The 57,124-nt window shown below is 54.6% G+C and carries 51 protein-coding genes and 1 tRNA gene (2 of these 52 cut by a window edge); 27 read left to right on the top strand and 25 right to left on the bottom strand.

What is annotated here, in order from left to right; all coding sequences use genetic code 11:
* On the bottom strand, positions 1-660 hold the 5' end (the start) of the coding sequence (gene gpmM, locus ACIDEJ_RS11845; RefSeq protein ID WP_411988274.1) for a 2,3-bisphosphoglycerate-independent phosphoglycerate mutase. 882 nt of this gene lie to the left of the window's left edge; 660 of the gene's 1,542 nt are visible here — the first part of the coding sequence; it begins with the start codon at positions 658-660; its stop codon lies beyond the left edge, outside the window.
* Between the two features lie 231 nt (positions 661-891).
* Here gpmM and ACIDEJ_RS11840 point away from each other — a divergent pair, with 231 nt between their 5' ends.
* The 3 genes from ACIDEJ_RS11840 (at position 892) to gpsA (ending at position 2,994) form a co-directional block, all read left to right on the top strand.
* Positions 892-1,326 (top strand): rhodanese-like domain-containing protein, encoded by a 435-nt coding sequence (locus tag ACIDEJ_RS11840; RefSeq protein ID WP_411988273.1) that lies wholly within the window; start codon positions 892-894, stop codon positions 1,324-1,326.
* 160 nt (positions 1,327-1,486) lie between these two features.
* Positions 1,487-1,972, top strand: a complete 486-nt coding sequence (gene secB, locus ACIDEJ_RS11835; RefSeq protein ID WP_411988272.1) for a protein-export chaperone SecB — start codon at positions 1,487-1,489, stop codon at positions 1,970-1,972.
* 5 nt (positions 1,973-1,977) lie between these two features.
* Positions 1,978-2,994, top strand: a complete 1,017-nt coding sequence (gene gpsA / locus ACIDEJ_RS11830; protein ID WP_411988271.1) for an NAD(P)H-dependent glycerol-3-phosphate dehydrogenase — start codon at positions 1,978-1,980, stop codon at positions 2,992-2,994.
* Positions 2,995-3,165: 171 nt separating this feature from the next.
* Here gpsA and ACIDEJ_RS11825 read toward each other — a convergent pair whose 3' ends face one another.
* The 6 genes from ACIDEJ_RS11825 to ACIDEJ_RS11800 all read right to left on the bottom strand — a co-directional run bounded on the left by ACIDEJ_RS11825 (position 3,166) and on the right by ACIDEJ_RS11800 (position 9,755).
* Complete coding sequence (locus tag ACIDEJ_RS11825) at positions 3,166-6,300, bottom strand: efflux RND transporter permease subunit (RefSeq protein ID WP_411988270.1); 3,135 nt, start codon at positions 6,298-6,300, stop codon at positions 3,166-3,168.
* On the bottom strand, positions 6,281-7,846 hold the full coding sequence (locus tag ACIDEJ_RS11820) for an efflux RND transporter periplasmic adaptor subunit (RefSeq protein ID WP_411988269.1): 1,566 nt from the start codon (positions 7,844-7,846) through the stop codon (positions 6,281-6,283). Before ACIDEJ_RS11820 ends, ACIDEJ_RS11825 begins: the two co-directional genes overlap by 20 nt.
* Positions 7,847-7,868: 22 nt before the next feature.
* Positions 7,869-8,207: a heavy metal-binding domain-containing protein gene (locus tag ACIDEJ_RS11815; protein ID WP_411988268.1), complete on the bottom strand. Its 339-nt coding sequence runs from the start codon at positions 8,205-8,207 to the stop codon at positions 7,869-7,871.
* Positions 8,208-8,315: 108 nt separating this feature from the next.
* Complete coding sequence (locus ACIDEJ_RS11810; protein WP_411988267.1) at positions 8,316-8,741, bottom strand: hypothetical protein; 426 nt, start codon at positions 8,739-8,741, stop codon at positions 8,316-8,318.
* 125 nt (positions 8,742-8,866) lie between these two features.
* Positions 8,867-9,310, bottom strand: coding sequence for a DUF2057 family protein (locus ACIDEJ_RS11805; RefSeq protein ID WP_411988266.1), 444 nt, complete (start codon positions 9,308-9,310; stop codon positions 8,867-8,869).
* A gap of 49 nt (positions 9,311-9,359) precedes the next feature.
* Positions 9,360-9,755 (bottom strand): hypothetical protein, encoded by a 396-nt coding sequence (locus ACIDEJ_RS11800; RefSeq protein ID WP_411988265.1) that lies wholly within the window; start codon positions 9,753-9,755, stop codon positions 9,360-9,362.
* Positions 9,756-10,097: 342 nt separating this feature from the next.
* Between ACIDEJ_RS11800 and ACIDEJ_RS11795 the strand changes: the two genes are divergently transcribed.
* On the top strand, positions 10,098-10,661 hold the full coding sequence (locus ACIDEJ_RS11795) for a NapC/NirT family cytochrome c (RefSeq protein ID WP_411988264.1): 564 nt from the start codon (positions 10,098-10,100) through the stop codon (positions 10,659-10,661).
* 156 nt (positions 10,662-10,817) lie between these two features.
* Positions 10,818-13,181, top strand: a complete 2,364-nt coding sequence (locus ACIDEJ_RS11790; RefSeq protein WP_411988263.1) for a Tex family protein — start codon at positions 10,818-10,820, stop codon at positions 13,179-13,181.
* A 103-nt stretch (positions 13,182-13,284) separates the two neighbouring features.
* On the opposite strand, the gene ACIDEJ_RS11785 is transcribed toward ACIDEJ_RS11790, so the two are convergent.
* Both ACIDEJ_RS11785 and bioH read right to left on the bottom strand, forming a co-directional pair.
* On the bottom strand, positions 13,285-13,782 hold the full coding sequence (locus ACIDEJ_RS11785) for a hypothetical protein (RefSeq protein ID WP_411988262.1): 498 nt from the start codon (positions 13,780-13,782) through the stop codon (positions 13,285-13,287).
* Between the two features lie 37 nt (positions 13,783-13,819).
* Positions 13,820-14,605, bottom strand: coding sequence for a pimeloyl-ACP methyl ester esterase BioH (gene bioH, locus ACIDEJ_RS11780; RefSeq protein WP_411988261.1), 786 nt, complete (start codon positions 14,603-14,605; stop codon positions 13,820-13,822).
* Between the two features lie 24 nt (positions 14,606-14,629).
* Here bioH and ACIDEJ_RS11775 point away from each other — a divergent pair, with 24 nt between their 5' ends.
* Positions 14,630-15,358: a ComF family protein gene (locus tag ACIDEJ_RS11775; RefSeq protein WP_411988260.1), complete on the top strand. Its 729-nt coding sequence runs from the start codon at positions 14,630-14,632 to the stop codon at positions 15,356-15,358.
* Between the two features lie 144 nt (positions 15,359-15,502).
* The gene (gene nfuA, locus ACIDEJ_RS11770; protein ID WP_411988259.1) at positions 15,503-16,081 is read left to right on the top strand and encodes a Fe-S biogenesis protein NfuA; all 579 of its coding nucleotides are present in this window, start codon (positions 15,503-15,505) and stop codon (positions 16,079-16,081) included.
* 118 nt (positions 16,082-16,199) lie between these two features.
* Here nfuA and ACIDEJ_RS11765 read toward each other — a convergent pair whose 3' ends face one another.
* Complete coding sequence (locus tag ACIDEJ_RS11765; protein WP_411988258.1) at positions 16,200-17,555, bottom strand: MATE family efflux transporter; 1,356 nt, start codon at positions 17,553-17,555, stop codon at positions 16,200-16,202.
* 20 nt (positions 17,556-17,575) lie between these two features.
* On the opposite strand from ACIDEJ_RS11765, the gene ACIDEJ_RS11760 reads away from it, so the two are divergent.
* The 4 genes from ACIDEJ_RS11760 (at position 17,576) to ACIDEJ_RS11745 (ending at position 21,975) form a co-directional block, all read left to right on the top strand.
* Positions 17,576-18,631: a polysaccharide deacetylase family protein gene (locus tag ACIDEJ_RS11760; protein ID WP_411988257.1), complete on the top strand. Its 1,056-nt coding sequence runs from the start codon at positions 17,576-17,578 to the stop codon at positions 18,629-18,631.
* Between the two features lie 212 nt (positions 18,632-18,843).
* Positions 18,844-19,572, top strand: coding sequence for a glycosyltransferase family 2 protein (locus tag ACIDEJ_RS11755; protein WP_411988256.1), 729 nt, complete (start codon positions 18,844-18,846; stop codon positions 19,570-19,572).
* Positions 19,573-19,576: 4 nt separating this feature from the next.
* Complete coding sequence (locus tag ACIDEJ_RS11750) at positions 19,577-20,257, top strand: TVP38/TMEM64 family protein (protein ID WP_411988282.1); 681 nt, start codon at positions 19,577-19,579, stop codon at positions 20,255-20,257.
* Positions 20,254-21,975: an ArnT family glycosyltransferase gene (locus tag ACIDEJ_RS11745; protein WP_411988255.1), complete on the top strand. Its 1,722-nt coding sequence runs from the start codon at positions 20,254-20,256 to the stop codon at positions 21,973-21,975. The genes ACIDEJ_RS11750 and ACIDEJ_RS11745 overlap by 4 nt, the downstream gene beginning before the upstream one ends.
* 221 nt (positions 21,976-22,196) lie before the next feature.
* Here ACIDEJ_RS11745 and ACIDEJ_RS11740 read toward each other — a convergent pair whose 3' ends face one another.
* Together ACIDEJ_RS11740 and lexA are read right to left on the bottom strand one after the other, a co-directional pair.
* Positions 22,197-22,685, bottom strand: coding sequence for a cell division inhibitor SulA (locus ACIDEJ_RS11740; protein ID WP_411988254.1), 489 nt, complete (start codon positions 22,683-22,685; stop codon positions 22,197-22,199).
* Positions 22,682-23,302 carry a transcriptional repressor LexA gene (lexA, locus tag ACIDEJ_RS11735; RefSeq protein ID WP_411988253.1) on the bottom strand — a complete coding sequence of 207 codons (621 nt, stop codon included), beginning with the start codon at positions 23,300-23,302 and terminating at the stop codon, positions 22,682-22,684. The genes ACIDEJ_RS11740 and lexA overlap by 4 nt, the downstream gene beginning before the upstream one ends.
* Before the next feature lie 152 nt (positions 23,303-23,454).
* Here lexA and plsB point away from each other — a divergent pair, with 152 nt between their 5' ends.
* From plsB to ACIDEJ_RS11705, 6 genes are all read left to right on the top strand, one after another.
* The gene (plsB, locus tag ACIDEJ_RS11730) at positions 23,455-25,884 is read left to right on the top strand and encodes a glycerol-3-phosphate 1-O-acyltransferase PlsB (protein WP_411988252.1); all 2,430 of its coding nucleotides are present in this window, start codon (positions 23,455-23,457) and stop codon (positions 25,882-25,884) included.
* Positions 25,884-27,131: a tryptophan permease gene (gene mtr / locus ACIDEJ_RS11725; protein ID WP_411988251.1), complete on the top strand. Its 1,248-nt coding sequence runs from the start codon at positions 25,884-25,886 to the stop codon at positions 27,129-27,131. Before plsB ends, mtr begins: the two co-directional genes overlap by 1 nt.
* A 114-nt stretch (positions 27,132-27,245) precedes the next feature.
* A tRNA-Gly gene (locus ACIDEJ_RS11720) sits at positions 27,246-27,319 on the top strand.
* A 323-nt stretch (positions 27,320-27,642) separates the two neighbouring features.
* Complete coding sequence (locus ACIDEJ_RS11715) at positions 27,643-28,554, top strand: GGDEF domain-containing response regulator (RefSeq protein ID WP_411988250.1); 912 nt, start codon at positions 27,643-27,645, stop codon at positions 28,552-28,554.
* A gap of 8 nt (positions 28,555-28,562) precedes the next feature.
* Positions 28,563-29,156, top strand: a complete 594-nt coding sequence (locus tag ACIDEJ_RS11710) for a LytS/YhcK type 5TM receptor domain-containing protein (protein ID WP_411988249.1) — start codon at positions 28,563-28,565, stop codon at positions 29,154-29,156.
* 17 nt (positions 29,157-29,173) lie between these two features.
* Positions 29,174-32,254: a response regulator gene (locus tag ACIDEJ_RS11705; protein WP_411988248.1), complete on the top strand. Its 3,081-nt coding sequence runs from the start codon at positions 29,174-29,176 to the stop codon at positions 32,252-32,254.
* Positions 32,255-32,333: 79 nt separating this feature from the next.
* On the opposite strand, the gene ACIDEJ_RS11700 is transcribed toward ACIDEJ_RS11705, so the two are convergent.
* The 3 genes from ACIDEJ_RS11700 to ACIDEJ_RS11690 all read right to left on the bottom strand — a co-directional run bounded on the left by ACIDEJ_RS11700 (position 32,334) and on the right by ACIDEJ_RS11690 (position 34,825).
* Positions 32,334-33,350: a ribonuclease T2 family protein gene (locus ACIDEJ_RS11700; RefSeq protein WP_411988247.1), complete on the bottom strand. Its 1,017-nt coding sequence runs from the start codon at positions 33,348-33,350 to the stop codon at positions 32,334-32,336.
* Positions 33,351-33,512: 162 nt separating this feature from the next.
* On the bottom strand, positions 33,513-34,010 hold the full coding sequence (gene greB, locus ACIDEJ_RS11695; RefSeq protein WP_411988246.1) for a transcription elongation factor GreB: 498 nt from the start codon (positions 34,008-34,010) through the stop codon (positions 33,513-33,515).
* Positions 34,011-34,045: 35 nt separating this feature from the next.
* Entirely contained in the window at positions 34,046-34,825 is a 780-nt protein-coding gene (locus tag ACIDEJ_RS11690) for a TOBE domain-containing protein (protein WP_411988245.1), read from the bottom strand.
* 169 nt (positions 34,826-34,994) lie between these two features.
* Here ACIDEJ_RS11690 and modA point away from each other — a divergent pair, with 169 nt between their 5' ends.
* The 5 genes from modA to envZ all read left to right on the top strand — a co-directional run bounded on the left by modA (position 34,995) and on the right by envZ (position 39,794).
* Positions 34,995-35,762, top strand: a complete 768-nt coding sequence (gene modA / locus ACIDEJ_RS11685; RefSeq protein WP_411988244.1) for a molybdate ABC transporter substrate-binding protein — start codon at positions 34,995-34,997, stop codon at positions 35,760-35,762.
* A 12-nt stretch (positions 35,763-35,774) separates the two neighbouring features.
* The gene (modB, locus tag ACIDEJ_RS11680) at positions 35,775-36,473 is read left to right on the top strand and encodes a molybdate ABC transporter permease subunit (protein WP_411988243.1); all 699 of its coding nucleotides are present in this window, start codon (positions 35,775-35,777) and stop codon (positions 36,471-36,473) included.
* Positions 36,467-37,555 carry a molybdenum ABC transporter ATP-binding protein ModC gene (modC, locus tag ACIDEJ_RS11675; RefSeq protein WP_411988242.1) on the top strand — a complete coding sequence of 363 codons (1,089 nt, stop codon included), beginning with the start codon at positions 36,467-36,469 and terminating at the stop codon, positions 37,553-37,555. Before modB ends, modC begins: the two co-directional genes overlap by 7 nt.
* Before the next feature lie 197 nt (positions 37,556-37,752).
* A complete protein-coding gene (gene ompR / locus ACIDEJ_RS11670; protein WP_411988241.1) occupies positions 37,753-38,478 on the top strand; it encodes an osmolarity response regulator transcription factor OmpR in 726 nt (241 codons plus the stop codon).
* On the top strand, positions 38,475-39,794 hold the full coding sequence (gene envZ, locus ACIDEJ_RS11665; protein ID WP_411988240.1) for a two-component system sensor histidine kinase EnvZ: 1,320 nt from the start codon (positions 38,475-38,477) through the stop codon (positions 39,792-39,794). Before ompR ends, envZ begins: the two co-directional genes overlap by 4 nt.
* Positions 39,795-39,808: 14 nt before the next feature.
* Here the strand turns inward: envZ and ACIDEJ_RS11660 are convergent, their stop codons facing one another.
* Genes ACIDEJ_RS11660 through ACIDEJ_RS11650 form a run of 3 tightly spaced genes read right to left on the bottom strand, consistent with a single transcriptional unit; the run spans position 39,809 to position 41,644 of the window.
* Positions 39,809-40,282, bottom strand: a complete 474-nt coding sequence (locus ACIDEJ_RS11660) for a peroxiredoxin (RefSeq protein WP_411988239.1) — start codon at positions 40,280-40,282, stop codon at positions 39,809-39,811.
* A 30-nt stretch (positions 40,283-40,312) separates the two neighbouring features.
* Positions 40,313-40,834 (bottom strand): DUF2937 family protein, encoded by a 522-nt coding sequence (locus tag ACIDEJ_RS11655; RefSeq protein WP_411988238.1) that lies wholly within the window; start codon positions 40,832-40,834, stop codon positions 40,313-40,315.
* Between the two features lie 30 nt (positions 40,835-40,864).
* A complete protein-coding gene (locus tag ACIDEJ_RS11650) occupies positions 40,865-41,644 on the bottom strand; it encodes a class I SAM-dependent methyltransferase (RefSeq protein ID WP_411988281.1) in 780 nt (259 codons plus the stop codon).
* 111 nt (positions 41,645-41,755) lie between these two features.
* Between ACIDEJ_RS11650 and ACIDEJ_RS11645 the strand changes: the two genes are divergently transcribed.
* Positions 41,756-42,595 (top strand): 23S rRNA (adenine(2030)-N(6))-methyltransferase RlmJ, encoded by an 840-nt coding sequence (locus ACIDEJ_RS11645; RefSeq protein WP_411988237.1) that lies wholly within the window; start codon positions 41,756-41,758, stop codon positions 42,593-42,595.
* Between the two features lies 1 nt (position 42,596).
* Here the strand turns inward: ACIDEJ_RS11645 and ACIDEJ_RS11640 are convergent, their stop codons facing one another.
* The 3 genes from ACIDEJ_RS11640 to ACIDEJ_RS11630 all read right to left on the bottom strand — a co-directional run bounded on the left by ACIDEJ_RS11640 (position 42,597) and on the right by ACIDEJ_RS11630 (position 48,233).
* Positions 42,597-43,271, bottom strand: coding sequence for a lytic transglycosylase domain-containing protein (locus tag ACIDEJ_RS11640; protein ID WP_411988236.1), 675 nt, complete (start codon positions 43,269-43,271; stop codon positions 42,597-42,599).
* 677 nt (positions 43,272-43,948) lie between these two features.
* The gene (locus ACIDEJ_RS11635) at positions 43,949-47,077 is read right to left on the bottom strand and encodes an efflux RND transporter permease subunit (RefSeq protein ID WP_411988235.1); all 3,129 of its coding nucleotides are present in this window, start codon (positions 47,075-47,077) and stop codon (positions 43,949-43,951) included.
* A 13-nt stretch (positions 47,078-47,090) separates the two neighbouring features.
* A complete protein-coding gene (locus tag ACIDEJ_RS11630) occupies positions 47,091-48,233 on the bottom strand; it encodes an efflux RND transporter periplasmic adaptor subunit (protein WP_411988234.1) in 1,143 nt (380 codons plus the stop codon).
* Positions 48,234-48,649: 416 nt separating this feature from the next.
* Here ACIDEJ_RS11630 and ACIDEJ_RS11625 point away from each other — a divergent pair, with 416 nt between their 5' ends.
* Positions 48,650-49,684, top strand: a complete 1,035-nt coding sequence (locus ACIDEJ_RS11625; RefSeq protein WP_411988233.1) for a LysR family transcriptional regulator — start codon at positions 48,650-48,652, stop codon at positions 49,682-49,684.
* Positions 49,685-49,721: 37 nt separating this feature from the next.
* Here the strand turns inward: ACIDEJ_RS11625 and ACIDEJ_RS11620 are convergent, their stop codons facing one another.
* Both ACIDEJ_RS11620 and ACIDEJ_RS11615 read right to left on the bottom strand, forming a co-directional pair.
* On the bottom strand, positions 49,722-50,381 hold the full coding sequence (locus tag ACIDEJ_RS11620; protein ID WP_411988232.1) for a 7-cyano-7-deazaguanine/7-aminomethyl-7-deazaguanine transporter: 660 nt from the start codon (positions 50,379-50,381) through the stop codon (positions 49,722-49,724).
* A 101-nt stretch (positions 50,382-50,482) separates the two neighbouring features.
* Entirely contained in the window at positions 50,483-51,841 is a 1,359-nt protein-coding gene (locus tag ACIDEJ_RS11615; protein WP_411988231.1) for an isochorismate synthase, read from the bottom strand.
* Between the two features lie 574 nt (positions 51,842-52,415).
* On the opposite strand from ACIDEJ_RS11615, the gene ACIDEJ_RS11610 reads away from it, so the two are divergent.
* From ACIDEJ_RS11610 to ACIDEJ_RS11600, 3 genes are all read left to right on the top strand, one after another.
* The gene (locus tag ACIDEJ_RS11610; protein WP_411988230.1) at positions 52,416-53,756 is read left to right on the top strand and encodes an ATP-binding cassette domain-containing protein; all 1,341 of its coding nucleotides are present in this window, start codon (positions 52,416-52,418) and stop codon (positions 53,754-53,756) included.
* Positions 53,757-53,976: 220 nt separating this feature from the next.
* Complete coding sequence (locus ACIDEJ_RS11605; RefSeq protein WP_411988229.1) at positions 53,977-55,158, top strand: HD-GYP domain-containing protein; 1,182 nt, start codon at positions 53,977-53,979, stop codon at positions 55,156-55,158.
* Between the two features lie 112 nt (positions 55,159-55,270).
* Positions 55,271-55,909: a paraquat-inducible protein A gene (locus ACIDEJ_RS11600; RefSeq protein WP_411988228.1), complete on the top strand. Its 639-nt coding sequence runs from the start codon at positions 55,271-55,273 to the stop codon at positions 55,907-55,909.
* 95 nt (positions 55,910-56,004) lie between these two features.
* Here the strand turns inward: ACIDEJ_RS11600 and ACIDEJ_RS11595 are convergent, their stop codons facing one another.
* Both ACIDEJ_RS11595 and ACIDEJ_RS11590 read right to left on the bottom strand, forming a co-directional pair.
* Positions 56,005-56,310 (bottom strand): DUF3240 family protein, encoded by a 306-nt coding sequence (locus ACIDEJ_RS11595; protein WP_411988227.1) that lies wholly within the window; start codon positions 56,308-56,310, stop codon positions 56,005-56,007.
* Positions 56,307-57,124 carry the 3' end of an efflux RND transporter permease subunit gene (locus tag ACIDEJ_RS11590; protein WP_411988226.1) on the bottom strand. It continues 2,236 nt past the right edge of the window, so only the last 818 of its 3,054 coding nucleotides appear in the window; the start codon falls outside the window, past its right edge; it ends in the stop codon at positions 56,307-56,309. The genes ACIDEJ_RS11595 and ACIDEJ_RS11590 overlap by 4 nt, the downstream gene beginning before the upstream one ends.

The raw sequence follows: 57,124 nt of genomic DNA, 5'->3' as shown, positions 1-57,124 counted from the left end.
GGTGGCCGAGGCGGCGTGATGCTTTGCTTGTCCTTGGGTGATCAGTTCATAGGCTTGCGCCACTCGCTCCCAGCGGTTATCCCTGTCCATGGCATAGTAACGCCCAATAATAGAGGCGATGCGACCGGTGCCCAACTCATCAAAAAGGGCATCAAACCGGGCCAGGCTCGGGTGGGCGCTTCGTGGCGGCGTATCGCGCCCATCAAGAAATGCATGCAGGTAAACTTTCTGGGCACCGCGCGCGACCGCCAAACGGCACATGGCGGCAATATGATCTTCATGGCTGTGCACGCCCCCCGGAGAGAGCAGCCCCATCACATGGACGGCGCCATTGGCTTTTATGGCGTTATCAACGGCCGTGACCAACGCGGGGTTATCAAAAAATTCACCGTCTTCAATGGCTTTGCCAATACGGGTGAGCTCCTGGTAAACAATGCGCCCGGAACCGATATTGATATGGCCCACCTCGGAGTTGCCCATTTGCCCGGCGGGCAGCCCCACATCGGTTCCCGAGCCGGAAATCAGGCTGTGGGCATGGGTGGCATTCAACTTGTCCAGCACTGGGGTGTTGGCATGGTAAATGGCGTTGCTGCTGGTTTTTTGTGAATAACCCCAACCGTCGAGGATCAATAATGCCAGCGGGCCCTTGATTGTCTGCATGTGAATACCTATCCAGCGTAAAAGCGAAATCTAAATAAAAATTAGTTAAATAATACTACAGTCGTGGCCGCATAAAAAAGCCACACAAGACGATTGTCGTAATAGCTTTCTTTTTAGCGTGTGCAGGCGTTAGGGCCATTGTGTGGTTGAAACTGCTGCAATCTGCCATGGCTATGGGTATACTCTGCGCAAGTTCTTAGCTGCCCAATAACAACACAGGCTGTCATAAAAATGCAGGAATATATCGAATTTTTTAAAGCGCACCCCATTTTGAGTGTGGCGTGGGTGGGGTTATTTATCGCTTTGCTGGTTACCTGGTTTAAAAGTGCGTTATCCAAAGTGAAGCAGGTGAATCCACAGGAAGCCACATTACTGATGAACAAGCAGGACGCGCAGATTATTGACGTGCGTTCCAAAGATGATTTTCGTCGTGGCCACATTGTGAATGCCGTTAACATTCCTATGGCGGAAATTAAAAATAATAGCAACACCAACCTTGAAAAGTACAAAGCCAAACCCATTATACTGGTATGCAGCGCCGGTATGACCTCTGCGCAAGCGGCAGAGTTGCTGGTGAAAAAAGGTTATGAGCAGGTCTTTAACCTGAAAGGCGGTATGGGTGAATGGCAAACTGCCAATTTGCCGGTATCCAAAAGCAAACGCTAGTTTTATCGGGAGCCGTTGATCATTGCGGCTCGCCTCTGTCGCTGTTCCGGTCGTCCGGGGCAGATAATCAAGAGATGGTGGTCGCCCTGCGGCCTTTTACACTGTCTCCCGCAATAACAACGGCTCATGAAAGCCGGGACCAATTGGATAGGTAAGCATTATGGCTGAAGTAGCAAACAACGAACAGCAAGCCCCTCAGTTCAACATTCAACGCGTATATATCAAGGATGTCTCTTTTGAAACCCCTAACAGTCCCGCTGTGTTTCAGAAGGAATGGACACCTGAAGTCAAATTGGATCTTGATACCCGTAGCGCTAAATTGGCTGACGATGTTTATGAGGTGATCCTGTCGTTGACCGTTACTGCTCAAAATGGTGATGAAACCGCCTTTTTGTGCGAAGTGCAGCAGGCGGGTATTTTCACCATTTCCGGTCTGACCGAGCCACAACTGGCACATTCGCTGGGTGCTTTCTGCCCGAACGTATTGTTCCCTTATGCCCGTGAAGCGGTTGCCAGCCTGGTTTCTCGTGGCACATTCCCTCAGCTGAATCTGGCCCCTGTCAACTTTGATGCGCTGTTTGCCCAGTACATGCAGTCTCGTCAGGCTGAAGACGCAGCAGCTCAAACCGATGCTGCTGACGCTTAATTCCAATGGTTGATTCTGCAGAAATTACCGTGCTGGGTGCCGGTTCCTATGGAACCGCACTGGCAATCTCGCTCGCCAGCAACGGTCATAAAACCGTGTTATGGGGACATGAACCCGAGCATGTGGCACGTTTGGCCTCGGCCCGCTGCAATGAAGAGTTCCTGCCGGGCATCGGGTTTCCTGATGCCTTGGTCATGGAAGCGGATTTGGGCAAGGCGCTGGCGGCATCGCGCAACGTGTTGTTGGTGGTTCCCAGCCATGTATTTGGCGAAGTGCTGACCATTGCCAAACCCTTGCTGCGTAAAGATGCCCGCATTGTTTGGGCCACCAAGGGGCTGGAGCCTCACACCGGGCGGCTGTTGCAGGATGTGGTGCGGGATGTGCTTGGCCACGGGTATCCGCTGGCGGTGTTGTCCGGGCCTACGTTTGCCAAAGAGCTGGCCGCAGGCTTGCCCACGGCAATCTCGGTTGCCGGTACCGATGAAGGGTTTACCGAGGATTTGGCTGGGTTGCTGCACAGCCCCAAAAGCTTGCGGGTATATGCCAATGATGATTTTGTCGGCTTACAGTTGGGCGGTGCGGTAAAAAATGTCATTGCGATTGGTGCCGGGATGTCTGACGGCATCGGTTTTGGTGCCAATGCCAGAACGGCGTTGATCACCCGTGGACTGGTGGAATTGACACGGCTTGGCTGTGCTCTGGGTGCTAAAAGCGACACCTTCATGGGCATGGCCGGATTGGGCGATTTGGTGCTGACCTGCACAGACAACCAGTCCCGTAACCGCCGCTTTGGGCTGGCGTTGGGGCAAGGGTGCGATGTGGCCACGGCCCAGCAACAGATTGGGCAGGTGGTAGAGGGATACCGCAATACCAAAGAGGTGTATACCCTTGCCAAACGCTTAAGGGTGGAAATGCCGATTACCGAGCAGATTTATCAAGTGCTGTATCAGGGCAAGTCGCCGCTGGATGCGGCCAAAGAGCTGTTGGCCCGGGAACAAAAATCGGAAACGCCAAGCGCTTAAGCCACAAGGGCGAATATCCCAAGCACTCAAGCTTTAATCCAAAGGATGCGTCAGCATCCTTTTTCATGCCTGCAAACAAAGGGACATTGGCAGGCCGCCAAAGATGTGTGGCAGTGCCGGCAATAAAATGGCCACATGACGTAGCCGTTTTTGCAAGATTGCTAGGTGGCATCAATCATGGGCCAGTTGCCGCCGGTATAACAGGAGATACAGCGCCGGCAGTACAAACAGCGACAATAACGGCGCGGTGATCATGCCGCCCACCATGGGGGCGGCAATCTTCTGCATCACATCATTTCCCGCACCTGCGCCCCACATGATGGGCAACAGGCCAAAAAAAATGGTGGCAACCGTCATGGCTTTCGGGCGTACCCGCATTACCGCCCCTTCCAGCAGTGCCGCTTTCAGGTCATTGACGCTGTGATAGTTTCCCTGTTGTTGCCGGTGTTTGATGGCGTTATCCAGATACACCAGCATTACCACGCCAAACTCGGCGGCAACCCCCGCCAGGGCAATCATCCCCACCGCTACCGCCACCGACATATTGTAATGCAGGGCGTAGAGAAACCAGGTGCTGCCCACCAGTGCAAAGGGCAGCGACAGCATGATCATGCTGGCTTGCAGGGCAGAGCTGAAGGTTAACATCAACAGGATGAAAATAACCGCCAGTGCCATGGGGATCACCTGCTCCAGTTTGCTGGCGACCCGCTGCATGTACTCATACTGGCCGGCAAAACTGTAACTGTAGCGCGGGGGCAGCGTTATCTGGCTGGCCAGAATCGGCTTTACCGTCTCGATGTATTCGCCAATGGAGGTGCCGCTGATGTCCACAAACACCCAGGAGATCAGCCGGCCATTTTCGCTTTTCAGCATGGGGGCGCCATCGGTGATGGCGATATCCGCCAGATTACGCAATGGCAGGTAGTGACCGGATTTGGTGATAACCGGCAGATTGCGCAGTTTGTCGATGTTGTCACGCAGCTCCCGGGGATAGCGCAGGTTAATGGGGTAACGCTCAGCCCCCTGTACCGATTGCCCTATTTGCGCGCCGCCAATGGCATAACGCACCACATCCTGAATGTCGCTGAGGGTCATGCCGTAGCGTGATGCTACCTGCAGGTTGGGCGTGATATCAATGTAGCGGCCACCGCCAACCCGTTCGGCATAGGCGGAGCGGGTATGGGGCTGTTGTGATAGCAGCGCCTCTATTTGTGCCCCAATGCGTTGCAGCTCCTCGACATTGTCGCCGGTAATTTTAATCCCCACCGGGGTTTTAATGCCGGTGGACAGCATGTCGATGCGGGTTTTGATGGGTTGCACCCAGGCATTGGTCAATCCCGGCACTTTCACGGTTTGCTGCAATTGATTGATGATGTCATCCAGGGTGATGCCAGTGCGCCATTCATCTTTGGGCTTGAGCATGATGGTGGTTTCCAGCATGGTCAGCGGTGCAGGGTCAGTGGCGGTTTCTGCCCGTCCCACCTTGCCGAAAACCCGTTTGACTTCAGGCACGGTTTTAATCAGCCTGTCGGTTTGTTGCAGCAGCTCGGCTGCCTTGCCCGCACTGATGCCGGGCAGGGTGGTGGGCATGTACAGCAAGTCGCCCTCTTCCAGCTCCGGCATGAATTCACTCCCCAGATGGCTGGCGGGATACCAGGCACTGGCCAGCGCCAATAAGGCGGCCATGATGGTGGTTTTGGGAAAGCGCAGCACCAGCTGCAACAGGGGTTTGTAACCGGCAATGAGCACCCGGCTGATGGGGTTGGCCGATTCTGCCGGAATGTTGCCGCGGATGAACAGCCCCATCAGAATGGGTACCACCGTAATGGACAATATGGCCGCTGCGGCCATGGCAAAGGTTTTGGTATAGGCCAGTGGCGTAAACAGTCGCCCTTCCTGATCTTCCAGGGCAAATACCGGCAGGAAACTCAGGGTGATGATCAGTAATGAGAAAAACAGTGCCGGCCCCACTTCCTTGGAGGCCTCGGCCACCATTTGCCAATGTTCTGCCCCTTTGGGGGCACGGCCATGTTGATGGCGGAACTGCTCCAGGTGCTTGTGCATGTTTTCTATCATCACGATGGCGCCATCCACCACGGCGCCAATGGCAATGGCAATGCCGCCCAGGCTCATGATATTGGCATTGACTCCCATCTGCCTCATCACGATAAACGCCATCAAAATGGACAGCGGCAAGGTGACAATGGCCACCAGGGTGGAGCGGGCATGCAGTAAAAACAGCAGGCATACCAGACTGACCACTACCATCTCTTCAATCACCTTGTGTACCAGATTGTCCACGGAGTTCTGGATCAAATTGGCGCGATCATACGTGGGGATAATCTCCACCCCTTTAGGCAAACCTGAAGTTAGCTGTGCCAGTTTGGCCTTTACCGCTTCAATGGTGGCCAGCGCATTTTCACCGTAGCGCATCACGATAATGCCGCCTACGGTTTCGCCCTCGCCATCCAGTTCTGCAATACCGCGCCGGGCGGCGGGGCCTTTGCGAATGGTGGCCACATCGCGCAGTAATAGCGGCGTGCCAGCCGGGCTGGTAATCCCTAAGGGAATTTCGGCAAAATCTTCCAATGTCTGGCGATAGCCTTGGGCGCGCACCATGTATTCGGCTTCGGCCATTTCCACTACCGAGCCGCCCACTTCACTGTTGGCCTTGCTGATGGCGGATTTAATGCTGGCAATGTCCAGTTTGTAGATGGCCAGTTTGTCCGGGTCGAGCACTATCTGGTAGGTTTGCTCCATGCCGCCAACCGTGGCCACTTCCGACACCCCGGCCACGCTTTGCAGCTCCAGTTTCAGGTACCAGTCCTGCAGGCTTTTGAGTTGTGACAAATCCAGCGTGCCGCTTTTATCCACCAGGGCGTATTCAAAAATCCAGCCAACCCCCGAGGCGTCGGGCCCAAGGGATGGCTGCACCCCGTCAGGCAAGCGGCTGCCTATCTGACTCAGGTATTCCAGTACCCGCGAGCGGGCCCAGTAAATATCGGTGCCGTCTTCAAAAATCACGTATACGTAGGAGTCGCCAAACATGGAGTAGCCCCGCACGGTTTTGGCACCGGGCACGGCCAGCATGGCGGTGGACAAGGGATACGTGATTTGCTCTTCCACCAGTTTCGGGGCTTGCCCGGGATAGGCGGTTTTGATGATCACCTGCACATCCGACAGATCCGGCAGGGCATCCAGCGGCGTTTTTTGCAGTGCATGCACGCCCAGCACCGTCACAATCAATGTGATAATCAGCACCATTATCCGTTGGCGGATGGCGGCATCAATGATGGTTTTCAGCATGGTGTGCCTCCTGTGGCTGGCTCAAACGCATCAGGCTGCCTTTGAGGCTGGCTTCAGAGTCCAGCAGGAACTGGCCGGAAATCACCACATCTTCATCGTCATCAAGGCCTTTGATAATTTGCGCTTTGCCGCGGCTCATCATCCCAACCTCCACCGGCCGGGCTACAAACTGATTATCCGCTGTTTTGACAATCACCCGGTTTTGTTTGCCGGTTTGAATAAGCGCTTCCTGGGGGATGACCAGCGCCTGCCGGTCAGCGCCACCAAACAGTGACACCCTGGCCAGTGTGTTGGGGCGCAGGCGAGTGCCGTTGTTGGGCAGTACCACCCGCACGCGCAAACTGCGGGTCATGGGGTCCAGCTCCGGGTAGATGTAGTCGATTTTCCCCTGCAATCCCTGGATGCCCATGGCCGGAATGCTGATTTCGGCGGTTTGCCCCTTTGCCAACCAGCGCTGCTCATTTTCAAACACATCGGCAATGACCCACACCTTGTCCAGCGACACCATGGACAGGATTTCGGTGGCGGGCTGCAGGTACATGCCATCGCGGATGTCGAGCTTTTTTACATAACCGCTATTGGTGGCGTAAAACGGTACCCGGTACTGGGTTTTACCGGTTTTTGCCAGCTGGTTAATCTGGGTTTTGCTCATGCCCAGCAGTTGCAGGCGCAAACCGGCTTTGCGCAGCAATTCCTGGTAACGGGCCTTATTGCCGGAGCGCTGCAACGTGTCCTGTGCCAGCAGGTAATCGTCTTGGGCATTGACCAGATCCGGTGAGTAAATTTCGTAGAGGAGTTGCCCTTTTTTGATTTCATCTCCGGCAGATTTCACCGCCAGTTTTTCAATCCAGCCATTGACCCGGGAATGAATATGGGTGATTTGGCTTTCGTCATAGCCCACTTCTCCCACGGTTTCCACGTAGTGCCACAGGGTGGCACGCTGGGTTTTGGCGGTTTTGAGGGCCAAGGCCTGCTGCATCTGTCCTGAGACATTCACCTGCACGGCCTGTTGCGGGCTGTCCATTTCCACGTTCACTTTTTCCAGATTCATGCCGCAAATGGGGCAGTTGCCGGGGGTGTCGCTGACAATTTGCGGATGCATGGGGCACACATACTTGATGGTGCCGCCGGGGCCGGTGTCATTATCCGCACGGCTCACGATTTTTTGTACCTTGAGGGGATTGGCCGCTGCCGGCTGATGCAGGGCATGATCATGCTGATGGGGCGCCGCTGACGGCGCGTCCTGATTTTTTGGCTGCAGGGTGCTGGTGGCCCCCGCCGTTTCCGAAACCGGAGATTGCGGCGGGATTGCTGCTTCATCCTTTACCAGAAACATGCCGCAAATGGGGCAGCGACCTGGCTTGTCGCTGCGCTCCTGCGGATGCATAGGGCAATAATATTCTCCCTGGGTAGTGACACTGGTCGGATGCTGGTGATGCTGCGAGTCATCGGTAAGTGCCAATGCCTGCATGCTCCATTGTGAGCCTGTTGCCAGAATCAGGCTCAGGAGGCAGGCCAGGTGACGACGTTGATTGTTATTGCGCATATGCGTTGTCTCCACCTGTGTATTAATGCTGATGCATGTTCATGGCATCGTTTGCGGGCGGCTGCATCTTGGGCGTATCGGTTTTTTTCATGGCATCGGTTTTCTCATGCATGGGCATGTTGTGCTCATGGGCATGCTGCATTTGCATTTCCTGGCTGTCTTTAGCCTCATCAGGTACCAGGTACATGCCACATATCGGGCAGGCGTCGCCTTTTTCCCCGGTAACCTGGGGGTGCATCGGGCAGTGATAGCCAGTGGCTTCGGTTGTTGGGCGTTGGTGCTCTGTATTGGCTGCATAGCTGTAGCTGCCAAGGCCAAAACTCAAAAAGGTGGTGATAATAAAGGCAATAATGGATTTCATAGATAGCTCCACGGCGGCAATCCTGACATCTCACAGACGTCAGCATCACCTCAAAAACGTTAATTCAGCGGTGTTTAATCGATTTTGGGCACAGGTGTGCCATGGAACTCAGGCAATGGGAGGTTTGAAGTTGGGATTCACATCAATGGAGCGAAAATGAGGCATGGGTGTGGCCACGGCAACGTCCGGCAGTTTGGTCACTGGCCAGGAAACGGCAGTCAGCAGGCTACCGGTGACGGATATCACCAAACAGTGTCCCCCTTTGCAAAATCCCTTGTCGTCACAGCAGTGATGGGCAGTCGTAGCGTTGGGAAGCACGTTTTCAACATTGTGCTCATCACAGCAGGGGGGGAGGGTTGTTTGTGGATGACAATCCATGGCAGCGGTCATGTCATGCTGACTGGTGGTGGCCACCATTATTTCAGGGGTTGCTTTGGCAGGCGGGATCATCCAATGGTCGTTAGACAGCAGCCCCTGCCCGACAAATGCGAGCAAGGTCAGTATCAACCCCATGTGACGACGTAGCAACTGCATAAGCATTCCCAAAATAATGGCCTGCTGAATTGTATCAGCTCAGCCTCAGGTAACGTTGATAATATTCACAATTGTATAAATTTTAGCAAGTGCTTTTAGTTGTAGCACACCTTGCCTCACGTTACTTAATGATTGGCGAGTAGCAACTGGGCAATCACGGCCGATTCGGGCTGCAGGTTGAATCGGGTCATTTCCCCATCAGCGGTTTGGGTGTTGACAAATGGTTGGCGCAGATAGGCGCGAGCGGCATCTGCATCATCAATTTGCGGAAGTTGGAGTGATAGCGGCTTTGGCGTCTGGAGATCCAGGCGCAAGTACAAAGGCGCTGAAGTGACCCAGGTACCAGAGTCATCTGCATTGTCAGCAAACAGATCGCGATAGCGCAGTACCAGCAGATGCTTGCCCTGATCCAGCAAGAGCTCTGCAAACGGGTAGGCCATGGGCTGACCATCCACCGTCAACACTTGTAGCGATGAGGGCAGGTGCAGTTGTGCGGCTTTGGGGGCGCCGATAACGGCAATAAAGAACATGGCAGAGGTCAATGCAGTAAGCAATGTTTTTGAGAACATAATGGGATTCCTGATGTTTATTAATTAACAATTTGGTTTTAAACGTTTTTTAAACTGTTAGATTAAGTGGCATCAGGGAGTTTGGCGGGGGTGTTTGTACGCTGCCGCTGGCTGTTTGTTCGCTCCAGCCAGTCCAGTCAATCGCCTGTGAAAGGGTGGGCGCGGATACTTGTGTGGCAGACCATACCAGCATGGCAGCAGAACCGCTGCAATGACTAAGGCAGTTTGCCTGACTGCAATGGCCTTGGGCCATATCACACGTCTGACAGTGACTGTCGTGTTGGCAGCAGGGCTGCATTTCTGCCTGCTGGGTGGCATGCCCAAGGTTTTGCCGCTCACTGGCAATGACATGTGCCGTTACCGACCCGGCCAACGCCAGTCGAGACGTAAACGCCTGACCGAATAACGTGACCAGTACAGCCATGATAAGCAGCAAATTTCGCATGTGTGTCCTTGGCATTGCAAAGAGGCTCAACCAATGAGACAGGTTGTTTTGCCCAAGGTTTCATGCATGAGAAATAAACCTTCAAAAGACGATTATTTGCGCAAGATCAATGCAGACATTTTCGCTTAAGTTTTGTTCACGGGATATCGTGATCCTTAACAAAATCAATACAAAATAGCCATTGCTAATTTAGCTATAATATGCACAAAGAGTTAGAAGTCTGTCGCATTTTAGCTTATTTAGGTCAGCTTAATTAATGGAAGTTGGTTTATAATTCGCCCCGGATAAAGAGTCAGTCCAATTACTATAAATTAAATAAAATATTTTATTGGAGAAGAAGTGATGAATTGGCGTGCACTATTCAAACCTAGCGCAAAGTATTCCATCGTATCACTGCTGGTAGTCGGTATCGTTATCGGCGTGATCGGTTATTTTGCGACCCAGCAAACCTTACATGCAACAAGCTCCGATGCTTTCTGTATGACTTGCCACAGTAACCATTCATTGAAAGATGAAGTGCTCGCTTCTGCTCACGGCGGCAACTCAAGTGGTGTAACTGTGCAATGTCAGGATTGTCATCTGCCGCATAACCCAGTCAAATACCTGATGAAAAAAATCGTCGTGTCTAAAGACCTTTACGGTTTCCTGACCATCGACGGCTTTAATACCCAGGCATGGCTGGATGAAAACCGTAAGGAACAGGCGGACAAGGCCCTGGCATATTTCCGCGGTAACGACTCCGCAAACTGCCAGCACTGCCACACCCGCATTTATGAAAACCAACCAGAATCCATGAAGAAAATGGCCGTGAGAATGCACACCATGAACTTCAAGAAAGATCCTGAAAAACGCAAAACCTGTGTGGATTGCCACAAGGGTGTTGCTCACGTATATCCCAAGGGCTAAGCCAGTACTTCGGATTGGAAAAAGCCAGTGCATCGCACTGGCTTTTTTTATTGCCTGTCGGGAGGGAGCAGAAGCGTAACAGGCCATGAAACTTTGCCGCGCACTGTGGTATGGTTGGCGCATTTCATGTTGAACAACAAACAGATTGTTGGATTTATGCACAATATTGCTCAAATAATCGCTCAGGAACTGGATGTCCGCGAGCAGCAGGTTGCTGCCACCATCACCTTGCTCGATAGCGGCGCTACCGTTCCGTTTATTGCCCGCTACCGTAAAGAGATTACCGGTGGTCTGGATGATACCCAATTACGTACCCTGTTCAGCCGCTTAGGCTATTTGCGCGAATTGAATGAGCGCCGGGACGTGATCCTCAAATCCATTGACGAACAAGGGAAACTGACCGCCGAACTGGCCAAGGCGCTGCACGATGCCGACAGCAAAACCCGGCTGGAAGATCTGTATCTGCCCTTTAAACCCAAGCGCCGCACCAAAGGCCAGATAGCCATTGAAGCCGGCATAGCGCCACTGGCGGAGCAATTATTTGCCGCAGTGGGAAATACCGCTTTGCAGCCCGAGCAGGAAGCGGCCGCTTACATCAACCATGATGCAGGGTTCAATGATGTGAAAGCGGTACTGGACGGCGCGCGTTACATCCTCATGGAGCGCATTGCCGAAGACGCTGATTTGTTGGCCAAGGTGCGTGCTCATCTGGTTGAAAATGCGGTGCTGCAAAGCAAGGTGATTGCCGGGAAGGAAAAAGAAGGCGCCAAGTTTCGGGATTATTTTGCCCACGCCGAGCCGGTGCGTAGCGTGCCGTCACACCGGGCGCTGGCCATGTTGCGCGGGCGTAATGAAGGGATTTTGAGCCTATCGCTGAATGCGGACCCTGAGAGCGATGCCAAAAGCGGCAGTTATTGTGAAGTCCTGATTGCCACTCATTTGGGATGGCAACTGACTGACAGTGCTATTGATGGTTGGTTAAAAACCGTGGTTACCGCCACCTGGCGCATCAAGATTGCGTTGCAAATGGAAACCGAATTCATCAGCCGCATGCGCGAAGCGGCAGAAGCGGAAGCCATTAAAGTTTTTGCCCGCAACCTGGGCGATTTGCTGATGGCGGCCCCGGCGGGCGCCAACGTGACCATGGGGCTGGATCCGGGCCTGCGCACCGGCGTCAAAGTGGTGGTGGTGAATGAAACCGGAAAACTGGTGGCCCATACCACCATTTATCCCCATGCGCCGCAAAAGCTGTGGGATAAATCCGTGCGCACGTTGTCGACGCTGGTGAATATGCACAAGGTTACCCTGATTGCCATAGGGAACGGCACCGCCTCCAGAGAAACCGACAAATTGGCCGCAGAGGTGATTGCCTCGGTGAAAGCCCAGCAACCGGCACTGACCAAAGTGGTGGTAAGCGAGGCTGGTGCTTCGGTATATTCCGCCTCCGAGCTGGCCGCCAATGAGTTTCCGGACTTGGACGTGTCATTGCGCGGGGCGGTATCCATTGCCCGTCGCTTGCAGGACCCTCTGGCGGAGCTGGTGAAAATCGAACCCAAATCCATTGGGGTTGGCCAGTATCAGCATGACGTCAGCCAAAGCCAGTTGTCCACATCGCTGGAAGCGGTGGTGGAAGACTGCGTGAACCGCGTGGGGGTGGATGTGAACATGGCATCCGTACCGTTACTGAGCCAGGTGGCCGGCCTTAACCGCTCGCTGGCAAAAAACATTGTGGAATATCGGGATGAACACGGGCGCTTTAATGATCGCCGCACCTTGCTCAAAGTGGCCAGATTAGGCCCCAAAGCATTTGAACAGGCAGCAGGCTTTTTACGCATTCACCAAGGCGATAACCCCCTGGATGCCTCAGCCGTGCACCCGGAAGCCTACCCGCTGGTGGAAAACATTGCCCGGCAGAAAAACATGCCACTGACCGACATGATTGGCAACTCGGCATTTTTGGCCGGTTTGTCTGCAGAAGCGTTCACAACTGCCGAGTTTGGGGTGCCTACTGTGACCGACATCATCAAGGAGCTGGATAAACCCGGACGTGACCCCCGTGGTGAATTCAAAACCGCGCACTTTAAAGAGGGGGTGGAAGCCATTACCGACTTGCAGCCAGAGATGGTGCTCGAAGGCGTGGTGACCAATGTGACCAATTTCGGGGCTTTTGTGGATGTGGGGGTGCATCAGGACGGATTGGTTCATATCTCCTCCCTTACCGATAAATTCGTCAGCGATCCCCATGGGGTGGTGAAAGCCGGGGATGTGGTAAAAGTGAAGGTGCTGGATGTGGACGTGGCCCGTAAACGGATTAGCCTCACCATGCGGCTGGATGAAAAAGCCCAGGCCAAATCGGTTGATAACACGGCGAAAAAGGCTCAGGGGCCATCACATAAAACCGCAGCCAACCGCGCCCAGAATCCCAAGCATCAATCGCGCAAGCCCGGGGCGAAAGACAAACCCCTTAATGCGGCCATGGGCAATGCCTTTGCTGAAGCGTTTGCCAAACTGAAAAAATAATCCAGGTGAAATCCATCATCGGCCGGAGCCTTGCTCCGGCTTTTTTATGGCTTTTTTGCGGTGAAATGCCACGGGCGGCAAGTGGCCAAGGCGCCTTAACGCGTCACGCCAGTGCTTCAATGCAGGCGTCTGCTGCCGGGGAGGTTTGTTGATGGTAGTAATTGCCAACGTGGCGGGCAACCGTGCGGTAAAAATCCTCGGATTGGCCCGATGGCATTGCCGTGGCGGCCGCTGATGACGGCGGGGCGGGGATGACATTGTCAGCAAGATGGATGTCTTTTCGTTTCAGTGCCGGCTTCATCATGATAATGGCAGAGGGGGTTTGCGCTGCCGCGGTTTGTGCTTGTTGCCGGGAGTTTTGCTGCTGTTGCTGATTGGACTGCTGTTGCCGCTCATGCACCTGGCTTGCCAGCTGCGCATATTGTTGGGCGTTATCTGCCGTGCGTTCGTGCTGCGGATTAAACGCCCGCTCTTCATGGCCCTTGGCGGGCTGTTGTGGCGGGATGACTGGCGGACGTTGCTGCCCCTCAATCCGGGCGGCATCCGTCGCCGGGTTGCTGGTGGCAAGGGGAACTTGTGGGTAGTTGGAGACAAGTTGCATGGCAAGTCCTTTCGGTCATTGCCTAAATTGTAGGCAACTAGAGGCTGGAATTAAACCCTTTTGTGGGTAACCAGTCTTGCAAATGCTGCAAAAACTCCTGTGGATGGGAGATAAACGGCGCATGGGACGCCTTTGGCAGCATTACATCCGTGGTCAGGCCGGAGACGGGGAGCAATGGCGGCAGGCGGCGGGAAACCAGTCCGTCCAGCCGTCCCCATATGCGCAGCCAGGGTTGGCTGATGGCGCTCATTTCCGGGCGCAAGTCCACTTGCTTCAGCATCATCAAGCCTTGGGCCAATGCATCGGCATCAGGCAGCGGTTTGGCCAATACCAACTCCTTGATATGGCGAATATCATCACGGGCAGTGGCACTTCCCATGGCCTGAATGGCCAGAAACCTTTCTACGGTGCGGGCCAGGTCCTGTTGCAGTTGCTGTTCAAATTGCTGCAGTACCTGGGGCGCAATGCCTGGCCAGGGCGGCGTGGTTTGCGCCATGAAGCAGGGCGATGAAGCGACGGTGATTAACGCTTTTACCCGCTGGGGCCAGCGCCGGGCAATGTGCATTGCCAGCAGCCCCCCCAACGACCAGCCAATCCAGATGGCATCGGCAGGCATGGCGGTTATTAACCGTTCAGCCCAGTCATCCAGCGTGCCGACACATGGCGGGCTGTCACCAAAGCCCGGCAGGTCAACACAGTAACTTCTATACTGGGGAAGTTGCGCCACAGTGGGCAAAAACACGCTGCCGTTAACCCCCCAGCCATGGAGCCATACCAGGGGGCGTCCGTTTCCGCACACGTGATAAAACAGGGAAGTTGTCATGGTCTACAGCCTGAGTAACAGCAAGTGAATATCATCGGCCCGTTCATGGCAGGATGCCGGGCATTGGCCGCCAGTTTACCCAATCGTTGCCTGTTGTGTCATCAGCAGGTAGCCGCACCTGGCTCAGGTATTTGCCTTACCTGCCTGCAAACTTGCCTATACCGCACGCCGGTGTGTTTGGGCTGTGGCCGCAAGTTAACCATTTTGGCGCGGTATTGTGGCGGTTGCCTGACAACGCGCCCGTTACCCGTGATTGCACCGGCAAGTTACCACTCGTTGCTGGGGCCGCTTATTCCGCGGATAAAATACCAAGCGCAATTTGCGGCCATGCCGCCACTGGTAACGGCGCTGGTACAACAGGTGAATGCGCTGCATGCTGCGGAGGTAATTCCGATTCCCCAAGTCTTGATCCCGGTGCCTCTCCACCCCCGGCGTTTGCGCCAGCGCGGCTTTAACCAGGCATGGCTGATTGCCCGGATGTTGGGGCAACAATTGCAATTGCCGGTGGCCGATGGGGTGCTGCAGCGGGTTGTGGCCACCTTGCCGCAAACCGGCATGGATGGCCGCGCCCGTCGCCGCAATCTGCGGGGGGCATTCAGGGTGATGGACAAGTTTCCCTATCAGCGCATTGCACTGGTGGATGATGTGGTGACTACCGGTACCACGGTGGATGAAATTGCCCGCACATTGGCCCCCTGGACACCCGACATCCAGGTGTGGTGTCTGGCCCGGGCAGAAGCCCCCGGAGTGTGATCCAGCAGTCAGGATGATCCCAAGCGTTTTCGAGAAACGCATAACCTGCGATTAAGGGGGCTACAAAGCCGGCGGGATGAGGAGTATCATATTGGCTAATTCTTACCAATTCACTCAGGTTTATCCTGACGGAGCAGGTTTTCCATGATTAGTATTTCTGAATCAGCACAGGCCCACTTTGTCAAACTGCTGGCCGATCAGCCCGAAGGCACCAACATCCGTATTTTTGTTATCAGTCCGGGCACCCCTCAAGCGGAATGTGGCGTGTCTTACTGCCCGCCAGATGCGGTGGAAAGTGATGATATCGAGTTGGAATTCAATGGTTTCAACGCCATGGTGGATGAAAAAAGCGCACCGTTCCTGGAAGATGCCAGCATCGATTTGGTGACCGATCAGCTGGGTTCGCAACTGACACTCAAGGCCCCCAACGCCAAAATGCGCAAGGTTGATGACGATGCGCCGCTGCGGGATCGGGTGGAATATCTCATCCAGTCTGAAATCAACCCGCAGCTGGCCAGCCACGGCGGCCATATCATGCTGGTGGAAATCACCGATGAAGGCGTGGCAGTGCTGCAGTTCGGCGGTGGTTGTAACGGGTGTTCCATGGTGGATGTCACGTTGAAAGACGGCATTGAAACCCAGATGCTGGAACGTTTCCCCGGCGAATTGACCGGCGTGCAGGACGTGACCGAGCATCAGCACGGTTCTCACTCTTACCAGTAACAAATGGCGTAAAAGCGCTGTTTGCCCACTATTGCAATGGTGCCTTATGGCACCATTTTCATGCCCGGTTATTGGTGACCGTCCATATCAATAACCGGGCATATTTATGACCGATGGCTTAAACGGCCCGGGAGCCAAATCCTGTGCTGACAAAATGGTGCCGATTAATCCAGTAATGCCCTGCCAGCGTCAGGCTGCGGGCCAGCATGAAGCAGCTCAATGCGGCCCATAACCCGTGATTGCCCCAATGCTGCAGCCACCACCATACCGGTAAAAACACCCCGAAGGTGGCCAGCAACATGCTGTTGCGCATGGCTGTCCCTTTGGCCGCGCCAATGTACACGCCATCAAACAGATAACAGCCAAATGCCAGTAGCGGCATCCAACTGAGCCACGGCAGGTATAGCGCTGCGGTATCGCGCACACTGCTGATGCTGGTGAGCAGCGCCACTAAGTGCCCGCCCGTGCTCATGAAGGCGGCGCTGAAAACACAGGCAATGAGCAGCGACCAGCCACAGGCCAGCATCACGGCAGATTGCACGGCATCATCCCGGCCTTTGCCGCTGGCTTGCCCCACTTCCGCTTCGGCGTAATATGCAATGCCATCAAGGGCATAGGAAAGCAGCAGCAACAGGTTGAGCAATACGGCATTGGCGGCTACGGTTGCATCACTGATGCCAGCGCCCTGAAAGGTCATGAAGGCAAAGGTGCCCTGCAGGCATAAACTGCGGATGAAAATGTCCCGGTTGAGTTTTAACAGGCGGGCAAACCCTTGCAGGTTCAATTGCTCCAGCAGCAGGGTTAGCGGCATGAGTGGCTGTTGGCGCAGTTCCCTGTACACCATGTACAGCGCCACGGTGCAGGCGATGATTTCCGCGGCAACCGAGGCGAGCGCTGCGCCCGCTACGCCCAGATGCAACCCCCACACCAACAGGAGATCCAACCCAATATTGGCAATGTTGGCGATGATGAGCTGCCACATGGCGGCTTTGGGGCGTTGCCTGCCCAGCAGCCAGCCCAGCAATACCAGGTTCAGCAGGGCAAAAGGGGCCGACCAGATGCGGATTTGAAAATAACTTTTGGCGTATAGGGTTACCTCCGCACTGGCATCGTTCAGGTAATCGGCCATCGCCCACAGGGGGTTTTGCAGTACCAGCAGCAACATGCCCAGACCGATGGCCAGTAGCCCGGATTGCACCAACAGCAGTTGCTGCTGGTGATGGTTTTGGGCGCCGAAAGCCTGGGCTGTGAGCCCGGTGGTGGCCATGCGCAGAAATCCCAATAACCAGAACAGCAATGTTATAATGGTGGACCCAAGCGCCACGCCACCCAAAAACCAGGCATTGCTCAGATGCCCGATAACCGCCGTATCTACCAGCCCCAAAAGCGGCACGGTAATATTGGACAATATCATGGGCAGTGCCAGTGCCCACAGGCGTCGGTTTTGCTGTCGATTAAAAAAGCTGAAAGCCATAATTCCCCGGAGGTTGGTAAATGTTGTGCAGTTTGCGAGTGTTAGCAGCCATCATCTTGCTGGTTGCGGCGCCTTACAGTCTGGCCGCGGTCATTTTACAGTATCATCATGTGTCTGAAACCGCCCCCAAAGTGACCAGTGTCACCCCGGCCCAGTTCAAAGAGCAGATGCAGTATCTGGCCGACAATCACTTCCAGGTGGTGCCATTAACGGAGGTGGTTGCGTCGATTAAGGCAAAAAAGGCGTTACCGGCCAAAACGGTGGCCATTACTTTTGACGATGGCTACCGTAGCACTTTTGATACGGCCCATCCAATACTGCAGGCGTTCGGTTTCCCTTACACGGTTTTCGTGTCCATTGCCCCAACCGCCAAGGGTTATCGGGACATGATGAGCTGGCCGCAGCTGCAACAGTTGGCACAACAGGGCGCTACCATTGCCAATCACAGTTACCGTCATGATCATTTAATCCGCCGTTTAGCCGATGAAACAGAAGCGCAATGGTTGGCGCGGGTGACCCGGGATATTCTGGCCACCGAAAGCGAAATCAAGGCGAAAACCGGCCAAAGCGTAAAACTGCTGGCGTATCCTTACGGCGAATACAACACCCGGTTGCAGGCCCTGCTGACGGAGGTGGGATTCGTGGGCCTTGGGCAGCAGTCCGGTGCCGCCGGTCCCTATTCTTTGCTGACAGCACTGCCCCGGTTTCCCGTGGCAGGTGCCTATGCCGATATGGATTCCCTTAAAGTGAAACTGGCGGCCCGCAACATGCCGGTTGTCAGCAGTTCACCCACAAACCCTGAGCTGGCAGACGGCCACTGGCAACCCCGGTTGCAGGTAACCCTGGAGATGGCAGACATCAACCCGGCGCAGCTGCGTTGCTATCTGCCTGGGCAGGCGGCGGTAAAACCGCAGTGGATAAGTGCCGACAGTTTTCAGGTTCAGGCCCTTAAGCCACTGCCCGCCGGACGCTCCCGCTACAATTGCACCGTGCCCAGCAAGCATGGCCATGGCTACTATTGGTTTTCCCAGTCGTGGGTACGCCCGGATGACCAAGGGCAATGGCTCATTGAATGAGGTTTGTCGTGGGGCGTTGTTGCCAGCTTATCCGGCACTCGTACCATAAAGATCGGCAACCGGTCATAAAACCACTATAGTATCAGTGCCCAAGCTTGCCCCTGACTGAAAGTTTTGGGCATTATGTGCAGCTCATAATATTCTGCTAATAAATGCCGATTAGGCTTGTTGGCGGATGATAAGGGACCCCAGTGGAGGGTCAGGAGTAACTTTTGATTTCAGTCGTAATCCCCGCCAAAGACGAAGCGGGCAATATCGGGCCGCTGATGGATGAAATTTGTCAGTCTCTACAGGGTCTTAGTGAATTTGAAATTCTGGTGGTGGATGACGGCAGCAGTGACGGCACTGCGCAGGAAGTCATGGATACCGCCAATAAAAATGGCTGTAATGCCAAAGCCATCGTCCATCGTCGCAGCACCGGCCAGAGTACGGCGGTTTGCACCGGGGTGCGTCATGCCACCGGCCAGTACATAGTGACGCTGGATGCGGACGGGCAAAACGATCCGGCGGACATTCCCGCCATGCTCAAGTTAACCGAAAGCATTCAGACACCACATTTCTGCATTGCCGGATACCGTAAAAACCGCAAAGACACTGCCTGGAAACGTTTTCAGTCGCGCATTGCCAACAAGGTGCGTAATGCCATGCTGCATGACGGGGTGCCCGACACCGGCTGTGGCTTGAAGCTGTTCCCCCGGGACACCTTTTTGCAACTTCCCTATTTTAATCACATGCACCGTTATATACCGGCTTTGGTGCGGCGCATGGGCGGTGAGGTATTCATTTCCGTGGTGAACCACCGGGATAGGGGCGCTGGGGTTTCCAAGTACACCGCATGGAATCGCATGTGGGTGGGTATTGTGGACATTCTGGGCGTGATGTGGCTTATTCGCCGGGCAAAAATTGCGGAGATTGAACGCGTTGACAGTCATCAGCCATAATGGCGTGAAGCGTCTGGCAAAAGCTGCTGTGGTCACCGCCATCCTGTTCATGCTGGCCTGGGCTGTAAAGGAAGGCTGGTTTGAACATCTCACCGACAGCAACTGGGTGGCTTATTTTGTAAAAACCAACGGCCTTTATGGCTGGGGATTGTTACTGGTGGCCGGCGCCTTGTTTACTGCTGCCGGAGGCCCCAGGCAGATGATTGCATTTGTTTTCGGGTTTGCCTTGGGTGGCTGGCAAGGGGCGCTGTATTCCACCCTGGCCGCGTTGTTGGGCTGTGTGCTCAGTTTTTATGTGGCACGTTTAACCTTTCGCAGCAGTTTGCAAAAGCGCTTTGGCCGCAAACTGCAAAAATTTGAGTCCCTGGTGATCCATAACACCTGGCTCAAAGTGTTGATGATCCGTCTTTTGCCCGTGGGCAGTAACCTGTTAACCAATCTTTTTGCCGGCGCTACCCATGTGCCCGCCCGGGGGTTTTTGTTCGGCAGCGCCGTGGGTTATCTGCCCCAAATGTTGATTTTTGCCTATGCGGGTGCCGGGGTGGGGCTGTCGGATCATGTGCAGCTGATCATCAGCATCGCCCTGTTTTTGGTGTCCAGCATTATTGGCACATACCTCTATCGTAGCCGCCTGCAGCGCCAAGTGGGTGAGCTGATTTCTGAAAATGAAGAGACCGCTCAATGACTTTTTTGCTGAAACCTTTCGAGTCGGATGATTATCGCCGGGTGTTTTGGGCGCTGTTTTGGTTAACGCTGGTGGTGATGTTACTGGGCGTGGGCTTTCGTTCGCCATGGCCGGCAGATGAGCCACGTTTTGTTGAGGCCGCTCGGGAGATGGTAAACAACGGGCAGTGGCTGTTTCCCAGTCGCGGCGGCGAGTTTTATCCTGACAAACCTCCGGTGTTCATGTGGGCCATTGCGCTGTTTTACTTGGTGCTTGGTAATCTCAAACTGGCGTTTTTGCTGCCCAATGCCTTGTCCGGCTTGTTGACCGTCATGCTGGTGTACGACCTGGGCGCCCGCTTATGGAATGTGCGCACTGGCCGCAATGCGGCATTACTGCTGATGCTGGTGCCCCAGTTTTTATTGCAGACCAAAAGCGCCCAGATAGACGCCATGGTGATGTGCTGGATAACCGTGGGTTGTTACGGTCTCATTCGCCATTTCATGCTGGGGCCAAACTGGACATGGTATTTTATTGCCTGGGCTTTCATGGGGCTTGGGGTGATTACCAAAGGCGTGGGTTTTTTACCCCTGCTGATGTTACTGCCCTTGGGGTTTTATGCCTGGCGCCGGCAACTGTACCGGCAAAGCTGGCGCTGGCGAGCGGTGGCGGGGCCACTGGTAATGCTGGCGGTGATTGCCGCCTGGCTGGTGCCCATGGTGCTGACGGTGTTGCAGCATAATGCACCGGAATATACCGCTTACATGAACAATATCCTGTTCAAACAAACGGGGCAGCGTTATGCCAATGCCTGGCACCATATCAAGCCCTGGTATTTTTTTGTAGTCAGTGTGATCCCCTGGTTGTGGTTTCCATTGCCCTTTTTGGCGTTGGCCCATTGGAAAACCTTTGTGGCACGGCTGAAGCAAGACCCGCAAATTGTCATTTTGCTGGTATGGGTGGGGCTGGTGATTTTATTTTTCAGCATCAGTCCCGGCAAACGTAACCTGTATATTTTACCTGCGTTGCCCATGGCAGCGTTGGTGATGGCCGCCGCTTTGCAAGGGGTGGGGCAGCGGCGCTGGTTTGAATGGCTGGTGTCAGGGCTGTTGTGGTTCGTCACCGCCGTGGTGGCGATCGTCGGGGTGATGGCCGTTATCGAGTCTCCCTGGCTGCTGAGAAAACTGGCGGATTATACCGATGATGTCCGCCACTTTGGCTATATGCTATTGACCATGGCGGCGCTGTGGCTGGTGGTGTTATGGAAAAGCCGTCACGGTTTTTCATTGGTTCGCGCCGGGGTGGTTACCTTTATTGGCTGGATGGTGTTTACCAGTTGGGGTTCCCTGTTACTGGATGCCGTACGTACCCCAAAAGCCGTTTTGCAGCATACCGCAGAGGTGGTTGGTGCTGATGCCCAACTGGGGTTGGTGCATTTCAAAGAGCAGTTCATTCTGTTTTCACCGCTGGATATTACCCACTTCAGTTATCTGGCACCGGTGGCAGAGCAGGAGCGCAATGCCTGGCGCTGGTTGCAGCAAGGCCAGAAACGCTATCTGCTGGTGGCTGATAATGAAAAACTCAGCTGTTTTGATATGAGCAAGGGCCGAAACATGGGAAGGGCACATCGGCGTAATTGGTTCCTGTTGGAGCCAGATGCCATGCTGCCCACATGTACTGCTCCCGAGCGGGTGAGCGTTTATTACACCCCACATCCCGGACACTGGCTGAAAGAGTAATTACCGCCCGATATGAAATGGGTCAAAGGCATAACGTCATTTTGCATTTCGTGGTGTCATAAAAAACGCAGCGGATGCTGCGTTTTTTATGGGGTTAACTCGTACTTAAACCAAGAGTTAAACCATGAGTAAAGCTTCGAGGCCTGCAACGTTATCCTGTATTCCAATGCGCCATTTTACTCGCCGTAAAGTGGTGCAGTGGCCCTCCCGGCAAATCGGCTTTAGTGCACGGCTTGCAGTTTGGGAAACAACGAGGCCGGCTCTGCGGCCATCGGGTTGTTTTCCAGCACTATGCCCATGGCCCTGGCGCTTTTGGCCACCAGTTGCAAGCGGCGCTTGTCTTTGTGATCCAGCTGTTCCACCCAGCTTATCACCGCACTGGAGGTACCGCTGGTCAGGGCTTTTTCCATGGCCCATAAGGCTTCCACTTCATCCCGGGCCCGCACCAATAACACTCGGTCCATGCGCACGCCGGCATCTGCCAGCAACTCTTTATAGCCGATGGCGTTTTCCGGGTTAATCAGCACAATCCAGCGGCCAAGCTGACTTAAGCGGGCCAGCTGCGTACTGAGTTGCTGCAGCTCCTGTCGTCCCTGAGAGTGAGTGACAAGGCTGGTAATTTCCGTTTGCTGCCAGCTGTGCTCAGCCACATAGGCAGCATCCTGCCATAGTCCGGGGTGCTCCGGGGCCTTTCCCATGAGAGTGCTCATAACCAGTCTCCGTTGCGGATGATTCCCACTGCCAGACCTTCAATGGTCAAGGGCTGACAGCTCAGGTCAACGCGGATCGGTTGGTATTCGTCATTTTCCGGATGCAGCAGTACAATGTTGCCCTTTTTCTCAAAGCGCTTCACGGTCACATCATCATCCACCCGGGCAACCACCACCTGGCCGTTGTGGGCATCTTGCATTTTGTGTACTGCCAGCAAGTCGCCTTCCAGAATGCCGATGTTTTTCATGCTGTCACCACGAACCCGCAGCAGAAAATCGGCACTGGGGTGGAACATGGCAGGGTCCACCTGATAATACTGTTCAACATGTTCCTGGGCGAGAATCGGCTCGCCGGCCGCAACCTGGCCAATCAGCGGCAGCCCGGTTTCTTCCGGCTGTTCTTCTTCCATGGGCAGGCGCAGCCCACGGGAGGTGCCGGGCATAATCTCAATGCAGCCTTTTTTGGCCAGCGCCTTGAGGTGTTCCTCTGCCGCATTGGCACTTTTAAAGCCCAGCCGGCTGGCAATTTCTGCGCGGGTAGGGGGCATGCCGGTTTCGGCAATGTTGGTTTTAATCAACTCCAGGATTTGCGCCTGTCGTGGTGTCAGCGGTCTCATGTTGATTCCTGTTTTTTCATACAGTAACTGTTAGTATATACAGTATTTTGAGCAGTGCAAGTATTAACCAATTGTCAGACTGTTGGATAAGCCTTGGCTTATTCTGGTATTCTACCGAGTTATTGATTGGGGTTTAGATGCTATAAAAAACGATGTCCAAACACGACTCACTCTGGCGCTCTTCGTGGCGCTGGCTGCAGCGGCAGCTGGTTCATTCTGTGGTGGTGCCACAGGATCCATTCACTGATTTGAATCTGGATCCCTCCAAACCCATGGCGTATGTCATGAAAACCGAATCCCAAAGCGATATTGCCGCGCTGGCGGACGTTACCGACAAACTGGGGCTGCCAAGCCCTTATGAAACGCTACAGGTGAACGGCGTGGCGTTGCCGCGAGTAGTATGCCTGGAAGGTGCCAAGCCGTTGCTGGGCGCCCGCAAGGACGACATGCCGTTTCTGCACTGTTTTACCCAACTGCTCAATTTGCATAAATCCGACAAGACCCTGGACATCCAACTGGTGCCGGTGAGCTTGTATTGGGGGCGAACCCCCGGCAAGGAAGACGACACCATGCGGGCGGCGGTGTTTGAGCGGGAAAGTCCCACCTGGCTGCGCAAATTCTGGATGATCCTGTTCCTCGGGCGGGACAATTTTGTGCAGTTCTCCAATGCGGTATCGTTGCGCTGGATGGCGGATCAGCACGGTACAGACAAAGCCATTGCCCATAAGCTCTCCCGGGTGGCGCGGGTGCATTTTCGTCGCCAGCGTAAGGTGATGACCGGCCCGGTATTGCCTAATCGGCAAGCCCTGTTTGCCGATTTGCTCCATAGCGATGCGCTGCAAAAAGCGATTTTGGAAGAGGCCGGCAGCAAAAACATCCCGGAGGCGGAAGCCAGAGCCCGGGCAGAATCTTATCTTGATGAAATTGCCGCTGATTATTCAGACAGCCTGATCCGCATCAGCAAACGGTTGCTGACCTGGCTGTGGCATAAATTGTACTGGGGCATTTCCATTCGCGGCGCCGAACATGTGCGGCAACTGCACCGCGACGGCCACGAAATCGTGTATGTGCCTTGTCATCGCAGCCACATGGATTATCTGCTGCTGTCGTACCTGTTGTATTTTGAAGGCATGGTGCCGCCCCATATTGCGGCGGGCATCAACCTGAATTTCTGGCCCGCCGGGCCAATTTTTCGCCGTGGCGGCGCCTTTTTCATCCGTCGCAGTTTCAATGGCAACAAGTTGTACACCACCGTGTTTAAGGAATACCTCGGGCAGCTGTTTGCCAAGGGCTATTCAGTAGAATACTTTACCGAAGGTGGACGCTCCCGTACCGGGCGGCTTCTGGCGCCCAAAACCGGCATGCTGGCGATGACGGTCAACTCCGTGCTGCGAGGCATCAACCGTCCGGTCACGCTGGTGCCGGTGTATCTGGGGTACGATCACGTGATGGAGGTGGCCACTTACCTCAAAGAGCTCAGTGGTCGCAAAAAGCAGAAAGAGTCCGTGTGGCAAGTGCTTGGTGCAGTACGTAAGCTGGGCAATTTTGGCCGGGTGTACGTGAATTTTGGCGAACCCATCAACCTGCAACATTTCTTAACCACAGCGGCACCTAGCTGGCGGGATGAAACGTCAGAAGATCCGGAGCAGAAACCGTTATGGCTCACCCCGGTGGTGAATGATCTGGCCAATCAGGTGATGACCCATATCAACGATGCCGCAGCAGCAACAGCGGTATCGCTAACCAGTCTGGTGTTGCTTTCCACCAAACAGCATGCGCTGGAGCGGCAACAGCTTGAAGCCCAGCTGGACTTCTATCTGGAACTGTTACGTCAGGTGCCTTATACCGGATTCAGTTCGGTCGCCGATGGCAACGGCCAGGAGTTGCTGCGCCAAGGGATAGCGCTGAACAAATTCTGTGTGGCAAATGACGGCCTGGGGGACATTGTGTCACTGGATGAGCGCGTAGCCATCACCATGACTTACTACCGCAATAACGTGCTGCATTTGTTTGTGGTGCCCGCATTGCTTGCCAACTGCCTGCTCAAGCTGCAATTGACCAGCCGTAATCAGCTGCAGGCGGTACTGCAGCCATTTTATGCCCTCTTGCAGGCAGAGCTGTTTTTAGGGGAAAAATCGCCACAGGCACTGCAACAATATAGCGAGCAGGTGTTACAGCGTTTTGTGGATGCAGGTTACATGAAGCCAGACACCCTGGCAGTGACTCCTCAAGGGGTAAATGCCCTGGCACTGCTGGCAGAAACCATGGGCGAAACCCTGCAGCGTTATGCCATCATCTTTAACCTGTTATCCGCCAGTCCCCGGTTGGAGCGGGGCGATCTGGAAAGCGAAAGTTACCTGCTTGCCAGTCGCTTAGGGGCACTGCACGGCATTACCGCACCGGAGTTTTACGACAAAAAACTGTATGCCACTCTCAGCATCCGCCTAAAAGAGCTGGGGTATCTTGAGGGGGCAGACAGCCAGCAACGCATCCGGCAGATGCGCGATTACACCAATGCACTGTTACAAGCCGATGTGCGTAAAACCATTGAGCACAGCATTCAGTCCAGGCAGGAGTCCTAATGAGCAGTACTGAGGTTAGCGGCAAAACGCCGTCGTTACTTGGCGGCGCCATGATTATTACCGGCACCACCGTGGGGGCGGGCATGTTCTCCCTGCCGGTGGTTGGCGCCGGCATGTGGTTTGGGTACTCGGTGCTGATGCTGCTGGGCGTGTGGTTTTGCATGTTGATGTCCGGACTCTTGCTGTTGGAAACCAATTTGCATTTTGAACCCGGGGCAAGTTTTGACACCCTCGCCAGCCGTACGCTGGGGCAATTCGGACGGGTGCTCACCGGTGCTTCCATCGCCTTTGTACTGTATATCCTCACTTATGCCTATATCAGTGGCGGCGGCTCCATCATTAACCATTACCTCAATGGTTTGGGGTTGGCTCTGCCACAAAGCGGGGCGGCGTTACTCTTTGCCATCGTGCTGGCGCTGATTGTTTTCATCAGCACCAAAGCGGTGGATAGGGTGACGTCTATCCTGATTGGCGGCATGGTGATAAGTTTTGTGCTGGCCATCGGCCATCTGTTTACCGGCGTTGATAGCGGCAAACTGTGGCAACCGGACGGCCCGCAACAGTTTGTGCCCTATTTGTGGGCCGCCATTCCTTTCGGTTTGGCCAGTTTTGGCTATCACGGCAATGTGCCTTCATTGGTGAAATATTACGGGCACCGTCCTGCGCTGATTGTGAAAGCGCTGTTTGTGGGCACGTTCATCGCGTTAATCATCTATCTGGGATGGCTGGTGGCTACCATGGGCAATCTGCCCCGCAGCAGTTTCAGCGCCATTATCGCCCAGGGCGGCAACATGGGGGTACTGGTGGAAGCTTTGGGCAAAACCGGCACTTCTGCGCTGCTGGACTCCATGCTGACCCTGTTTGCCAATCTGGCCGTGGCATCGTCCTTTCTTGGAGTAACCTTGGGGCTGTTTGATTACGTGGCCGATTTGTTCGGCTTTGATGACAGCCACAGTGGCCGCATCAAAACCGCGTTGGTCACCTTTGTACCGCCTTTGGTCATGGGGATTTTATTCCCCAATGGCTTTTTGGTTGCTATCGGTTTTGCGGCGTTGGCGGCCACCATCTGGGCCGTCATCGTCCCGGCGCTGATGGCGTACCGTTCGCGGCAGTTGTTTCCACAGGACAAGGGCTTTCAGGTACCCGGCGGCACCGCGCTGGTGGTGCTGGTCATCGCTTTTGGGGTGATTACCGCCTTGTGCCATTTGTTGGTCATGGCCGAAATCTTGCCGCAATTTCGCGGATAACGCAGATAAATTGAGCGGTTAACGCCGGCATTGGCAGCGGCAGCGGGAAGTTACTTGACTTTGCGCTTAAAGTCAGTAAGTTATGACGTCACTGCTAATGCAGTCCTCCTCTTTGCGGGTGTAGTTCAATGGTAGAACGGCAGCTTCCCAAGCTGCATACGAGGGTTCGATTCCCTTCACCCGCTCCAAGTATCCCAAAATCAATATCTTGTGTATTAATCTTGTTGATTTTGTCGTTATTTGCCTCGTTTGCTCAACCCGGTAAATGTTCTGCCATATGTCGGGCGTATCCTTCTCCAAGTCAGCTGACCTTGATTTTTGGGCATACTGCATGACTGACACAGTCTTTCCCGGCAAGGCCCGTGCAACGCTTTGATTGTTAGGCTGACAAATGGCGGGTATCAACAATCGTCCCTCGCATTGACAGTCATGGCAACTGTCTTCTATATCTCTATAGAGACCAAATCAATCCACCCAAAAATGGCATCTTTTCCAGAAAAATTACTCAGTTATGCAAAAAACACCGAAAATACTGATTGTGGACGATGAGCGCTTCAATCTGAACATGCTCAACGGGCTGCTGAAAAACGATTACAAGATCATGGTGGCCATTAATGGTGAGCAGGCATTGAAAGCGGTCAATAAGGCACTGCCGGATCTTATTTTGCTGGATATCAACATGCCGGGCATGGACGGTTTTGAGGTGTGCCAAAAACTCAAGCATGATCCGCTGACAGAAGCCATTCCGGTGATTTTCATCTCGTCCTATTCTTCGGCGGCGGACGAAACCCGGGGCCTTGAAATCGGCGGCGCTGACTACATCACCAAACCCTTCAACCCCAGCGTGGTGCTGTCGCGGATTAAAACCCAGATCCGGCTTAAATTGCAGGCGGACCTGTTAACCCAGTATGCCTATAAAGACGGTTTGACACAGGTCCTGAACCGGCGCTCTTTTGATGAACGACTATCTTACGAGTTGCAGCGTTGCAGCCGGGCGTTATCTGACTTCAGCCTCATTCTTATCGATATTGATTTCTTTAAAAAATACAACGATCTCTATGGCCACCAGCAAGGGGATTACTGCTTACAGAAAATTGCACAGACGCTGACGTCCGTCTGTCGGCGCCGTTCCGATCAGGTCGCCCGTTACGGTGGTGAAGAATTTGCCATGCTGCTGCCCGATACCAATCTGCAAGGGGCTAAAGCGGTGGCCGAAGCCACCATCAAGGCCGTCGGTGATTGCCAAATCCAGCACAGCGGGGGGGCCTCATCGCAGAAAATCGTGTCCATCAGCCTCGGTATCGCCCATATAAAACCTGATCAGCACATTACCAGTGAAGACGTTATCTCAATGGCGGACAGGGCGCTTTATTCTGCCAAACTTAATGGTCGCAACCGCTACGAAGTGGCTACACGGGGGTAATTGGCATTATGGATCTGTATCTGGATTTTGTGTTCAGCGCAATTTTGTTGCTCGGGCTGGTGGCGATTTACGAATTTGCCTCCAACTCGATTAAGTTTCCCAACCAGTACGTGGAATACAGCACCTCGGGGGTGGCGTTAGGCCTGATGACCGTGATCATTTTGAGTAACCCCGTGCATGTGGACAAGGGCATCTTTGTGGATACCCGTTGGGTGTTATTGAGCTGCGCGGCCATTTTCCTCAATTGGCGCATTGTGATTATCGGCGCCATCATCGGGGCCGCCTACCGCTATTATCAGGGCGGCATTGGAGCTCTGTCCGGCGTCATGAGCATTGTGACGGCCGTTACCATGGGTTTTTTGTGGCGCTGGTTGCTGTTCTCTTTCAAACTGCGCTTTCAGTGGTACCTGCATTACCTGTTTGCCTTTGCGCTGGAGGCCATGACGATTTATGTGATTTATCTTTTCATGCCCGAGGGGAAAGGCCCCCATGTGGCCAACATCATCACCCTGCCGCTACTGACGGTATTTCCGGTGGTCAGTACGCTGTTATCGCTGTTGCTGCAGCATCATTGGAAACGTGAAGTGCTTGCCTTTGACTAACTGAGCAGGAGCCATGCATGAAGATTCGTGAGTCATCAAACCGCGGACTGTTACTAGCGATTATCGCCACCGCTGGCATGGTCACCCTGTTTTTGATGCAATGGAACATCAGCCACAAATCACAGGCCATTGCCCAGCAATACAGCTTGGCAACCGACCTTTCCAACTATTTGCACCATTTGCGCTACCAGGAAATACAGCACCTGCGGGAATGGGCCAGCAGTCGGGGGCAAAACTCCGAGGCATTGCAGGAATATCATCATTTACGGAGCCTTATCGCATCTGATGAAAAGCTGATTGATGATTTTTTGCAGAATGTCGCCGGCAAATCGGATGTGGGTGAAAATGCCATCAAGCTTGAAGAAATCAATCAGTTGCGTGCCAACAGGCAACTGGCCGAACTCAATGAGCAGGTGGTGGCGCTGATAAGGAGCCAGCAATACGGTGAAGCAAACAAGCTCCTTAACGGGCTGGATTACAATAATTTGCTGAATACCGAGCTGGATAAAGTCGATGCCTTCAACAGCCGGCAAGTGCTGGAAAGGGATGAAGCCTACCAAGCGCTGGCGGACAAACAGAACAAACTCTTCAGCAACCTGATGATTATCCTGCTGGTGATTTTTATCGCCATGCACCTGGAGTTTTTCTCGCGGCGCAAACATCTTATCCAACCGGTCGAAGATCTCACCGATGCGGCGCAGCGGGTGGCTGATGGCGACTACACGGTGCGTATTGAGAAACAATCAGAAAATGAGATTGGCATGTTGGCGGAGACGTTCAACAACATGGCCGATTCCATCGAGCGGGACATTATTCGGCGTGATGAAAGCGAAAAGGAAACCTCCCGTTTGAGGGAAGCCGCCGAGGCCGCCAACCTCGCCAAATCAGAGTTTCTGGCCAACATGTCACACGAAATCCGCACGCCGATGAATGCCATTTTGGGCATGACCGACCTGGCGCTTGAAACCGGCCTTACTCCCAGGCAGCATGGCTACATCACCAATGTAAATATCGCCGCCAAAAATCTTTTGGGCATCATCAATGACATACTGGATTTGAGCAAGATTGAGTCCGGCAAGCTCAACATTGAAACTATTGCGTTCAATCTGGATACGCTGCTGGATAACCTGGGCTCCATGTTTGCCAATATCATCGAGGAGAAAAACCTCGAACTCTTTTTTGATATCGAGCGCCATACCCCACAACACCTATGCGGCGATCCACTGCGTATCGGTCAGGTGTTGCAGAACCTGATGAGTAATGCCAGCAAATTTACCCAGCAGGGGCACATCATCCTGCGAGTGCATGGCCACCCGCGCAAGGCTGGCGCCACAAAAATCGTCATGCAGTTTGATGTGATTGACTCCGGTATCGGCATTGCCCCCGAGCAGCAGCAAAACATCTTTAAGGCCTTTTTGCAGGCGGATGAATCCACCACCCGCCGTTTTGGCGGCACAGGCCTGGGGTTGACGATTTCCCAGCAACTTATCCAGCAGATGGGCGGTGAAATCTGGGTGGAATCCATGCCTGGGCACGGGAGTAAATTCAGCTTCACCCTGCCGTTGACCCTTGCCGAAAAAGCCGCTGATGCCAGTGTGTCCGGTGAGACGATGGACCTGAGCGCACTGCGGGCGCTGGTGGTGAATGACAACCCCCAGGCGCGGGACATGTTGACATCCATGCTGGGCAATCTTGGCCTGCAGGTTGCCAGCGTGGCCGCAGCCGATGAGGCTTATACCGCGTTGCGTGATGCCGATGGGCACGAGGCACCGTTTAACCTGTGCCTCATTGACTGCCACATGCCACAGGTTAACGCGCTGCAGGTGGCCCAGCAGATTGATGAACAGCTGCAGCTGCGGCACAAGCCCAAAATCCTGGTGCTTGGCGCTGCAGCATTGGCAGAAGCAGAGCTCAAAAAATACAGCCTCCACGGCGTTGATATACTCAGTAAGCCGATTAATCGTCGTAATCTTCGGCATGCCATCATGTCTGCTGCGGGCCATGACAATGCCCGTCAGCCCGACAGGTTTATCCATGAACTGTCCGGCCGTCAGCAGATGGCGCCCATTCGCGGCGCCCGGGTGCTGGTGGTTGAAGACAATCTGATTAATCAGCAAATAGCGCGTGAGTTTCTGGAGCAGGCCGGATTGCAGGTGGACATTGCCGTCAATGGCCAGCAGGCCATTGACATGGTGCAGCAACAACCCTACGAGGCGGTACTGATGGATGTGCAGATGCCGGTGCTTGATGGCTATACCGCTACCATCAAAATTCGGCAACTGCCTGGTTTTGAAAAACTGCCCATTTTGGCCATGACCGCCAATGTGATGACCGAAGACCGGGAAAAAGTGCTCAAAGTGGGGATGAATGATCACATTGGCAAGCCCATTGTGCGTGCCGAACTGTATCAAAAACTCTTGCGCTGGATACCCCACCGGGCAGACATTGCCGATGACGGTTTGCAACACGGCCAGATGGCAAACGCCACCACGGGCGGTTTTGACAGTATTGAGGGCATGGATGTGACCACCGCCTTGGCCAATACCGGCAACAATCCGGCATTTTTGCGTAAATTGCTCAAAGACTTTTTAACCGATCACCGCAACGACATTGAACGCATAAAAACCGCCGTTAATTGTGGGGAATATGAGCAGGCCTTGCGCATCAGCCATACCCTGAAAGGCATTAGCGGCACCCTTGCCACAAGCGAGGTGCACCATTTTGCCAAGGCGCTGGATCAAGCGTTCAGAAAACAGCAATTTGAGCAGACTGCAGACCTGATTGAGCCGCTGGCGCTGGCACTGGCATCCCTTTGCAAGGCATTGGATGCCTTGTTTGAACAGCCTTGTCTTAATGACGCCCCCGCCAAGCTTTCCCATCATCACTGCGAACACCTGTTAATGGCGTTACAGGCCATGCTCAATGACATGGACCCCAACTGTCTTGAGCTGTTGGAGCAGCTCCGGGCATTTCCCATTGCCAATAGCCGTTTGTTCACTCAGCTGGTGAGCCACGCCGAATGCTTTGAATTTGATGAAGCCCTGACAACCCTGGCAGAACTGCAAACAGAGCTGTTACCCGGCCATCAACCCCATTAATCCTAGGCACCATGGTGAGGGCAGAAGATGGGCAACCCGCGGCATACAAAGCCCAAGGTGTTGCCCCGTTATCACTTGCTTAAGGGCGGTCAATCCGGAAACTGCGGCCGCAATTGCCGGGGCGCACCGTGCCGGCCTCGGATAACAGCTGGGGCAGCGCGGCATTTTCAGTGGTGCTGGCCGGGAGTGAAATGCGGATTTCACTGAGCAGCTGTTTGTCACATTTGAGGGTGAGTTTATGTATGCTGTCCGCTCCGAATGCTTGCTGCCACGCGTGCAAAAAATCCTGCTTTTGTACGGTATGCCCAAGGTTTTTCTGTATAAACGCCATCAGTGGCGTTGCTGCATTCACCTGCTGGGTGAGCGCCATGGCCAGCTGGTAGTAGCTGTCTGGCCGGGTATCGCGGCAACGGCCGTGTTTCCACCACTCATGACGTTCAAGACAACTTCCGGCGGCATAGCTGGGCATGAGTTGTTTCAGGGCGCTGGCAGTTTCATCGCTGAGTTGTAGTGGCGGATAATCACAAAAATTGCCGGGTTTTTGTTTCACTTTGCCGCAATAGCCATAACCCCTGCTGCAACTGCTTTTGTTGGGCCACAAACCGTGGAGGGTGAAATGTCCTGCGGCATAACTGCTTCGGGTCAGCGCCTGACACTCGGGTTTGTTGGCCCCCCGCAATTCACAAAAGGCACTTTGCCAGGACAGTGCCAGGATTTGGCTGTCAAAGCTTTGCTGTAAGCCACACTGGTTGCCCGAGGGTGCCATGGCAAGATTGGGGGCGGAAACGTGGCCGCACTCTGCGGCAATCCAGCGCAAAGGCGATGTGGGCGCATTGGTGACAACCCTTAGCCAGTGCGGGTTGGGTTCTCCCAATATCTCTTTGACCACAAAGGTTTGCCCCGGGGTGCTGTAGTGGGCTCCCGGATTGGTCTGTTTGTTCTTTGACTGGTAGAGCGGGCATGAGCGGTCAGCCACAAAGCTGCCATTGTCCACGGGCGTGGCTTGCGCGGAAAAACAGGCCGCCAATAACAAGGTGATGGCCGATATCAGGCGAACGATGCCGCCGGCAGGTAAACGGTATTTAACATTTTGCATGGGTAATATCCGGATTTTTCATAACAGGCGCATGGGTAACCAACGCATTTTCCCTCAACATCCTATCAATACCACCGGCTGTGGACACAAATGTTACGTCTGCGCAGTTGTGTGATCCCATAGGCATCATGTGGCATTGTGGCAGGAATGTTCACATAGGCTTTATGGGGTGTCCTCCGGCTCGAAGGGCTGATACTGCACGGCATTCACGTACCACTCCTTCATGCCAGATGGGGTTTGCACCCTGACATCATCATCCACCTGCTTGCCTATCAATGCCCTGGCCATGGGGGAGTCGATGGTGATGTAGCCTTTTTTGGTGTCAATTTCATCCTTGCCCACAATGCGGTAGCGCACGATGGTGCCGGCATCGTTTTCCAGCTCTACCCAAGCGCCAAAATACACTTTGCCTTCCTGTTTGGGGGAGTAATCCACAATGGTGAGTTCATCCAGCCGTTTGGCCAGATAGCGCACCCGGCGGTCGATTTGTCGCAGCAGGCGCTTGTTGTAGGTGTAATCGGCATTTTCCGAGCGATCCCCTTGGGCTGCGGCTTCCTGCACTTTCAGGGTGATTTCGGGGCGGTATTGTTTCCAGAGATATTTGAGTTCCCGGTCAAGGGCTTCCCAGCCCTTGCGGGTGATAAGGTGTGCTTTGCTCATTGGTATCGTTTTATATGATGGCTATGCCTTGTGGGTTAATCCATGGTGGCGATGATGGTGTTGTCTGCGCTGAAGCTGGCGTAAAAATGATCCCCAAGCTGCAGCGGTATGCCATCGAGGGTGTTGTTGCCAACAGAGGCGTAGATTTTCTCGTGCCTGCCAATATCCAGGGTGATTTCACTTTTGTCATCGTTGCGTTTTACATCAAGCAGCTGGCCGCGAATGCAGTTGTGATGGGGCACTGGCTGGGGATGGATAAGCACGGCGGGTGCCTTTAACAGCAACAGCACTTTTTTGCCGGGTATGAGCCCCAGACGTTTGGTGCTGGTGTGGGTAATGGCGGCATGTACCTGTTGGCCGCTGCTCAGTTGCACCAGCACATTGTCGCTGAGGGTATCTCCCTGCAACGCCACGATTTCGCCGGTCAGCTGGTTGCGGGCGCTGGTTTTCAGCGAGAAGTGCGCCATCAGCTCCAGCAGGTTATCCATGGGCACGGCTTCATCCAGCAAGGCCTCCAGCGCCATATCCTGCATCTGATCCATCAGGGCATATACCTTGAGCAACCGCAGTCCAAAAGGGGTCAGCTGGGCCCCGCCTCCGCCTTTACCGCCTTTTTCCCTGGCAACCAGCGGGGCTTCTGCCTGCTGATTCATGTCGTTGACCGCATCCCAGGCGGCCTTGTAACTGATCCCGGCTTCCCGAGCCCCCTGACTGATGGAACCGGTTGCCTGAATCTGCAGCAACAACTGGATGCGCCTGGGGTTGGCAAACAGTTTTTGTTGGTTATTCAGTGTCAGTAGCGCTTTGAGATCCATAGCTCTTCTTGCCTGCTTGGGTGTTATCCACATTTTCGTTCAATCCCGGCGTAAAAACCACCTCGGATCACGAAACTGAGAGAATGAGTTGTTTAACGATATATAGTAGAGTATATAACGCATAACCTTCACACTCACACTTATTTGATCTGTTTAAAAAGGAAGCATAATGAAACCAATGATGCGCGTGTTCCTGGCATCTGCGCTGGGACTGGTATTAAGTTTTGGGGCAAGTGCCAAAGAAAAAATCACCGTATTTGCTGCGGCATCGCTCACCAATGCCCTGACTGACATCGGTCATGATTTTGACAAGGCCAACGGCACCGATACCGTATTCTCTTTTGCGTCATCCTCCACGCTGTCCCGGCAGGTAGTGCAGGGCGCTCCAGCAGAGGTGTTTTTGTCCGCCAACCAGAAATGGATGGATTATCTGGTGGAAAATCAAGCGGTGGACAGCGCTAGCCGCATCACGCTGCTGCACAACGCATTAGTGCTGATTGCGCCCAAAAGCAGCCCGATTAACGAGGTGAGCATTTCTGCCAGCTGGAATTTGCAAAAGGCCGTGGGCAGCAGCCGCTTGGCGGTAGGTGACCCTGATCATGTGCCTGCCGGCCGTTACGGCAAGCAATCACTGGAAAAACTGGGGCTGTGGGCACAGGCTGAGCCCTTGCTGGCACGTAGCAATAGTGTGCGGGCCGCCCTGGCATTGGTGGAACGCGGTGAAGCCCAGTTGGGCATCGTGTATGCTACCGACGCGCAGATTTCCAATAAGGTAAAAACCCTGGCGGTTTTCCCTGAAAAAAGTCATAAGCCCATCAGTTATCCGGTAGCGCTGGTCAACAAGCAACCCACTGCGGCGGCCAAGGCGTTTTATGACTATCTGCAAACCGATGCGGCTAAAGCCGTGTTCAGTAAATACGGTTTTATTCTTAAATAAATAGGTGCGGTTTTGGCGTTACTGACAGAGTATGAAGTCGCCGCCTTGCTACTGAGCCTGAAAGTATCCCTTACGGCAGTGTGTTGCAGCCTGCCGCTGGGGATTTTCGTCGCTTGGCTGCTGGCTCGTTTTGATTTTCCCGGTAAATCCCTGCTCGATGGGCTCATCCATTTGCCGTTGGTATTGCCACCGGTGGTGATTGGCTATTTGCTGCTGATTTCCATGGGGCGTTCTGGCTGGCTGGGGCATTGGTTGTATCAAACCTTTGGCGTGAGTTTCTCCTTCAACTGGCGCGGTGCCGCGCTGGCGGCGGCGGTGGTGGCCTTTCCGTTGATGGTGCGGGCCATTCGCCAGGCGTTTGAAGCGGTGGACACCCGGCTGGAGCAGGCTGCCCGTACCTTGGGCGCCGGCCGTTGGCGGGTGTTTTTCACCATCAGCTTGCCGTTGACGGCGCCGGGCATTGTCTCCGGCATGGTGCTGGCCTTTGCCCGCAGCTTGGGCGAGTTTGGCGCTACCATCACGTTTGTTTCCAATATCCCCGGTGAAACCCGCACCATCCCGCTGGCCATGTACTCCTTTATTGAAACGCCGGGTGCCGAAGCCCAAGCCGGGCGGTTGTGCGTCATTGCCATCGTGATTTCGCTGCTGTCGCTGGTGGCATCACAATGGCTGGGTAAACGGGCGCAACAGAGGGCACACGGTTCATGTTAACAATCAAGGTAAAACGGCAGCTGGGTGCCACTTTGCTGGATGTGGCGGCAGAGCTGCCATTGCAGGGGGTCAGTGCGGTCTTTGGTCGCAGCGGTGCGGGCAAGACATCGTTGATTAACATTCTGGGTGGGCTGGCCACACCTGACAGCGGGGAGATTCGACTGGGAGATCGCTGGCTGTATCATTCGGCCAAAAAAATCAATTTGCCGCCGGAAAAACGCAATGCGGGTTTCGTGTTTCAGGACGCCCGCTTGTTCCCCCATTATCGGGTACGGGGCAACCTCAATTATGGCCGTAAAGGCCAGCGGCAAAGCAGCGAGTTTGACACCGTGGTGCAGCTGCTGGGGTTGGAAAGCCTGCTGGAGCGTTATCCCACCAGTTTGTCTGGCGGTGAAAAACAGCGGGTGGCCATTGGCCGGGCGCTGCTGACCCAACCGGAAATCCTGTTGATGGATGAACCGCTGGCATCACTGGACTTGCCCCGCAAGCGGGAGTTGCTGCCCTATTTGCAGCGTTTGGCGCGGGAGTTCAATCTGCCCATTGTCTATGTTAGCCACAGTCTGGATGAGATTTTGCAGTTGGCCGATCACATGCTGGTGATTGACAAGGGGCGGGCGGTGATCAGCGGGCCGTTGGCCCAGGTTTGGGACAGCGCCGAGCTGCGCCCCTGGCTGAGCCAGCAGGAGCAGAGTTCCCTGTTGCAGGCCACGGTGGCCGAAACCCACGGGAATTACGCCATGACCCGCCTGCAACTGGATAACGGTGCCAGCTTGTGGGTGAACAAAGTGCTGCGTGATCAAGGCGAGCGCATCCGGGTAAGGGTGCACAGCAACCAGGTGTCCGTGTGTACCCAAAAGCCGGTGGGCAGCAGCATCCGCAACATCTTGCCGGTGACACTGGAACAGGTTAACGACACGGATAACCGTGATTATGTGCAATTGCGGCTGCAACTGGCGGGCACGCCATTATGGGCCAACATTACCCGCTGGTCGCTGGATGAGCTGGCGTTGCAGCCGGGGGCGGCCTTGTTTGCGCAAATCAAGGGGGTGAGCCTGACCGATGCCGATCTGGTGCATTCCTGATGTTTATCATTAAAAACTTAATAAAATGAAAGGGCTTGGTGAGCACGGCAATTAAATTCCTGTTACAAAGTCCCTGGGGCTTTTTTGCCGGGTGAACCGCTAAATTTTGGCGCGTTCGGCCCGTTTTCGGTTACTATGGAGCAACCTCAGGCCTGACGCCGTTTTGCGGGCTTTCGTTTGCTTTAAGGAACTCTCCCATGGGACAAGAAACTTCCAAAATTCTGGTGGTTGACGATGATATGAGGCTAAGGGCCTTATTGGAGCGTTATCTGGTGGAACAGGGATTTCAGGTGCGCAGTGCCGCCAATGCCGAGCAGATGGATCGCTTGCTGGAACGGGAAAATTTTCACCTGTTGGTGCTGGATTTGATGTTGCCCGGCGAAGACGGCCTGTCCATCTGCCGCCGCCTGCGGCAACAGGGCAGCAACTTGCCCATTGTGATGCTTACCGCCAAAGGGGATGAAGTTGACCGGATTATCGGGTTGGAACTGGGGGCAGACGATTATCTGCCAAAACCGTTCAACCCCCGGGAATTGCTGGCCCGCATCAAGGCGGTGATGCGCCGTCAGACACAGGAGATCCCCGGTGCTCCTTCCCAGCAGGAAGCGTTGGTGGAGTTTGGCGAGTTCAGCCTGAACCTGGCCACCCGCGAGATGTACCACAATGATGAGTCCATCGCGCTGACCAGCGGTGAATTTGCCGTGCTTAAAGTGCTGGTGACCCATCCCCGGGAGCCCTTGTCCCGGGACAAACTGATGAACCTGGCCCGGGGGCGGGATTACTCGGCGCTGGAGCGTTCCATTGACGTGCAGGTGTCGCGCCTGCGGCGCCTGATTGAGAAAGATCCTGCCAATCCCCGTTATATCCAGACCGTGTGGGGCCTGGGGTATGTGTTTGTGCCGGACGGTGCGCAGCGCAAATGAAGCTTCGCTGGTGGCAACGGCTGCTGCCGCGCAGTGCTTTTAGCCAAACGGTGATGCTGATTGGCTGCTTGCTGCTGATTAACCAGCTGGTGTCTTACCTTACGGTGACGGTTTATTTCATCAAGCCCAGCTACCAGCAGATTAACCAGTTGATCGCCCGCCAAATCAATTTGCTGTTTGCTGACGGCGTGGATATCGGCCGCGAGCACCTGACCATGGTGGATGCGCTTAACGCCAAGGTGCACGGCGACGAAATGCAGGTATACAACCAGCAACAAGCCCGGGAAGCGGGCATTGAAAGCACCACTTACTACGGGTTTTTATCCAGCCAGATGTCCCAGTATCTGGGAGGTGAGGCCGAAGTGCGGATTTCCCAGCATGATAACGGCCTGCAGATTTGGATCCGCCCCCCCCAGGCGCCATCGGTATGGATTAACGTGCCGCTGAACAGCTGGAATGAAAACGCCCTGTCTCCGCTGAACCTGTATCTGCTGGTTATCGGGGCCTTGAGCGTGGCCGGTGGCTGGTGGTTTGCCCGGCAGCAAAACCGGCCGTTACGGCGCTTGCAAAAAGCGGCCATGGCCGTGTCTCGCGGGGATTTCCCCGATCCTTTACCCCTCAGTGGCTCCTCCGAGATTATTGAAGTGACCAGCACCTTCAACAAAATGGCGCAAAGCATGAAACAGCTGGAGCAGGACCGGGCACTGTTGATGGCGGGAATTTCCCATGACTTGCGTACGCCACTGACCCGCATTCGTCTGGCATCGGAGATGATGGCCGCAGAAGATGCTTACCTGCAGGAAGGCATGATTAATGACATTGAGGACATGGATGCCATCATCAATCAGTTTATTGCCTATATCCGCCAGGATCAGCAGCCCCATGAATCGGCCCAGATTAACCAGCTCATTGAAGATGTGGTGCAGCTGGAGGCCAAACGCACGCAAGGCATTGAACTGCAGCTGACGGCAGACTGCCCGTTGATGGAGATGAATGTGATTGCCATTAAGCGGGTGGTGGCCAATCTGCTGGAAAATGCCCGGCGTTACGGCAATGGCTGGATCTGCGTCAAATCCGGCTGGGATAAGCACTGGGTGCATTTTTGTGTGGAAGATAACGGGCCGGGGATCCGCCCGGAGCAGATACCGCAGTTGTTTCAGCCTTTTACCCAGGGCGATAGCGCCCGGGGCAGTGTTGGCTCAGGGTTGGGGCTGGCCATTATCAAGCGCATTGTGGAGCGCCATCAAGGGCAGATACTGCTGGAAAACCGCCCCCAGGGTGGCTTGCGCGCCACCGTGAAGCTGCCCCGGGAATAACATCACCGTATGGTTTACAGCGCTGCCAGCATGGTGCGGGCATCGCTGATTTCAAAGGCTTTGGGGGCTTCCACATTTAGCAGGGTCACCACACCATCCTCTACCAGCATGGCATAGCGGCGAGAGCGCAGGCCGCCAAAACTGCCCGTATCAAACTCCAGCCCCAGCGCCTTGGTAAAGGCGCCATTGCCATCTGCCAGCATCATGATTTCAGAGGCATTCTGATCATCCCCCCAGGCTTTCATCACAAAGGCATCATTCACTGCCAGGCAGATGATAAGCTCGACGCCACGGGCCTTGAACTCGTCCGCCAGCGCCACATAACCCGGCAGATGGGCATTGGAGCAAGTGGGGGTAAAGGCGCCTGGCACGGCAAACATGACCGCTTTTTTCTTGGCAAACAGCTCCCGGACCTGATGTTCCACCATGCCGTCTGCTGTGAGTTCACTGAGCGTACCTTCCGGTAACCGTTGACCTTGTGCAATCATAACGCGAGTCCTTGTGTAAGTTGTGGATGTTCATTGTGGTTGGGGCCGGCGCCACGGCCAGCGCAACATGCACCATAACAAGCCCAGCAGGGCTTCTGTCGCCATTGCCAGCAGCAAGCCACTGAGCAGGCCAAAGGCCATGGCATCGGGTTTCAGTAACACGTTGTGGCTGTAATGCTGCCAGACTTCCCGGCGAATGTCCGCCAAAGGATGCAGCAACAGCTCACTATAAGGGCTGTAGGCATTGCGCTGGAACCGTTGCAGGGCATCCTGCAGCAAGTAACGACGCTGTGCCATGCTGCTGAGGTTGTCACCTCCGGCATTGAATATCGGGTCGTTGCTGGCGGCATAATGGGCAATCAACTGCTCCAGATTACCGCCAAAGTAGCGCTCGGCATCCGCTTGAAACCCCGCCAGCTGGCGGTTGGCCTCGGCCAGGTGGGCCTGCAGGCTTTTACCGTACTGATCCACAAATCCCGGGATCTGCAAGCCTGCCAGGGTACCGGCAAAAAACAGCAGCAACCGCAGATAATCCCGCAGCATTGTCAGCATGAAGCACCTCCGGGCCAATGGGGTTTACCGTTACATCATGGCGGCTTTTACATAAACGTCAAAGCGATTCTTGCGGGTAGCGATAACCAGTGTGGGGGCGGTGTCATCCAGGTTTTCGGCATAATCCGGGCGTTTGACCACCACCCGTTTGTGCGCCAGCCTGAGCGCCGGTTGCAGCAAATGGGCGGCATCTTCATCGGCGCCGACCAGATGTTGAAATACCCGCATCTCCTTTTTGACCAGTGCGCTTTTGTCCCGGTGGGGATACATGGGATCCAAATACACCACGTCTATGGCCAGTTGTGCTGGCGTGAGCTGTTCCAGTGTGGTTCCCCAAGGTAACAGCTGCATCCGTTGTTGCATCCAGGTGCCGATTTCCTTATCGGCATAGGCCCGTTGCAGCCCGTCAGCCAGCAAGGCGGCTACCACGGGGTGGCGTTCAATCAGCCATACCTGACAGCCTAAGCTTGCCAGCACGAAAGCATCCCGTCCCAGCCCGGCAGTGCTGTCCAGCACCGTGGGGCTCATCCCCTGTTTCAGCCCCGCTGCTTTGGCGATTTCCTGACCCCTGCCGCCACCGAATTTGCGCCGATGGGCCACGGCGCCGGCGGTAAAATCCACATGCACGCCACCGAGTTTGGGCTCATCACGTTTCAGTAGATTCAGCATACCGTCTATCAGGGCCATTTCAAACTGCGCCTGTTCATCAAACTGCAGCTGATGCTGTGCCATCAGGGCGGCGAGTTGTGGGTGCTGCTGGTCAAAATAGACGGCGGTTACGGGTGATTTCAAAACGGTTCTCGGGATCATCAGGGGTAGCGGCATTATGCCAAAGCCCGTCGGTGGGTGATACTCTCCTTTGGGTGCTTTTTAGCGCAATGAATCTTATAATGCCGCCTCTTTGACATGTTGGAAATCGTTATGCTCAGTTATCGTCACGGATACCACGCCGGCAACTATGCGGATGTGCTGAAACATGCAGTGTTGTTGCAAGCGCTGGCCCTGTTGCAAAAAAAAGAGAAAGGGCTGGTGTATATCGACACCCACGCCGGTGCGGGTGGCTATAGCCTGAGTGATGAATTTGCCGAAAAAACCGGAGAGTTCCATGACGGCATCGGCCGTCTTTGGCAACAGCAATCACTGCCTGACAGCCTGCAAGCCTACCTGGACAATGTGCGCCATTTTAATGAAGAGCAAGATGAACTGGCCTTTTATCCCGGCTCTCCGGCGCTGGTAGACATGAATTTGCGGCCACAGGATAGGATGTTGATCCATGAGCTGCATCCGTCGGATCAACAGTTGCTGGCCGAGTATTTTGGCAATGACCCGCAGGTGAAACTGGTGGCCGGCGACGGCCTTAAAGGCCTGTTGGCCGCATTGCCGCCCAAAGAGCGGCGCGGGCTCATCCTGATTGACCCCAGTTATGAAATCAAGACCGACTACACGCTGGTGGCCGACACCCTGATAAAGGCTCACCGCAAGTTTGCCACCGGAGTGTACATGCTGTGGTATCCGGTGGTGCATCGTCAGCAGACCGAAGCCATGCTGCAGCGTCTGAAAGAGAGCGGCATCCGTCGCCAGTTGCGCATCGAGCAACGCGTATTGCCAGACTCCGATGAATTTGGCATGACCGCTGCCGGATTGTGGATTATCAATCCGCCATGGCAACTGGATGACATTGCCCGGGATATGCTGGCCAGCTTACAGCCGCTTCTGGGGGCTGATGGCGATTATCAGGTGACATGGGAAGTGGCGGAGTGATTCAGCTGGCGCGGTAACGCTGCAGTAAAATCTGTACCCGCTCCACATAGGCTTTGGTTTCCGCAAAGGGCGGAATGCCGTTGTGGCGTGCCACATTGCTGGGGCCGGCATTATAGGCGGCGCAGGCAAGGCTGATGTTGCCCTTGAAACGCTGCAGCATCTGGGACAGGTAGCGACTGCCCGCATCAATGTTTTCACTGACGGAAAACGCGTTTTTCACCCCCAGTGCCTGAGCAGTTTGCGGCATCAGCTGCATTAAACCCATGGCGCCGCTGCGGGATTTGGCCGAGGCATCAAAGGCCGACTCCGCATGGATAACCGCCCGGATAAGCGCAGGCTCCAGCTGGTAATGTTTGGCGGCTTTGGCAATTTCTGTTTGGTAATTGCGGCGAAACAGTGGTGTTTGGTACCAATTGATGGTTGAGGCGGGATCGCAGGCGTAGCAGTCAAACAACAGCACATCATAACGGCCGGCAAGGGGAATGCGATCACTAAAACGGGTGATGCCGTTACTGTGGGAGCGATAGACCTTTTCCTGGTTTTTTGGCGTTTTTGGCGCATGGGCCAAGGGGTCATGGGCAATAATCACCCGCACGGCCGGGGCGTCGGCGCTGTGGCCGGCAGGGCTTAAACATAACAGCAATGACATGAGTGTCAGTAGTGATAGCCTTGGCATGGTGCTCCGGATAAGCTGTTGTCTTTTTTATCATAGCAAAAGTGTTATCGGCAGCGTTTCTATTTCCCTGAAACCCGCTTGAACTCCGCATTATCGCAAGCTCAATAAAACGGCATATTTTGACTCATCCTGATTAAAAACGGCTGTTTTTGACGTATAAACAAGTGATTTTAACAATCACGCATCAAAAAGTGTAATTTCTTGTATAAATGTTAACTTTTTGTTGGCTGTTAAATCATATCTATTTGATTCTTTTAAATAATAATGATATTAGCGCAGGTGAACAAATCAGCTATTGGTAAATCAACCTATAAAATGTGGGATTAAATGGCCTGATTGATGAGGGAATATGGCTACCTGGTATTTATCCCATCGGATTTGCTGATTGTTGCCCACTCACTGTTCAGCTTTTGTTCAGTGGACACAAGGTAAATTGGCACTGTTACATGGTTTAGGTTAGAGCGATTAGTTCATAGTTTGCCTTTTAGACCCTCCCCCAGGGTCTATTTTTTTGCCTTTTTTTCACCCTATAATCCCCCGGGATTTTCGATTGTCCGTAATCCTGTTTCTCCCATGATGCCGGGTGTTGCCCTTAATGAAAAGCCCTCCGCCGGTGATGACCGTGGAGGGCTTTTTGTCACAGGCACTCAATCCATGCCCGTTTAGGTCAAGGATGCTTACTGCTTATGCGGCTCTTGGGGCAAGGCATGCTCCCGTTTGCTGAACAGGCGCTCCACCACCATAAAGAATGCCGGGATAAAGAAAATCCCCAGGAAGGTGGAGCTTATCATCCCCCCTAGTACCCCGGTACCAATGGCGTGTTGGCTGCCAGAGCCAGCACCGGTACTGACGGCCAGAGGAACCACACCCAAGCCGAAGGCCAGGGAGGTCATCAAGATGGGGCGTAACCGCACCCGCACTGCATGCAGGGTGGCCTCAATCAGTCCGGCACCTTTTTCGTAGTATTCCTTGGCAAATTCCACAATCAGAATGGCGTTTTTGGTGGCCAGCCCCACGGTGGTCAGCAATCCCACCTGGAAGAATACATCGTTGGACAAACCGCGGCCGTTCATGGCCAGCAGCGCCCCGATAACCCCAAGTGGCACAACCAGAATGACGGCAATGGGTACGGACCAGCTTTCATATAACGCCGCCAGTACCAGGAACACCACCAGCAGGGACAAGGCATACAGCTGCGGTGCCTGGTTGCCGGAGAGCCGTTCCTCGTAAGAGATGCCGTTCCACGCCAGCCCGAAGCCCGGTGGTAACTGCTGTGCCAGTTGTTCCATAGTGTCCATGGCTTCCCCGGTGCTGAATCCCGGTGCGGCAGAGCCCTGAATGTTTACGGCTGACAGCCCGTTAAAGCGTTCCAGACGGGGCGAGCCGTACTCCCAGTGGCCGGTGGCAAATGCGGAAAATGGTACCATTTCACCGGCGCTGTTGCGCACATACCATTTGTCCAAATCGTCAGGTTGCATGCGGTATCTAGCTTCACCTTGCACGTAAACCTTTTTCACGCGGCCACGGTCGATGAAGTCATTCACATAGGCGCCGCCCCAGGCGGTGGCCAGCGTGCTGTTAACACTGCTGATATCCACGCCCAATGCCTTGAGTTTCTCGTAATCCACATCCAGCTGATAGAGGGGCGAGTCTTCCTGACCATTGGGGCGAACCGCCATGAGTTTGGGGTTCTGTGCCGCCATGCCCAGTAACTGGTTTCTGGCCTGGATGAGTTTGTCATGGCCCTGCCCGGTAAGATCCTGCAGGTACATGTCAAAGCCGTTGGCCGTACCCAGCTCCAGCACTGCCGGGGGCACAAAGGCAAAGACCATGGCTTCCTTGTATTGGGAAAATGCGGCCATGGAGCGACCCACAATGGACTGCACATCCTCTCCGGGACCAGTACGTTCCGACCAGTCTTTCAGGCTGACGAATGCCATTCCCATGTTTTGTCCCTGTCCGGCAAAGCTGAAGCCCGCTACGGTAAAGACGGATTTCACCCCGGCTTCGGTTTGGAACTGGGCCGATACCTTTTTAAGGACGTTTTCGGTGCTTTCCTGGGAGGAGTTCGGTGGCAGGATGGTCATCGACATCAACATGCCCTGATCTTCATCAGGCAGGAAGGCGGTAGGCATGCGGGTGAACATCCAGGCAACCACCCCCACCAGCAAGGCATAAATCAGCATCATCCTGAAGGAGCGGCGCAAAATCTTGGCCACGCTGGCTTCATAACCTGAGGTAAAGCGTTCAAAACCGCGGTTGAACCAGCCAAAAAAGCCTTTCTGGGTGTGCAGCTCACCTTTGTGGATGGGTTTTAACATGGTGGCACAAAGTGCCGGGGTGAGCACAATCGCCACAATCACCGACAACGCCATGGCCGATACGATGGTGATGGAGAACTGGCGGTAAATCACCCCGGTGGAGCCGGACATGAAGGCCATTGGCACAAATACGGCCGACAGGGTGGCACCAATCCCGATAAGGGCGCCGGTAATCTGTCCCATGGATTTTTTGGTGGCCTCTTTGGGGCCCAATCCCTCTTCCGCCATGACCCGCTCAACGTTTTCCACCACCACAATGGCATCATCCACCAGCAAACCGATGGCCAGTACCATGGCAAACATGGTGAGGGTGTTGATGCTGTAGCCGGCAAAAGAGAGCACGGCAAAGGTGCCCAGCAATACGACCGGTACCGCAATGGTGGGAATCAATGTGGCGCGAAAGTTCTGCAAGAACAAGTACATGATGACGAACACCAGCACAATCGCTTCCAGCAGGGTGTGCACTACGCCCTCAATGGATTTTTTCACGAAGGGGGTGGAGTCATAGGGGTAGATAATCTGCAACCCCTGGGGGAAGGTGGGGCGCAGGTCTTCCAGTTTGGCGCGAACCGCTTCGGCGGTATCCAGCGCATTGGCACCTGTGGCCAGACTGATGGCCAAACCGCTGGCCGGCTGCCCGTTATACAGGGACGACACGTTATAGCTTTCTGCACCGAGCTCAACCCGTGCCACATCGGCCAGATACACGTTGGCGCCGCTGTCGCTGGATTTCAAAATGATCTGCCGGAACTGCTCTGGGGTTTGCAGGCGGCTCTGGGCGGTAATGGTGGCATTCAACTGCTGGCCTTTAACAGCCGGAGCTCCGCCAAACTGGCCGGCGGCCACTTGGGCATTTTGCGCCTTGATGGCTGTTACCACATCCGCGGTGGTCAGGTTGTATTGGGTCAGTTTCAGCGGATCGAGCCAGATGCGCATGGCATACTGGGCGCCAAACAGCCGGGTTTCCCCTACGCCCGCCACACGGCTGAGGGGATCCTTGATGGTGGAGCCGATAAAGTCGGCAATATCCGCCTTATTCATGCTGCCATCGGTGGAAATAAATCCCACCACCATCAAAAAGCCGGAGGTGGATTTGTTTACCCGCACCCCTTGTGCCTGCACTTCCTGGGGCAGCAAGGTCATGGCGGTTTGCAGCTTGTTTTGCACCTGAACCTGGGCAATGTCCGCATCGGCCTCGGTATTGAAGGTGATGGTGAGCTGGGCGTTGCCAAAGCTGTCACTGGTGGAGGTGATGTAACGCATGTGATCGAGCCCGGTCATGCTTTGCTCGATAATCTGCGTGACTGAATCCTCCACCGTTTGCGCTGACGCGCCAGGATAGTTGGCCGATACCACTACGGTGGGTGGCGCAATCTTGGGGTATTGGGATACCGGTAGGGATTTGAGCGCCAGCACCCCCGCCAGCATTAAGAGGATTGCAATCACCCAGGCAAAGATGGGGCGATCAATAAAGAAACGTGCCATAAATTCCGCCCTGTTATTGCTGGATTGAAGTTGAAATCACTTTTGCGCTTACCGGTGCACCCGGACGGATTTTTTGCAGGCCTTGCACAATCAGCTGATCGCCTTCCTTAAGGCCATGGGTGATGCGCCACTGGTTGTCAATGCTCTGGGCCGTGGTGACAATGCGGGCCTCCACCTGGCTTTGGTCATTGACCACCATGGCCACTGCCTGACCCTGATTATTGCGGGTGATGGCTTTTTGCGGTACCAGAATCGCCTTGGGATCCGTGCCCATGTTCACAATGGCCCGCACATACATGCCGGGCAACAGCAAGCCATCCGGATTGGGAAACTCGGCGCGCATGGTGACAGAACCAGTGGTTTTATCCACACTCACCTCGGCAAATTTCAGTACGCCTTCGTGGGCATATTCCCGGCCGTCTTCCAGTATCAGTTTGACCTTGGGGCTGTCGTTTCTCTGGAGCTTGCCGGATTGCAGGTTGGCTTTTAACTGCAGCATCTGGGCACTGGACTGCACAATATCCACTTTAATGGGGTCCAATTGCTGAATGGTGGCCAGAGCGGTGGCCTGATTGGCCGTGACCAGGGCGCCGGGGGTGACGCTGGATTTCCCCACATGGCCGGCAATGGGCGCTTTCACCGCAGTGTAGTTAAGATTGATGTTGGCGGTGTTCAATGCCGCTTTGGCCATTTGCACCGCCGCTTGTGCCTGCTTGTATGTGGCTTCGGCGGTATCAAAATCTGCCTGACTGATGAAATTGCTGCCAAGCAGTGCCTGATAGCGCTTGTAGGTGGCCGTGGCGGCCGCCAGTTTGGCCTGGGTATTGGCCAGTTCGGCTTGGGCATTTTGCACGCTGGCCTGATAAGTGGCCGGGTCAATCTGGTATAAGGACTGCCCCTGCTTTACATAACCGCCTTCAGTAAAGTTCTGCTTGAGAATGATGCCGCTGACCTGGGGCCGCACTTCCGCCTCCAGATAGGCTTTGCTGCGCCCGGGCAACACGGTGGTTAACTCTTGCACCACGGTTTTGACAGGAGATACGCCCACTTCTATGGCCGGACTCGTGGGCTGTTGTGCCTGACTCGCTTCTGCACCGCAGGCGTTGAGCCATAACGCCATACTTATAATTGAGGCAACTTTTAATATCTGCCGCATGAGAACTCCTATCAATAGTCGACTTGTCCGGGATGTGGGCGCTGTCATCGGTGTGTTGATGCGCCCATGGCCATTCCGCCGGTTGTCTGCATCCTTGTGCAGGTGACCATTATTAACAAGTGCGAATAAAAGGGAAAATTTAAAATGGTAAAATTTCATTAAAGTGTCAGGTTTTCGGGCCATTCACCCAGGCAATGGCACTGCATTGCCCATTTTTTGGGATAACCCACCTTCATCATCTTATTTTGCATCCCGATGACAATACCGGCCCACACCACTGTTCCAGACGGCATTCAAGGGACTTTGCCTTGTAAAAGTGGTTGGCTTGGCAGCACAAGGCCAGTTATTCTACAACTGTGACATTAAATTTATTAGTCATTAAATAATCCACTCACTGTTGCATAGGTGAAACAATAATGGATCTTAACCGGATACAGATTTTTGCCCAGGTGGTGGAGCAGGGAAGCTTTACCGGCGCGGCAAAAGCCTTGGGGCTCACTAAAACCACCGTCAGCCGCAAAGTGGCCGACTTGGAAAAGCAAACCGGGGTGCAGTTGCTGTTTCGCACCACGCGGGCGTTGCGTTTAACCGAAGCCGGCTCCGAGTATTACAACAAAATCACCAAGATTCTGCTGGATTTGGAAAATGCCGAGGCCCAGCTCAGCGCCAGCCAAGAGCGGGTGAAAGGCAATTTGCATGTGGTGTGCCCTTTTGAAATGGGGCAATTGTTCATGGGGCCGGTATTTGCCAGTTTTCTGGAGTCCTATCCGGATATCTGCATTGAAACCGAACTCAGTAACCGCAAGGTGGACTTGATTGGTGAAGGCATTGATATTTTGTTTCACGTGGGGCTGATAGACGATGCCCGCCTGAAAACCTACAGGCTGTTCAACACCTCCACCATGCTGGTGGCCAGCCCGGATTATATTGCCCGTTTTGGCCGGCCCCAGCGCCCGGAAGAGTTGTGGAAACACAAATACATCGACCTTTACACTTCGCTGGCCAAGCTGCCATCAGATGGCCAGTTCCGCATTTTTGACGGACAGCAGTGGCAGAGCATCAAGCCCAAAATCCAGTTCCGGGTGAATAACATCACCCTTGCCCGGGAGGTGGCCATTGCCGGCTTGGGCATTGCCGCCCTGCCGCCAATGATTGTGGAAACGGCCATCCAAAACGGTGAGCTGGTGCCTTTGCTGGAAGATTTCCCCATGGAGCACAACGTGCTGGCGGTCTCTTTCCCCAAACGGGCATATTTACCACGCAAGTACATTATTTTCATAGACTTTGTTTATCAGGTGCTGTTTCGTTACAAAGCGGACGAATTGTTGGAAAAACCGGAATTCGTGCACTTTGATGACGAGAAGCAAAACCGCTGCAAGGCCGATGAATACGTTTGTGCCGGGGCGGAGTCCAACGCCTTGAGCCAAAGAATTAAAGCCGCGTTGGCATAAGGCGCGTCAATCAGGGGCGCTAGGCGCCCTTGATGCATCAGGAAAAGCGGGTCTGGGCGCCGGCATCCAGGATCCAGTCCTGCAAATAGCGCAGCAATACACCGTAAGCGGGTAAAAACAGCGCAAAGCTAATCAGCAGTTTGAAGCTGTAATCCACCGCGGCAATTTCTGGCCAGTGGCTGGCCATAAAATCGTTGCTGGAGGCATAAAACGCCACGCTGAAAAAAATCAGGGTGTCAATCAGATTGCCAAATACGGTGGAGGCAGACGGTGCCACCCACCAGGCATATTTGGCGCGAATGGCGGCAAACACCTTGATGTCCATCAGCTGTCCCATCAGGTAGGCGGCAAAGCTGGCAAAGGCGATGCGAAATACCACATCGTTACCGTTGCCAAGTGCCGCAATTCCCTGGAATTGCCCGTCATGAAACAGCACGCCTATCACGTAAGAAACGCCCAGCGCCGGTAACATGGCAAAAAAGATTATCCGCCTGGCAGCATGTTGGCCAAAGATGCGCACCGTCAGATCCGTGGCCAGATATACAAACGGAAAACTGAAAGCACCCCAGGTGGTATGCAAGCCGAAGATTTGAAACGGTAACTGCACCAGATAGTTACTGGCGGTGATAATCAGGATGTGAAAGCTGACAAGCAGCCATAACGCGCGTTTTATCTGCGCGGGAGTCAATAACAGCATATGAAGCCTTTTTGGTTGGTTACGCGGGGTGAGGGAACCCGCTCTGCCCGTACTATCGGACGGGCGCACATTATAGACGGCAGTGTGCAGATTACAAGGGCTTAGAAATCCACCAGAATCGACATGATGGTTGCCAGCTTGTTTTCCAGCTCCTGCCACTCCAATGCGGGATCCGAGCCGGTAAGAATGCCGGCACCGGCAAACAGGTTGATGCAGCCCGGTTCGAGCAACGCACTGCGAATGGCCACGGCAAACTCGCTCAGCTCCGAACTCAAAAAGCCGCAGGTGCCGGCGTACCAGCCCCGGTTGTATCCCTCATGGGCGGCGATGTAATCCAGCGCCGAGGCTTTGGGAAAACCGCCCACTGCCGGGGTGGGGTGCAGCGACTGCAACAGCTGGAAATCGCAAATCTCCGGCCGCAAATGGGCTTTAATCACCCGGTGCAGATGCTGGATATGATTGAGCTTGAAGACTTTCAGCGGTTCGTCCGCATTTACCCGGGCGCTCAGCGGCGTCAGTTCCGACACAATGTGAGTGCCCACAAACTGGTTTTCATGGCTGTTTTTATGATCATCGAGCAGCTGCTGCGCCAGCTGTTCATCTTCCTCTGGGGTGAGCCCCCGCACGGTGGTGCCCGCTAGCGCTTCGGTGACCAGCTGGTCTTGCTGACGACGATAAAGGCGTTCAGGGGTGCAGGAGATGAAACTGTGTTTGGCACTGAACTGGAAGCCAAACTGGAAACTGGTGGGATTGCGCCCTTGCCAGCATGCCAGCACGGTCCATGGGTCCGGTGTGTCGGACACCTGCAGTTTGGTTTGCCGGGATAACACCACTTTGGGGGTTTCACGGTTGAATTCTTCCGACGTCACTTGGGTGACCAGCTGTGACCAACGGGGAAAATCCGGCATGTCGGTGCGGCTCAGCACATCGGTTTTCTGCGGCGGCGTCAAGGGCTGGGCCGGGCGCAGTTCGGCCAGCAGGGTTTGCGCGGCGCTCACCTGCTGGGCCAGTGTTTGCTCATTGAGGTTGAGGTTAACAATCAGCTGGCCACAGGTTTCACTGCGCCTTAATTCCACCCGTGGCACCAGAAAACGGGCCCGGCCGAATTCGGGCCAGGAGGCCAGTCGCCGGTCAAAGGCCACTCCGCCGTAAAATCGCACATCCGCGCTATGGGCGCATTGCCGTTGCTGCTGGTAAATCTGCAGCAGTTTGGCGTCATCCACCGCCTCGGTAAATCGTAAGTCCAGACAACTGCCAATGGCGGCAACTTCTTCGCGATGATCCCGTCCCTGCCAATAGATTTTGGGGAAGTGCTGCTGGGTTGCCAGCCATGACATTAACGGCGGAAGAGTCACCTCTTCAACCAACTGCAAAATACCCGACTGCTGGGGATGATCCAATAACTGGGAGAGCCTGTCGCTCAGAGAAATGACAGCCTTTGACAGGGATAATACAGACAAATGGTGCTCCGGAACGGTTCTACAACAACCTTGCTCGGCAGAACAGCGCCGATGATAGGAATATGCCACACAAACTAAAGTCAGGAGCCGGTACTGTCAAGTTATGGGCGGCCACAGTGTGAAATTCCACGTGATATTTATCAGTTGTTGCTTAATTGCATTTGTTGAATGTGGACATAATTACATATTGTACTGTAACAGTGCGATATATTGTCCACTCCATACCTTGAGCGTTACGTCATTTGGTTAAAATAATCGATCCTGACTGGTTTTTACTGTCGCGCTGCTTGAGGCTTTGTTATATATCCTGAAAATAGTTGGCTTATCTGGATTTATCCGTCATCTCCCATCATTTCTTCAAGCCCCTGGCTGGCGTATCCGCGCCGTGATGCGGCCCATTCGTGGCGATAACGGTGAAATTTCATGGCAACCTGCCTTAATGGAACGGTTTTTGGATAGCTTGGCAGCAGATGACTCAAGGATGATGGCTGCATCAAGGCAATGGCTTTTGGTGGCGGTTATCCGGGCAGATGACAACGCAAGATGGCACAGCAGCAACCGGCAGAACTGAAGTATGAGATTATTGGCACTAAACGGGCTTCATTTTAACTATGGCAGCATGGAGCCCTGGATTTTCAGGGATCTGAATCTCTGTATTACCCCGGGGAGCTGTCACTGCATCACTGGCCCTACCGGTGCTGGCAAATCCACCTTGTTACGTTTACTGGCGGGATTGCACCAGCGCCCCTTTGAAGGCGAGCTGGTGCGTGGTAGCGGTTTGAACTGCGGCTTGGTGATGCAAGACCCCCAGCCCCAATTGCAGCGGCAAACCGTAGGGGCCGAAGTGGCGCTGGTGCTGGAGCATCAGGGGCTTTCCCGGGATGACATGATTGACCGGGTGCAAACCGCCTTGCGTCGTGTCGGGTTGTTTGTGGCGCTGGATTGCCCGGTCAGCCAGCTGTCTCTGGGGCAGAAATATCGTTTGATGATGGCGGCAGAGCTTGCCGGCAATGCCAGTATTTTGCTGCTGGATGAACCATGGGCCCAGCTGGATGACAACGGCATTGCAGATCTGCAGCGCGTGATTAGCGAACTGTGCGGGGATGGTTTGGCGGTCGTGATTGCCGAACACCACCCCCAGGCATTCGCAAAGGTGGCCAGCCACTTTTGGCAACTGGATGATGGCCGGTTGCTCCCCGGGTGTTACCACGGAGAAGCACCGGTGCCACCGGCGGATTTTTTGCCCGAATCGCCGTTAATGCTCAGTGCCGCCCCCTTTGAATTGCGTTATCCGGGCAAGCCTGTGCTGTTGCGGTGCGAGCAGCCATTAACCATCGGCCGCCGGGAGTTGATCACCCTGGTGGGGGATAACGGTACCGGTAAAAGCAGTTTGTTAAAAGCCATTGCCGGGCTGCAGTCGGATGTTTGCCCGCTGCCCTTGAAACTCTTTGGCCAGAGCCCGAAACCCGGCGCGCTCGGACAGCAGCTGGGCGTGCTGATGCAGCGTCCCCGGCGCCAGTTGTTTGAAGCCACGGTACATAACGAACTCAATTACAGCCTGCAACGCTTTGGACTGCCCTTGGGCACTGCGATTCACTGGCTGGAATCCTTGGGGCTTGCCACCTTGGCGCAGCAATCGCCACAGTTGTTGTCCCACGGGCAGCAGCACCTGGTGGCATTGGCTTCTCAGGCCTGTTACCGGCCGTCACTGCTGTTACTGGATGAGCCTTTGGCCGGGCTGGACAATGCCCGTAGCAACCAGCTGTGGCAACTGGTAAACCAGCTGCGGAGCAAGGGGTGCAGCGTGCTTGTCAGCAGTCATCGGCCATTGGCCGTGGCCGCCACCCAAACCTGGCAGTTGGCCGATGGCCAGTTACGGGTAGCCCGGCCTGAAGCTGCCCAGCGGGTGGGGTAACATTATCGGGCGGGTTCATTGCAGGATGCCAACTATGTGCAAGTGATCCATCTGGCATCCTGGCGTTATCCTTGGCACTCGCTCAAATTTCTTTCACTCGTCTGCGGCTTCCCTCCCCAAAACCATCTACGACTATAGTATAATGTCGCCGTTATTTTGTACGTGAAGGTACAAGATCACCCCATGGTAACTTGGCCCCGATTTTGTACTGGAGCGATACGTGGCAGCGGCTTGTGAAAAAAACGCATTAATCAAACTTCCCGTCACCAGCCTGAAAGTCGGCATGTATGTGTCGGCCATTGACCACAGCGAGCGGCTGACCATCACCAGTGCCGGATTGGTGAAACACCAAAACCTGGTCACCCAGCTGCAAACCAAGGGCATCCATTTTGTATGGGTAGACCCCACCCGTTCATCCTTTGCCATGGATAAAACGCCCGTACTACCTGCTGCCAACGGCTTGTCGATGAGTAGTGGTCAGCACCGAGAGCTGGCACACAAACAATCCCGGGATCTGTTGTTTGAAGCCAGGGGGCTGGTGCGCAAGGTGTTGTCTGACACCTTTGAAGGCAAACCGATTGTGATTGCCGAAGTGGAAGCCCTGGCGGAAAACATCATCGATGCGGTGATGAAAATGCCCAACACCCTGAAATGCGTGTCGGCGCTGCGCTCCAAGGATGCCTATTTGCTGGAGCATTCCGTCAATGTGGCGGTGCTGCTGGTGACGTTCAGCCGTTATCTAGGCCATGACCGCGACATGCTGCAACAACTGGCGGTGGGCGGCATTTTGCACGATATCGGCAAAATCAAGGTCGACGATAAATTGCTCAACAAACCGGGCAAACTGACGCCGGAGGAGTTCGAACAGGTAAAGCTGCACCAGACTTACGCCATTGACATCATGAACGAGGCGCAGGGATTGTCCCAGATAAGCAAGGACGTGTGCCTGATGCACCATGAAAAACTCGACGGCAACGGTTACCCTCGAGGCCTGAAAGGCGATCAGCTGCCAGTGCACGGGCGCATGAGTTGCATTGTGGATATCTATGATGCCCTGACCGCCACCCGCTGTTACAAAGAGGCCATGAGTCCGTCAGCGGCCTTTAAAATCCTGCTAAGCCTGACCCCCAAACATCTGGACGAGCATCTGGTGTACGAATTCATTCGCTGCATCGGGGTATATCCTGCCGGTTCACTGGTGGAATTGTCCGATGGCCGCATGGGCATTGTCTGGGAAACCGAAGGCCGCAAAGCCCTGTCGCCTGTGGTGAAATGCTTTTATTCCGCCAAATACAAGCGTTATACCGATGTGACGCTGGTGGATTTGAACAGATCCAATCTGAGCATTGTGCGCGGAATATCGCCTGCCGCCATGCCGGTGGACCCATCCCCGTTTTTCTGAACGGCCGCTAAACATCCCCTATTTATACGTGATGCCCGGCGGTAGCTGATGACACTTTAGCTGCCGCATGGGGTATCATCGCCATGGTTGATGGCGGGCAAAGTGGGGTTACATGTCAAACTGGAAAGCGTTGTTATTACTGTTGCTGTCGTTGGGATTGCTGGTGCCCGGGGTGACCTTGCCGGTGCTCACGCTGGACGGGCACGTGGAAAAAACCAAGCTGTCAGCCGCGGGCATCGAGATGATTGCCCAGAGCGTGGGGCAGGATTCGGCAGATACCAAGCAGCACACCCGCAATCTGCTGGGCATGGTGGCAGGATTGCTGGGGATGGATCAGTTACAAGGTGAGGTGGCGGTGTTTCATAAAAGCCGCAGCATCTGGGGTACGGTAACAGAGCTGCAGCAACACGGGCATGTGTTGGTGGCTCTGCTGGTGGCACTGTTTTCCGTGGTGATCCCGGCAATTAAACTGCTGTTGCTGCTGGCCAGTGTGGCATTGCCACTGCGGGCGGGTGCTAGGCGCAACCTGACACTGATAACCGACGTGATTGCCAAATGGTCCATGGCCGATGTGTTTGTGGTGGCGCTGATCATCAGTTTCATGGCTGGCGATGCCTCAGCGGGCATGGGGGACATGGTGCGTACCAGCGCCCGTTTTGAGGCGGGCTTCTGGTTCTTTTTGGGATATTGCCTGTTGGCGATTGCCGGGCAGATGTTGCTGCGTCACGACAACAAGCCAACGGTATCATAGCGTTAATAACACTAGGGTAGCGCTGGCAGGGGGTATGCCCACACGGCAACAGCCTGCGGGTGGATGACCCGGCGTCAGCGCTTGACCGGTTCAGGTCAGTTTTGGCCCAACACCCCGTTACTCACAATCGGTACAATCCAGTAACGGCAGGGGTTATGGCGGCATACATCCGATAGTGCCGCCAACAGCGCCTGTTGTGACTCCTGTGGGTGCATAATCTCGAACTTGTAAAATTCGCGGTAGCCTTCCACCTGTTCTTTCAGATTGTATTGGCTGTGTTCCCGGCTGAAGCCGCAAATGTTGATCAGGCTGAAACCGGACAGATATTCCAGCGACATCAGCCGGTCGACCACATCGTCCTTGAGGTTATGGGGCGTGATCAGGATAAGCAATTGTTTCATTTGCGTTTCTCCAGCGTTTCATACAGCAGCGGCAATAAGTACAGGGTGGTGATGGTTGAGGTGATTAAGCCGCCAATCACCACAATGGCCAGCGGCCGCTGGATTTCGGCGCCGGGTCCAGTGGCAAAGGCCAGCGGGATCAGGCCGAACATGGCGGTGGTGGCGGTCATCAAAATGGGGCGTAAACGCCGCGCCGCCCCCTGTTTTACCCGCTCTTCCAGAGTGGCAAACATGTGCCGGGACTGTTCGTAGTAACTGACCATGACCACCCCGTTGAGCACTGCCACCCCAAGCAGGGCGATAAAGCCCACGGATGCAGGCACTGACAGGTATTCGCCAGACAGGAACAGGCTGATAATGCCGCCCATCATGGCAAAGGGAACGTTGGCCAGGATTAACAGCGCCTTGGAGATGGTGCCGAAAGTGGTGAACAGGATGAGGTTAATCAGCATGATGGCCACCGGCACCACCAGCAGCAGGTTGTTGGTGGCCCGTTGCTGGTTTTCAAATTCGCCGCCAAAATCAAGGCTGAAACCGCTGGGCAGGGTCAGGTCGCTGGCCAGTTTGCCCTTGAGTTCTTCCACAAAGCTGACAATGTCGCGGCCGCTCACATTGGTGGTGACCACGGCAAAGCGGTTGCCCTGTTCCCGGTCGATGCGGATGGGGCCTTCCTGATAGCTGATGTCCGCCAGTTCACTCAAGGGTTTGAGGCTGGCATCGGGCAGCAAAATCACCTGCTGCTGCAACTGCACCAGACTGGTGATGCTGTCACGGGGATGGGCAATCAGCACCGGGGTGCGTTTTTTACCCTGGA

Origin of the sequence: Shewanella mytili (assembly GCF_046765975.1) — a bacterium.
In the GTDB taxonomy this organism is placed as follows: Bacteria; Pseudomonadota; Gammaproteobacteria; order Enterobacterales; family Shewanellaceae; genus Shewanella; species Shewanella mytili.
The sequence above is the reverse complement of the archived record's forward strand: the minus strand, read 5'-3'. Positions and strand labels throughout refer to the sequence as shown.

Coding starts and splice junctions, on each gene's coding strand:
- ACIDEJ_RS11840 (WP_411988273.1), top strand. CDS start 892: ATGCAGGAATATATCGAATTTTTTAAAGCGCACCCCATTTTGAGTGTG.
- secB (WP_411988272.1), top strand. CDS start 1,487: ATGGCTGAAGTAGCAAACAACGAACAGCAAGCCCCTCAGTTCAACATT.
- gpsA (WP_411988271.1), top strand. CDS start 1,978: ATGGTTGATTCTGCAGAAATTACCGTGCTGGGTGCCGGTTCCTATGGA.
- ACIDEJ_RS11825 (WP_411988270.1), bottom strand. CDS start 6,300: ATGCTGAAAACCATCATTGATGCCGCCATCCGCCAACGGATAATGGTG.
- ACIDEJ_RS11820 (WP_411988269.1), bottom strand. CDS start 7,846: ATGCGCAATAACAATCAACGTCGTCACCTGGCCTGCCTCCTGAGCCTG.
- ACIDEJ_RS11815 (WP_411988268.1), bottom strand. CDS start 8,207: ATGAAATCCATTATTGCCTTTATTATCACCACCTTTTTGAGTTTTGGC.
- ACIDEJ_RS11810 (WP_411988267.1), bottom strand. CDS start 8,741: ATGCAGTTGCTACGTCGTCACATGGGGTTGATACTGACCTTGCTCGCA.
- ACIDEJ_RS11805 (WP_411988266.1), bottom strand. CDS start 9,310: ATGTTCTCAAAAACATTGCTTACTGCATTGACCTCTGCCATGTTCTTT.
- ACIDEJ_RS11800 (WP_411988265.1), bottom strand. CDS start 9,755: ATGCGAAATTTGCTGCTTATCATGGCTGTACTGGTCACGTTATTCGGT.
- ACIDEJ_RS11795 (WP_411988264.1), top strand. CDS start 10,098: ATGAATTGGCGTGCACTATTCAAACCTAGCGCAAAGTATTCCATCGTA.
- ACIDEJ_RS11790 (WP_411988263.1), top strand. CDS start 10,818: ATGCACAATATTGCTCAAATAATCGCTCAGGAACTGGATGTCCGCGAG.
- ACIDEJ_RS11785 (WP_411988262.1), bottom strand. CDS start 13,782: ATGCAACTTGTCTCCAACTACCCACAAGTTCCCCTTGCCACCAGCAAC.
- bioH (WP_411988261.1), bottom strand. CDS start 14,605: ATGACAACTTCCCTGTTTTATCACGTGTGCGGAAACGGACGCCCCCTG.
- nfuA (WP_411988259.1), top strand. CDS start 15,503: ATGATTAGTATTTCTGAATCAGCACAGGCCCACTTTGTCAAACTGCTG.
- ACIDEJ_RS11765 (WP_411988258.1), bottom strand. CDS start 17,555: ATGGCTTTCAGCTTTTTTAATCGACAGCAAAACCGACGCCTGTGGGCA.
- ACIDEJ_RS11760 (WP_411988257.1), top strand. CDS start 17,576: ATGTTGTGCAGTTTGCGAGTGTTAGCAGCCATCATCTTGCTGGTTGCG.
- ACIDEJ_RS11745 (WP_411988255.1), top strand. CDS start 20,254: ATGACTTTTTTGCTGAAACCTTTCGAGTCGGATGATTATCGCCGGGTG.
- ACIDEJ_RS11740 (WP_411988254.1), bottom strand. CDS start 22,685: ATGAGCACTCTCATGGGAAAGGCCCCGGAGCACCCCGGACTATGGCAG.
- lexA (WP_411988253.1), bottom strand. CDS start 23,302: ATGAGACCGCTGACACCACGACAGGCGCAAATCCTGGAGTTGATTAAA.
- plsB (WP_411988252.1), top strand. CDS start 23,455: ATGTCCAAACACGACTCACTCTGGCGCTCTTCGTGGCGCTGGCTGCAG.
- mtr (WP_411988251.1), top strand. CDS start 25,884: ATGAGCAGTACTGAGGTTAGCGGCAAAACGCCGTCGTTACTTGGCGGC.
- ACIDEJ_RS11715 (WP_411988250.1), top strand. CDS start 27,643: ATGCAAAAAACACCGAAAATACTGATTGTGGACGATGAGCGCTTCAAT.
- ACIDEJ_RS11710 (WP_411988249.1), top strand. CDS start 28,563: ATGGATCTGTATCTGGATTTTGTGTTCAGCGCAATTTTGTTGCTCGGG.
- ACIDEJ_RS11705 (WP_411988248.1), top strand. CDS start 29,174: ATGAAGATTCGTGAGTCATCAAACCGCGGACTGTTACTAGCGATTATC.
- ACIDEJ_RS11700 (WP_411988247.1), bottom strand. CDS start 33,350: ATGCAAAATGTTAAATACCGTTTACCTGCCGGCGGCATCGTTCGCCTG.
- greB (WP_411988246.1), bottom strand. CDS start 34,010: ATGAGCAAAGCACACCTTATCACCCGCAAGGGCTGGGAAGCCCTTGAC.
- ACIDEJ_RS11690 (WP_411988245.1), bottom strand. CDS start 34,825: ATGGATCTCAAAGCGCTACTGACACTGAATAACCAACAAAAACTGTTT.
- modA (WP_411988244.1), top strand. CDS start 34,995: ATGAAACCAATGATGCGCGTGTTCCTGGCATCTGCGCTGGGACTGGTA.
- modC (WP_411988242.1), top strand. CDS start 36,467: ATGTTAACAATCAAGGTAAAACGGCAGCTGGGTGCCACTTTGCTGGAT.
- ompR (WP_411988241.1), top strand. CDS start 37,753: ATGGGACAAGAAACTTCCAAAATTCTGGTGGTTGACGATGATATGAGG.
- envZ (WP_411988240.1), top strand. CDS start 38,475: ATGAAGCTTCGCTGGTGGCAACGGCTGCTGCCGCGCAGTGCTTTTAGC.
- ACIDEJ_RS11660 (WP_411988239.1), bottom strand. CDS start 40,282: ATGATTGCACAAGGTCAACGGTTACCGGAAGGTACGCTCAGTGAACTC.
- ACIDEJ_RS11655 (WP_411988238.1), bottom strand. CDS start 40,834: ATGCTGACAATGCTGCGGGATTATCTGCGGTTGCTGCTGTTTTTTGCC.
- ACIDEJ_RS11650 (WP_411988281.1), bottom strand. CDS start 41,644: ATGATCCCGAGAACCGTTTTGAAATCACCCGTAACCGCCGTCTATTTT.
- ACIDEJ_RS11645 (WP_411988237.1), top strand. CDS start 41,756: ATGCTCAGTTATCGTCACGGATACCACGCCGGCAACTATGCGGATGTG.
- ACIDEJ_RS11640 (WP_411988236.1), bottom strand. CDS start 43,271: ATGCCAAGGCTATCACTACTGACACTCATGTCATTGCTGTTATGTTTA.
- ACIDEJ_RS11635 (WP_411988235.1), bottom strand. CDS start 47,077: ATGGCACGTTTCTTTATTGATCGCCCCATCTTTGCCTGGGTGATTGCA.
- ACIDEJ_RS11630 (WP_411988234.1), bottom strand. CDS start 48,233: ATGCGGCAGATATTAAAAGTTGCCTCAATTATAAGTATGGCGTTATGG.
- ACIDEJ_RS11625 (WP_411988233.1), top strand. CDS start 48,650: ATGGATCTTAACCGGATACAGATTTTTGCCCAGGTGGTGGAGCAGGGA.
- ACIDEJ_RS11620 (WP_411988232.1), bottom strand. CDS start 50,381: ATGCTGTTATTGACTCCCGCGCAGATAAAACGCGCGTTATGGCTGCTT.
- ACIDEJ_RS11610 (WP_411988230.1), top strand. CDS start 52,416: ATGAGATTATTGGCACTAAACGGGCTTCATTTTAACTATGGCAGCATG.
- ACIDEJ_RS11600 (WP_411988228.1), top strand. CDS start 55,271: ATGTCAAACTGGAAAGCGTTGTTATTACTGTTGCTGTCGTTGGGATTG.
- ACIDEJ_RS11595 (WP_411988227.1), bottom strand. CDS start 56,310: ATGAAACAATTGCTTATCCTGATCACGCCCCATAACCTCAAGGACGAT.